This is a genomic window from Pseudomonas sp. zjy_15 (assembly GCF_043101865.1).
In the GTDB taxonomy this organism is placed as follows: domain Bacteria; phylum Pseudomonadota; class Gammaproteobacteria; order Pseudomonadales; family Pseudomonadaceae; genus Aquipseudomonas; species Aquipseudomonas putida_Y.
The window spans coordinates 1-56099 of sequence record NZ_JBICII010000083.1 but is presented as its reverse complement, the minus strand read 5'-3'; the positions used below and the strand labels follow the sequence as shown (position 1 = coordinate 56099).

49 protein-coding genes and 2 pseudogenes (1 of these 51 running past the window's edge) are annotated in these 56099 nt (G+C 62.2%); 19 read left to right on the top strand and 32 right to left on the bottom strand.

The window, feature by feature from the left end:
- The 4 genes from ACF8EF_RS14960 to ACF8EF_RS14945 form a co-directional block, all read left to right on the top strand.
- A protein-coding gene (locus ACF8EF_RS14960; protein ID WP_176684660.1) for a paraquat-inducible protein A crosses the window boundary here: on the top strand, window positions 1-590 show its 3' portion. 40 nt of this gene lie to the left of the window's left edge; 590 of the gene's 630 nt are visible here — the last part of the coding sequence; its start codon lies beyond the left edge, outside the window; it ends in the stop codon at window positions 588-590.
- Complete coding sequence (locus ACF8EF_RS14955; protein ID WP_176684659.1) at window positions 590-2230, top strand: intermembrane transport protein PqiB; 1641 nt, start codon at window positions 590-592, stop codon at window positions 2228-2230. Before ACF8EF_RS14960 ends, ACF8EF_RS14955 begins: the two co-directional genes overlap by 1 nt.
- A gap of 11 nt (window positions 2231-2241) precedes the next feature.
- A complete protein-coding gene (locus ACF8EF_RS14950; RefSeq protein ID WP_176684658.1) occupies window positions 2242-2772 on the top strand; it encodes a membrane integrity-associated transporter subunit PqiC in 531 nt (176 codons plus the stop codon).
- A gap of 81 nt (window positions 2773-2853) precedes the next feature.
- Entirely contained in the window at window positions 2854-3009 is a 156-nt protein-coding gene (locus tag ACF8EF_RS14945; RefSeq protein ID WP_003250831.1) for a DUF2986 domain-containing protein, read from the top strand.
- 29 nt (window positions 3010-3038) lie between these two features.
- Here the strand turns inward: ACF8EF_RS14945 and ACF8EF_RS14940 are convergent, their stop codons facing one another.
- Window positions 3039-3413: a hypothetical protein gene (locus ACF8EF_RS14940; protein WP_392462220.1), complete on the bottom strand. Its 375-nt coding sequence runs from the start codon at window positions 3411-3413 to the stop codon at window positions 3039-3041.
- Window positions 3414-3612: 199 nt separating this feature from the next.
- Window positions 3613-4203: a biliverdin-producing heme oxygenase gene (locus ACF8EF_RS14935; RefSeq protein ID WP_392462218.1), complete on the bottom strand. Its 591-nt coding sequence runs from the start codon at window positions 4201-4203 to the stop codon at window positions 3613-3615.
- 162 nt (window positions 4204-4365) lie between these two features.
- Between ACF8EF_RS14935 and ACF8EF_RS14930 the strand changes: the two genes are divergently transcribed.
- Complete coding sequence (locus ACF8EF_RS14930) at window positions 4366-4857, top strand: GNAT family N-acetyltransferase (protein WP_392462216.1); 492 nt, start codon at window positions 4366-4368, stop codon at window positions 4855-4857.
- Between the two features lie 87 nt (window positions 4858-4944).
- Here the strand turns inward: ACF8EF_RS14930 and ACF8EF_RS14925 are convergent, their stop codons facing one another.
- Together ACF8EF_RS14925 and ACF8EF_RS14920 are read right to left on the bottom strand one after the other, a co-directional pair.
- Complete coding sequence (locus ACF8EF_RS14925) at window positions 4945-6318, bottom strand: 8-oxoguanine deaminase (RefSeq protein ID WP_274103072.1); 1374 nt, start codon at window positions 6316-6318, stop codon at window positions 4945-4947.
- Window positions 6319-6553: 235 nt separating this feature from the next.
- Complete coding sequence (locus ACF8EF_RS14920) at window positions 6554-7936, bottom strand: APC family permease (protein WP_392462214.1); 1383 nt, start codon at window positions 7934-7936, stop codon at window positions 6554-6556.
- A 282-nt stretch (window positions 7937-8218) separates the two neighbouring features.
- Between ACF8EF_RS14920 and ACF8EF_RS14915 the strand changes: the two genes are divergently transcribed.
- The 4 genes from ACF8EF_RS14915 (at window position 8219) to ACF8EF_RS14900 (ending at window position 15234) form a co-directional block, all read left to right on the top strand.
- Entirely contained in the window at window positions 8219-9061 is an 843-nt protein-coding gene (locus ACF8EF_RS14915; RefSeq protein WP_010953510.1) for a helix-turn-helix transcriptional regulator, read from the top strand.
- 42 nt (window positions 9062-9103) lie between these two features.
- Window positions 9104-10486, top strand: coding sequence for an aspartate aminotransferase family protein (locus ACF8EF_RS14910; protein ID WP_392462213.1), 1383 nt, complete (start codon window positions 9104-9106; stop codon window positions 10484-10486).
- Between the two features lie 195 nt (window positions 10487-10681).
- A complete protein-coding gene (locus tag ACF8EF_RS14905) occupies window positions 10682-12175 on the top strand; it encodes an aldehyde dehydrogenase (RefSeq protein WP_392462211.1) in 1494 nt (497 codons plus the stop codon).
- Window positions 12176-12327: 152 nt separating this feature from the next.
- Window positions 12328-15234, top strand: a complete 2907-nt coding sequence (locus ACF8EF_RS14900) for an HD domain-containing phosphohydrolase (protein ID WP_392462209.1) — start codon at window positions 12328-12330, stop codon at window positions 15232-15234.
- A 109-nt stretch (window positions 15235-15343) separates the two neighbouring features.
- On the opposite strand, the gene ACF8EF_RS14895 is transcribed toward ACF8EF_RS14900, so the two are convergent.
- On the bottom strand, window positions 15344-17056 hold the full coding sequence (locus ACF8EF_RS14895) for an FAD-dependent oxidoreductase (RefSeq protein WP_176684649.1): 1713 nt from the start codon (window positions 17054-17056) through the stop codon (window positions 15344-15346).
- 194 nt (window positions 17057-17250) lie between these two features.
- Between ACF8EF_RS14895 and ACF8EF_RS14890 the strand changes: the two genes are divergently transcribed.
- The 3 genes from ACF8EF_RS14890 (at window position 17251) to ACF8EF_RS14880 (ending at window position 20063) form a co-directional block, all read left to right on the top strand.
- Window positions 17251-18027, top strand: coding sequence for an IclR family transcriptional regulator (locus tag ACF8EF_RS14890; protein WP_020190769.1), 777 nt, complete (start codon window positions 17251-17253; stop codon window positions 18025-18027).
- Between the two features lie 138 nt (window positions 18028-18165).
- The gene (locus tag ACF8EF_RS14885; RefSeq protein ID WP_209965336.1) at window positions 18166-19218 is read left to right on the top strand and encodes a Gfo/Idh/MocA family protein; all 1053 of its coding nucleotides are present in this window, start codon (window positions 18166-18168) and stop codon (window positions 19216-19218) included.
- A gap of 29 nt (window positions 19219-19247) precedes the next feature.
- Window positions 19248-20063 (top strand): sugar phosphate isomerase/epimerase family protein, encoded by an 816-nt coding sequence (locus ACF8EF_RS14880; RefSeq protein ID WP_392462208.1) that lies wholly within the window; start codon window positions 19248-19250, stop codon window positions 20061-20063.
- Between the two features lie 153 nt (window positions 20064-20216).
- Here ACF8EF_RS14880 and ACF8EF_RS14875 read toward each other — a convergent pair whose 3' ends face one another.
- The 9 genes and pseudogenes from ACF8EF_RS14875 to ACF8EF_RS14835 all read right to left on the bottom strand — a co-directional run bounded on the left by ACF8EF_RS14875 (window position 20217) and on the right by ACF8EF_RS14835 (window position 29429).
- The gene (locus ACF8EF_RS14875; RefSeq protein WP_012052802.1) at window positions 20217-21542 is read right to left on the bottom strand and encodes an MFS transporter; all 1326 of its coding nucleotides are present in this window, start codon (window positions 21540-21542) and stop codon (window positions 20217-20219) included.
- Between the two features lie 286 nt (window positions 21543-21828).
- On the bottom strand, window positions 21829-22056 hold the full coding sequence (locus ACF8EF_RS14870) for a DNA binding protein (RefSeq protein ID WP_392462206.1): 228 nt from the start codon (window positions 22054-22056) through the stop codon (window positions 21829-21831).
- 507 nt (window positions 22057-22563) lie between these two features.
- Window positions 22564-22821 (bottom strand): PAAR domain-containing protein, encoded by a 258-nt coding sequence (locus ACF8EF_RS14865; RefSeq protein ID WP_209965346.1) that lies wholly within the window; start codon window positions 22819-22821, stop codon window positions 22564-22566.
- On the bottom strand, window positions 22818-23711 hold the full coding sequence (locus tag ACF8EF_RS14860) for a DUF6708 domain-containing protein (protein WP_392462204.1): 894 nt from the start codon (window positions 23709-23711) through the stop codon (window positions 22818-22820). Before ACF8EF_RS14860 ends, ACF8EF_RS14865 begins: the two co-directional genes overlap by 4 nt.
- A gap of 2 nt (window positions 23712-23713) precedes the next feature.
- A pseudogene (locus ACF8EF_RS14855) lies at window positions 23714-24691 on the bottom strand (hypothetical protein); the annotation flags it as partial.
- 30 nt (window positions 24692-24721) lie between these two features.
- Window positions 24722-24931: pseudogene (locus tag ACF8EF_RS14850) on the bottom strand (toxin VasX); the annotation flags it as partial.
- On the bottom strand, window positions 24928-25821 hold the full coding sequence (locus tag ACF8EF_RS14845; RefSeq protein WP_392462202.1) for a DUF6708 domain-containing protein: 894 nt from the start codon (window positions 25819-25821) through the stop codon (window positions 24928-24930). The gene ACF8EF_RS14845 and the pseudogene ACF8EF_RS14850, both read right to left, overlap by 4 nt.
- A gap of 2 nt (window positions 25822-25823) precedes the next feature.
- The gene (locus tag ACF8EF_RS14840) at window positions 25824-28814 is read right to left on the bottom strand and encodes a T6SS effector BTH_I2691 family protein (protein WP_392529134.1); all 2991 of its coding nucleotides are present in this window, start codon (window positions 28812-28814) and stop codon (window positions 25824-25826) included.
- 327 nt (window positions 28815-29141) lie between these two features.
- A complete protein-coding gene (locus tag ACF8EF_RS14835) occupies window positions 29142-29429 on the bottom strand; it encodes a hypothetical protein (RefSeq protein WP_176683260.1) in 288 nt (95 codons plus the stop codon).
- Window positions 29430-29593: 164 nt separating this feature from the next.
- Between ACF8EF_RS14835 and ACF8EF_RS14830 the strand changes: the two genes are divergently transcribed.
- Both ACF8EF_RS14830 and ACF8EF_RS14825 read left to right on the top strand, forming a co-directional pair.
- Window positions 29594-30022, top strand: a complete 429-nt coding sequence (locus tag ACF8EF_RS14830; protein ID WP_392461441.1) for a DUF2231 domain-containing protein — start codon at window positions 29594-29596, stop codon at window positions 30020-30022.
- Window positions 30019-31311 carry a PQQ-dependent sugar dehydrogenase gene (locus tag ACF8EF_RS14825; protein ID WP_392461439.1) on the top strand — a complete coding sequence of 431 codons (1293 nt, stop codon included), beginning with the start codon at window positions 30019-30021 and terminating at the stop codon, window positions 31309-31311. The genes ACF8EF_RS14830 and ACF8EF_RS14825 overlap by 4 nt, the downstream gene beginning before the upstream one ends.
- Before the next feature lie 84 nt (window positions 31312-31395).
- Here ACF8EF_RS14825 and ACF8EF_RS14820 read toward each other — a convergent pair whose 3' ends face one another.
- A complete protein-coding gene (locus ACF8EF_RS14820) occupies window positions 31396-33528 on the bottom strand; it encodes a TonB-dependent receptor (protein ID WP_392461437.1) in 2133 nt (710 codons plus the stop codon).
- A 215-nt stretch (window positions 33529-33743) separates the two neighbouring features.
- On the opposite strand from ACF8EF_RS14820, the gene ACF8EF_RS14815 reads away from it, so the two are divergent.
- Complete coding sequence (locus ACF8EF_RS14815; protein WP_209965362.1) at window positions 33744-34325, top strand: hypothetical protein; 582 nt, start codon at window positions 33744-33746, stop codon at window positions 34323-34325.
- 80 nt (window positions 34326-34405) lie between these two features.
- Here the strand turns inward: ACF8EF_RS14815 and ACF8EF_RS14810 are convergent, their stop codons facing one another.
- The 3 genes from ACF8EF_RS14810 to ACF8EF_RS14800 all read right to left on the bottom strand — a co-directional run bounded on the left by ACF8EF_RS14810 (window position 34406) and on the right by ACF8EF_RS14800 (window position 36673).
- Complete coding sequence (locus tag ACF8EF_RS14810) at window positions 34406-35044, bottom strand: peroxiredoxin-like family protein (RefSeq protein WP_176683265.1); 639 nt, start codon at window positions 35042-35044, stop codon at window positions 34406-34408.
- Between the two features lie 20 nt (window positions 35045-35064).
- The gene (locus ACF8EF_RS14805) at window positions 35065-35829 is read right to left on the bottom strand and encodes a hypothetical protein (protein WP_176683266.1); all 765 of its coding nucleotides are present in this window, start codon (window positions 35827-35829) and stop codon (window positions 35065-35067) included.
- A 334-nt stretch (window positions 35830-36163) separates the two neighbouring features.
- On the bottom strand, window positions 36164-36673 hold the full coding sequence (locus ACF8EF_RS14800) for a MarR family winged helix-turn-helix transcriptional regulator (RefSeq protein ID WP_176683267.1): 510 nt from the start codon (window positions 36671-36673) through the stop codon (window positions 36164-36166).
- Window positions 36674-36868: 195 nt separating this feature from the next.
- On the opposite strand from ACF8EF_RS14800, the gene ACF8EF_RS14795 reads away from it, so the two are divergent.
- Window positions 36869-37387, top strand: a complete 519-nt coding sequence (locus ACF8EF_RS14795) for a DMT family transporter (protein ID WP_392461435.1) — start codon at window positions 36869-36871, stop codon at window positions 37385-37387.
- Here the strand turns inward: ACF8EF_RS14795 and ACF8EF_RS14790 are convergent, their stop codons facing one another.
- From ACF8EF_RS14790 to ACF8EF_RS14780, 3 genes are all read right to left on the bottom strand, one after another.
- The gene (locus tag ACF8EF_RS14790; RefSeq protein WP_176683269.1) at window positions 37388-38296 is read right to left on the bottom strand and encodes a LysR family transcriptional regulator; all 909 of its coding nucleotides are present in this window, start codon (window positions 38294-38296) and stop codon (window positions 37388-37390) included.
- 162 nt (window positions 38297-38458) lie between these two features.
- Entirely contained in the window at window positions 38459-38788 is a 330-nt protein-coding gene (locus tag ACF8EF_RS14785; RefSeq protein ID WP_176683270.1) for a hypothetical protein, read from the bottom strand.
- A 74-nt stretch (window positions 38789-38862) separates the two neighbouring features.
- Window positions 38863-39513, bottom strand: coding sequence for a DUF998 domain-containing protein (locus ACF8EF_RS14780; protein ID WP_392461433.1), 651 nt, complete (start codon window positions 39511-39513; stop codon window positions 38863-38865).
- A gap of 199 nt (window positions 39514-39712) precedes the next feature.
- On the opposite strand from ACF8EF_RS14780, the gene ACF8EF_RS14775 reads away from it, so the two are divergent.
- A complete protein-coding gene (locus ACF8EF_RS14775) occupies window positions 39713-40462 on the top strand; it encodes a FadR/GntR family transcriptional regulator (protein ID WP_003247694.1) in 750 nt (249 codons plus the stop codon).
- 133 nt (window positions 40463-40595) lie between these two features.
- On the opposite strand, the gene ACF8EF_RS14770 is transcribed toward ACF8EF_RS14775, so the two are convergent.
- The 11 genes from ACF8EF_RS14770 to ACF8EF_RS14720 all read right to left on the bottom strand — a co-directional run bounded on the left by ACF8EF_RS14770 (window position 40596) and on the right by ACF8EF_RS14720 (window position 53397).
- Complete coding sequence (locus ACF8EF_RS14770) at window positions 40596-42176, bottom strand: aldehyde dehydrogenase (NADP(+)) (RefSeq protein ID WP_176683272.1); 1581 nt, start codon at window positions 42174-42176, stop codon at window positions 40596-40598.
- A 58-nt stretch (window positions 42177-42234) separates the two neighbouring features.
- Window positions 42235-43788 carry a galactarate dehydratase gene (garD, locus tag ACF8EF_RS14765; RefSeq protein WP_339533527.1) on the bottom strand — a complete coding sequence of 518 codons (1554 nt, stop codon included), beginning with the start codon at window positions 43786-43788 and terminating at the stop codon, window positions 42235-42237.
- Between the two features lie 77 nt (window positions 43789-43865).
- The gene (locus tag ACF8EF_RS14760) at window positions 43866-45230 is read right to left on the bottom strand and encodes an MFS transporter (protein ID WP_209965385.1); all 1365 of its coding nucleotides are present in this window, start codon (window positions 45228-45230) and stop codon (window positions 43866-43868) included.
- Window positions 45231-45334: 104 nt separating this feature from the next.
- Window positions 45335-46246, bottom strand: coding sequence for a 5-dehydro-4-deoxyglucarate dehydratase (kdgD, locus tag ACF8EF_RS14755; protein ID WP_209965387.1), 912 nt, complete (start codon window positions 46244-46246; stop codon window positions 45335-45337).
- A gap of 560 nt (window positions 46247-46806) precedes the next feature.
- Entirely contained in the window at window positions 46807-47616 is an 810-nt protein-coding gene (locus ACF8EF_RS14750; RefSeq protein ID WP_176683276.1) for a gamma-glutamyl-gamma-aminobutyrate hydrolase family protein, read from the bottom strand.
- A 469-nt stretch (window positions 47617-48085) separates the two neighbouring features.
- Window positions 48086-48868: an amino acid ABC transporter ATP-binding protein gene (locus ACF8EF_RS14745; protein ID WP_010954443.1), complete on the bottom strand. Its 783-nt coding sequence runs from the start codon at window positions 48866-48868 to the stop codon at window positions 48086-48088.
- Window positions 48869-48890: 22 nt separating this feature from the next.
- Entirely contained in the window at window positions 48891-50135 is a 1245-nt protein-coding gene (locus tag ACF8EF_RS14740) for an FAD-binding oxidoreductase (protein WP_176683277.1), read from the bottom strand.
- A gap of 16 nt (window positions 50136-50151) precedes the next feature.
- Entirely contained in the window at window positions 50152-50862 is a 711-nt protein-coding gene (locus ACF8EF_RS14735; RefSeq protein ID WP_176683278.1) for an ABC transporter permease, read from the bottom strand.
- Window positions 50859-51578 carry an ABC transporter permease gene (locus ACF8EF_RS14730; protein WP_021781693.1) on the bottom strand — a complete coding sequence of 240 codons (720 nt, stop codon included), beginning with the start codon at window positions 51576-51578 and terminating at the stop codon, window positions 50859-50861. Before ACF8EF_RS14730 ends, ACF8EF_RS14735 begins: the two co-directional genes overlap by 4 nt.
- Window positions 51579-51748: 170 nt before the next feature.
- Window positions 51749-52501 (bottom strand): transporter substrate-binding domain-containing protein, encoded by a 753-nt coding sequence (locus ACF8EF_RS14725; protein WP_176683280.1) that lies wholly within the window; start codon window positions 52499-52501, stop codon window positions 51749-51751.
- A gap of 23 nt (window positions 52502-52524) precedes the next feature.
- Window positions 52525-53397 carry a MurR/RpiR family transcriptional regulator gene (locus ACF8EF_RS14720; RefSeq protein WP_012052078.1) on the bottom strand — a complete coding sequence of 291 codons (873 nt, stop codon included), beginning with the start codon at window positions 53395-53397 and terminating at the stop codon, window positions 52525-52527.
- 142 nt (window positions 53398-53539) lie between these two features.
- On the opposite strand from ACF8EF_RS14720, the gene ACF8EF_RS14715 reads away from it, so the two are divergent.
- Window positions 53540-54565, top strand: coding sequence for an Ldh family oxidoreductase (locus ACF8EF_RS14715; protein WP_176683281.1), 1026 nt, complete (start codon window positions 53540-53542; stop codon window positions 54563-54565).
- 163 nt (window positions 54566-54728) lie between these two features.
- Window positions 54729-55925: an amino acid aminotransferase gene (locus tag ACF8EF_RS14710; RefSeq protein ID WP_103462591.1), complete on the top strand. Its 1197-nt coding sequence runs from the start codon at window positions 54729-54731 to the stop codon at window positions 55923-55925.
- Window positions 55926-56099: the final 174 nt, after the last annotated feature.

Below are 56099 nucleotides of genomic sequence, written 5' to 3'. Positions count from 1 at the left end.
TGTGCCATGGCTGTGGCCAGGCATGCGACACAAGCAGTGGCACGCACACCTGCAACCGTTGCGGCGCTGTCATTCACCGGCGCAAGGCCAATGCCATCAGCCGTGGCTGGGCTTTTCTGCTGGCAGCACTGATTTTCTACATCCCCGCCAACCTGCTGCCGGTGATGCACACCGAAATGCTCGGCAGCGGTACAGACAGCACCATCGGCGGTGGCGTGCTGGAGTTCTGGGAAGCCGGGGCCTGGGACATTGCGCTGATCATCTTCATTGCCAGCGTGGGTGTGCCCGCCATCAAGTTCTTGTCCCTTGGCCTGCTGCTGTTCACTGCCCAGCGTGGTTCTTCCTGGGCCTGCCGGCAGCGTTCGCAGTTGTACCGCTTCGTCGAGCTGATCGGTTATTGGTCCATGCTCGATGTGATGGTAGTGGCGCTGGTGGCTGCACTGGTGCAACTGCACGGGCTGGGCACCATCGAGCCTCGCGTGGGCATTCTGTTTTTTGGCATGGTGGTAGTGCTGACCATGTTCTCTGCGATGAGTTTTGATCCACGCCTGATCTGGGATAACCATGCCAACGAGGGGAGGCCGCATTGATGGGGCAGCAGACTGACAAGCGCGAGGGCGCGGGGCAGGTTGAAGTGCGCACCCGGCGTTGGAGTGTGTCGCTGGTATGGATCGTGCCGATCCTGGCAATCCTGATCGGCGCTTCGCTGGTGGTGCGCAACTGGATGCAGCAAGGACCGGTGATTACCATTTCTTTCCACAGCGGGGAGGGGTTGGTGGCGCACAAGACCCAGGTGAAATACCGCAGTGTGGTGATTGGCGAAGTGACCACGGTGGACTTGGCCGACGACAAGAAGAGCGTGGTGGCCAAGGTGCAGCTCTCCAACGATGCCCGATCGTTTGCCACCCGGGGCGCGCGCTTCTGGGTGGTGCGACCGCGTATCGGCGTGGGTGGGGTTTCCGGGGTGGACACGCTGCTATCGGGCAGTTTCATCGGGGCCGACTCCGGTGAATCGAACGTGCCGGAAAAGTCCTTTGTCGGATTGGAACTGCCACCGCCGATCACCTATGACGAAAAGGGTAAGCGTTTTGTTCTGGTTGCCAGCGACCTGGGCTCGCTGGATATCGGCTCTTCGATCTACTACCGCAAGATCCCGGTGGGCGAGGTGGTGTCCTTTGCCCTCCAGGACGATGGCAAGGGGGTAGAGATTGGCGTGTTCGTGCAGGCGCCCTACGACACGTTCGTCACTGCTGACACGCGTTTCTGGAATGCCAGTGGCATCGACATGCAGATCGGTGCCAATGGCCTGAAGGTCGATACCGAATCGCTGTCGTCGATTCTGGTGGGCGGGCTGGCCTTCGGCTCGCCCGATTTCGCCGCGCAAGCCGAGCCTGCTGCCGACCAGGCCCGCTTCCAGCTATTCGCCGACCGCGACAGGGCGCTGTCGCCTCCGCATGGCCAGGCGCAGTACCTGCAGTTGCGCTTCGACCAGGCCATGCGCGGCCTGTCGGTGGGCGCGCCAGTGGAGTTCAAGGGGGTGGAGTTTGGCCGGGTCACCTCGATCCAGCTCGATTACGATGCTACACGGCAGAGCTTCCCGGTCGTGGTCGATGCGGTGATCTACCCGCAGCGGCTAGGGCCGGTGCATCGCAAGATGCTGGCGGTGTTCAAGCACACCGAGGGCGATATGGAAGGTGCGCGGAAACTGATTGGCTCCTTTGTCGAGCATGGGCTGCGGGCCCAGGCACGTAGCGGCAACCTGATCACCGGGCAGATGTTCATTTCGCTGGACTTTTACCCGGATGCCCCCAAGGTGACCTTCGACATGGCTGCCAACCCCATCATGATCCCGACGTTGCCCGGCAGCCTTGAGCAGTTGCAGGAACAGTTGCAGCGGGTAGTGGAGCGCATTGCCAAGCTGCCGCTGGAAAGCATCGCTGGTAACCTGGACGGCAGCCTGCGTGAGCTGCGCGCCAGCCTCAGGCAGTTCAATGGCCAGACACTGCCGGACGTGAACGTGGCGCTGGACGAGGTGCACAAGACCCTGCGTACGGCCAACTCGGCCATTTCCGAAGACTCGCCGCAGCGCCAGCGAATGGGCGAAGCACTGGACGAGCTGGAGCGGATGTCGCGTTCGCTACGCGACCTTGCCGATTATCTTGGCCGCCACCCCGAGTCGCTGATTCGTGGCCGGCCAAAAGCGGCCGGGGCCGCAGACCTTGAACCCTGAGGAGACAACCTATGCAACGACTGCGCAATGTATGTGTGGCCAGCCTGCTGGTGTGGCTCGGGGGCTGCAGCAGTACGCCGAACAACTACCACACGCTGGTACCGAGCGAACCGGTGCGTGACAGCGGCCAGCGCATCCAGGTGGTCAGGGTGGCCATGCCGCCCCAGGTCGACCGCCCGCAGTTGGTCGTGCGGCAAGGGCAGAGCGGCCTGGCCATTCTGGAAACGGAGTGGTGGGGCGCCAACCTGGTGGATGAATTCCGCAGCGCCTTGCAGGACCGGTTGGGCGGCCCGGCGGGCGGCGGCAAGGCGTCGCTGCGGGTGGATGTGCAACGCTTCGACACGGTGCCAGGGCGCTACGCCTCGTTGGAGGCCGTGTGGCGCCTCAAGCAGGAAGGGCAGGCCGAACTGACCTGCCGTACGTCCGTGCAGACTGCCGCGGACAACAGCATCACCAGCCTGGTGAATGCACACCAGGCCAACCTGCGCACATTGGCCGAGGCGGTGCGGGGGAGTGCCCGGCAGGGTCGCTGCCCTGCATGAACCTTGGCATGATTCACCGCATTTCCCGGCCGCCGGGGTATGATGGCGTTAGCGAAACCGTACTGACAGGCCCCGTGGACCATGAACCGTCGTAAAAAGATCAAACAGCTATTGCAGGCGCATGCCAAAAAGGCCAGTGCCAAACTGGCGCCACGCAAGCCCAAGTACATCTGCAAGGCGGACCGCTTGAAGATGGAGGCAGAGGCGGCGGGCGAGGCTCCCCAGCTGGCCGACTGACACTGCCCCTAAAACCGATCGCATGGGCTTCAACGGCGGTAATAATGATGCGCGTCATGATGACGCTGGCGCATGGCGCGCTCATGGCGGCGCTCCCAATCACGGCGCCGTTCCCAGTCGCGCCGCCGCTCCCAGTCCCGGCGGGCTTGTTCACGCCGCCACTGTTCGCGGCGCCAGTCGCTTCGGTGGTGGTGCCAGCGATTGTCATCGTGCGCCAGCAGCGTGGCCGGCTGCTCAACGGCCGCACTGGCCACCCTGGACCAAGGGTTGCCGGCTGGCTGCAACGGTGATTGAACGACCGGTGCAACGGCCTCGACGGCTTTCATTTGTGTTGCCGATGCAGTGCCCACCGCCGCGAACGAGAACAGGCCGAGCAGCACCAACCTTGCGACATGTATTTTCATGAGCGTAGCCAACCTCTGATAACAATTGAGCCATCTGGCCAGCAGGTGTGGGGCGAACCTTGTCTCGCGTTCCGCTACCTTTCTGCGCCTCACACATAGACAGGGAATCAAGAAAAAGTTCGCTGCAGCAACAACTTGAAGAACTTTGCCGGGGTGGTTGGTGCTGGGCAGTACCCGCAACAGGTGCCATTGCGCTCAGTCAACTGCCTGCAAATACCTCACGCAGATGCCCCCGATAACTGTCGAACGCAGCAATCGCCCCTGCCACCACCTCTGCTTCTTCCTGTTCCTCCAGCACCAGGCTGTCCAGCCTGGCAACAAACTCGCGCCAATGCAGCGCTCGGCCATCCGGATGAGGGGCCAGGTGGCGGGCGCCCTTGTCGCCATCCAGCCCAAGACGTTGTGTGTGCCTGAACAAAAACGCCGCCCCCAGGTTCGAACCTTCACTGCAATACAGCCATCCCAGGGCCTGGGCCGAGCTGACGCAGACCGGTTGGGGGGACGTTGGCAGTGGCAGGCCCAGGTCGAGCAGGTCGGCCTCTACCGCCGCGAAACGCGACAGCGCCGCCAGCCCAGGCAGTTGCTGGTTGAGTTGTTCATCCTGATACAACGCCAGCAGGCTGCCATGAAAGCGGTGCTGCACCTGCAGGAAGCGTCCATAGCGCGCGCGGTTCTCGAAAGGCCGCGCTGCCATCACCAGTTGATCAACGCTGTCATGATCCCTGCTGCTGGCCGCTTTCAGGCGTTTGCAGCGGCTTGGTTCGGTGGTGAGGGAAGTTACAGCGGTCATCGGCGTATCCGTGGCAATAGAGCAAGGCTCCCATGATGCTTGCCGTCCTTGGCAAGCAGCAAGCATCACACGTCCGACCTGAGCGAGTTCGCAATGATGGAGCGCAAGGACGATGCTCATTTATCATGGCGGCTGCCTTTACCATTGCCAAGGATACTTGCCATGAGCGCCCTCCAGTTTCGCACCCCCGTCCCCGCAGATGCCGAGCGTTGCTACGCCATCGAAATTGGCGCCTATGAAGGGGATGAGGCAGCCACGCTGGAGAAAATCCGCACGCGTATCACGCAGTACCCACAAGGCTTCCTGGTGCTGGAAAGTGACGGCGAGATCGTTGGTTTCATCAACAGTGGTTGCGCCCACGAGGTCGTGATGTCCGACGAGGCATTCAAAGAGCTGGTCGGCCATGACCCGGCGGCAGCGAACGTGGTGATCATGTCGGTGGTTGTAGACCCGGCCCACCAGGGCAAAGGCTACGCCAAAGTGTTGATGAACGAATTCATTGGACGCATGCACGCGGCGGGCAAGCAGGCCATTCACCTGATGTGCAAGGAGCAGCATGTGGCCCTGTACCAGAAGCTGGGCTACCAGTACGTGAAACCGTCGCCGTCGGACCACGGCGGCATGGCTTGGCATGAGATGGTCATGGACCTTTGAGTGGACATCTCGCTGCGTGACAGCGCAGCCCAAAAGGGCTGCGCACTACCTTCATTCAACCCGGCGATGCCGAGCTGATGCCTGGCATCAAGTGCCACTGACCAACTGATGTGCCAGCTGGTTGTGGCGCTCCAGTACGCGCGGCAGGTCGACAGTGGTCAGCTGGCCGTCTTTCACCACGATGCGGCCGTTGATCACGCTGGTATGCACCTGGGTCGGGGTGCAGAACACCAGTGCCGCCAATGGGTCGTGGTGGCCGCCGGCATACGCCACATGGCCCAGGTCGAAGGCGACGAAATCGGCGACCATGCCAGGGGCCAGGGCGCCGATATCATTGCGGTTGAGCACTTTCGCGCCACCCAGGGTGGCAATCTCCAGTGCTTCGCGTGCAGTCATCGCGTCAGGGCCAAAGCCCACCCGTTGCAGCAGCAGCGCTTGGCGCACTTCACCGATCATGCTGGCGCCGTCGTTGGAGGCAGAGCCGTCGACCCCCAGGCCCACCGGTACGCCGTGGTCGCGCATCTTGCGCACCGGGGCGATGCCCGAGGCCAGCCGCATGTTCGAGCATGGGCAGTGGGCCACGCCGGTGCCGGTGCGGGCGAACAGCTCGATGCCGTGCTGGTCGAGCTGCACGCAGTGGGCATGCCATACATCGTGGCCGACCCAGCCAAGGTCTTCGGCGTACTCGGCAGGGGTCATGCCGAACTTCTCGCGGCTGTAGGCGATGTCGTTGACGTTCTCGGCCAGGTGGGTGTGCAGCGACACCCCATACTGGCGCGCCAGCACGGCAGCTTCGCGCATCAGGTCGCGGCTGACCGAGAACGGCGAGCATGGCGCGACCACGATGCGGCGCATCGAGCCGTGGCTGGCATCGTGGTAGTCCTCGATCAGGCGTTGCGATTCCTTGAGGATGTCGGCTTCCTTTTCCACCACCGAGTCAGGTGGCAGGCCGCCTTGGCTCTGGCCCACGCTCATGCTGCCGCGCGCGGCGTGGAAGCGCATGCCGATCTCGGCCGCCGCGTGGATGCTGTCGTCGAGCTTGCAGCCGTTGGGGTAGATATACAGGTGATCGCTGGAGGTGGTGCAGCCGGACAGGATCAGCTCGGCCATGGCGGTCTGGGTCGACACCGCGATCATCTCGGGAGTCAGGCGCGCCCAGATCGGGTACAGGTTGGTCAACCAGTTGAACAGCTCGCCGTCCTGAGCGGCCGGTACCACGCGGGTGAGGCTCTGGTACATGTGGTGGTGGGTGTTGACCAGCCCTGGGATGACCACTTTGCCGGCCATGTCCAGAACCACGTCGGCGTGCTGCGGGAGGGTATCGCTGGGGCCGACTTGCCTGATCAGGTTGTCTTCGATGAACAGGCCGCCGTTCTTGATCTCGCGGCGCTCGCCGTCCATGGTGACCAGCAGCGCGGCGTTTTTGACGAGTAGCGTTTTTACAGGGTTTGTAGATGACATGGTGCAAGCCTGCGCAATACGCATCGGCGATTACCGATGTCATAGGCGCTCGGTATTGTAAGCAAGCTTTTTACTGATTGTATACAGCCCGGGGCGCCAGTGCCGGCCTCTCAGCAGGTAAGACCGCGAAGCGGCCGGCACAGGTTAAACCCATGAATGCGCGCACCGCCTCGGCGCCCGGCCTTGCGTTCCAGCACCGGTTCCCGCGAGGCAAAGGCGCGCAAGTCTTCAGGTGTCACTCGGCCATCTGCAGCTCTGGCAGCTTCACGCGCAACGCCCGGGTCAGCCCCAGTAGCACCAACAGGCCCATGCCCATCCAGCACAGACCGATGGTGAACGACAGGCTGGTCAGGCTGCTCCATAGCCACAGCGTGCTGATAAAGCCCAGCCCGGGAATTACGCCGTACAGCAGGCCGTTGCGGCAACCGCGCAGTTTCTGGTCGACCAGGTAGTGCTTGACCACCGCCAGGTTCACCGCCGAGAAGGCGAACAGTGCACCAAAGCTGATCATGTTGGCCACGGTATCCAGGGTGATCACCAGGGCGATCAGCGACAGCAGGCTGACCACCAGGATGGCAGTGGCCGGCACGCGCTTTTTCGTCACAAGCTGGCCGAATGCCCGCGGCAATGCGCTGTCGCGGCCCATGGCGAACAGTACGCGCGACACGCTGGCCTGGGACACCATGGCCGAGGCGAAGCAGCCGGCCACGTAGGTAGCGGTGAAGGCGGTTACCAGCAGCTCGCCGCCCACCCGGCGCATCACGTCCACCGAGGCCGAATCCGGGTCGGCGAAGCTGCCCCAGTCGGGGAACACCATCTGTGCGCAGTAAGACACCACCAGAAACAGCAGCCCGCCGATCAACGACACCGCAAGAATCGCCACGGGAATGCGGTAGGTCGGGTTGCTGGTTTCCTCAGCCATGGTCGACACCGCATCGAAACCGAGGAACGACAGGCACAGTACGGCGGCGCCGGTCATGATCAACGGCATGCTGAAGCCTTCGTGGTGGAAGGGGGCCAGCAGCGACACCGGCTCCGCCTGTCCGCTGAGCTTGAGAATGGACAGGGCGACGAAGACGATGATGAACACCAGTTGCACCACCACCAGTATCCAGTTGACCCGGGTGATCGACTCGATGCCGATCAGGTTGAGGAAGGTGACCAGGGCAATGGAGCCCGCCACCCACACCCAGGCATGGATGGTCGGGAAGTATTCCGACATGTAGATGCCGATCAGCAGGTAGCTGAGCAGCGGCAGGAAGATGTAGTCGAGCAGCAATGTCCAACCGGTGATGAAGCCGATATGGCTGCCGAAGGCCTTTCGCGTGTAGGTGTAGACCGAGCCGGAGTAGGGGTGGGCCTGGACCATGCGGCCGTAACTGTAAGCGGTCAGCAGCATGGCGGCGAGCGTGAGCAGGTAGGCGGTGGGCAGGTGCCCTTTGGTCATCTGGGTGACCAGCCCGTAGGTGGTGAATACGGCCAGGGGCACCATGTAGGCCAGGCCAAATAGCACCAGGGCGGTCATGCTCATGGACTTGCGGAAGCGGCCTGTGCTGGTGCCGGGTTGCGAGGGTGCATGCGGGGCGGGGCTATGGGCTGTACTTGTTGTTGTATGCATTGCTAACTCCTGAAAAGGGATGCAGGACACCGCGGCAGGCGAGCGGGCTCGCAACCGTTGGGTGTTGTGCAAGGAGGTCGAGCGGAAAGCTCGCAGCGCTGGGGCAGGTCGATGCTCCCACACCCTGCAGGTACCCGGAATCACCCTTTGGGGTGAGCGGCCACTGCCCTTGCCCGGCTCACCCCAAAGGGTGATTCCGGTGCCTTCAGCGCCGTGGGAGTATCTGCTCAACGACGCACCGCACTGGCGGCGGTGCCACTGAAAAGAAACGGCAGGCCCACAGTGACTAATCAACTGCTTTCAGAACAATGGTTCGAGCACCAGGCCAAGGTCACCGAGGCGATCGGCCGGCCGGGCTTTGCCGCCAGCCTGTTTGCGGCATTGGGTGTGATCCGGCCGATCCAGGCGACCACGGTGTACCTGTACCCGCACGACGGCATGCCCTGTGCGCTGTTCGAGCAGGATGACAAGGCGCCTTGGCAGCCTGAGGGCAATGTCAGCCGCTACCTGTCGGGCTTCTACCTGCTCGACCCGTTCTACGGTGCTTGCGTGGAACAGGTCGAATCCGGCTGCTACGGCCTGTTCGAAGTGGCACCCGATCACTTCGAGGTCAGCGAGTACTACCAATCGTTCTATCGCCACTCGCACCTGGAGGATGAACTCAACTACATCCTGCAGGTGGCGCCCGGGCAAAGCCTGGCGGTGTCGCTGGCCTTCACCGACAAGCTGGATGGGCAAAGCCGCACGCGGTTCGGGCTCATCACGCCTTGGGTGCTGGCGGTACTCGGCAAGCACTTTGCCGGGCTGGACAGCCGGGCAGGCCGCTTCGAGAACATCCTCGAGCAACGTATCCATGCCGCCCTGAACAACTTCGGCAGCTCGCTGTTGACCGAGCGTGAATGCCGTATCGCCCAGCTGATCCTGCGTGGCCACTCGACCAAGTCGCTGGCCGAGCGGCTGGGCGTATCGGAAGACACCATCAAGTCGCACCGCAAGAACGTCTACGCCAAGCTCGACATCGGCACCCAGTCCGAACTGTTCTCCCTGTTCATCGATGCGCTGGCCAATGCCCAGGGCGTGCTGGGCAAGGACCCGCTGGAAAGCTACATGGGCAAGCTGCGCTGAACGCCAGCCGCCCTGCAACCCCACCGCAAAGGAAAACCAACAATGAACGCGCCTTTCGCCCCGCAACGCCAGACCCGTGACTACCAGGCAGCCGATGCAGCCCACCACATTCATGCCTTCCTCGACCAGAAGGCGCTGAACGCCGAAGGGCCGCGGGTGATCGTTGGTGGCGAACGTTTGCACCTGTGGGACAGTGAGGGCAAGCGCTACCTGGATGGCATGTCCGGCCTGTGGTGCACCCAGCTCGGTTATGGCCGCCGTGACCTGACCGCCGCCGCGGCCACGCAGATGGATCAGTTGGCTTACTACAACATGTTCTTCCACACCACCCACCCGGCGGTGATCGAACTGTCCGAACTGCTGTTCAGCCTGCTGCCGGGGCACTACAGCCACGCGATCTACACCAACTCCGGCTCCGAGGCCAACGAGGTACTGATCCGCACCGTACGCCGCTACTGGCAGGTGGTTGGCCAGCCATCCAAGAAAATCATGATCGGCCGCTGGAACGGCTACCACGGCTCGACCCTGGCGGCCACGGCGCTGGGCGGCATGAAGTTCATGCACGACATGGGCGGGTTGATTCCGGATGTGGCACACATCGACGAACCCTACTGGTACGCCGAGGGCGGTGAACTGACCCCGGCCGAGTTCGGCCGCCGCTGCGCCCTGCAGCTGGAGGAAAAGATCCTCGAGCTGGGTGCCGAAAACGTTGCCGGCTTCATTGCCGAACCCTTCCAGGGGGCGGGCGGCATGATCTTCCCGCCGGAAAGCTACTGGCCGGAAATCCAGCGTATCTGCCGCCAGTACGACGTGCTGCTGTGCGCCGATGAGGTGATTGGTGGCTTTGGCCGCACCGGCGAGTGGTTCGCCCATGAATACTTCGGTTTCGAACCTGACACCCTGTCGATTGCCAAGGGCCTGACCAGCGGCTACGTGCCCATGGGTGGCCTGGTGCTGAGCAAGCGCATTGCCGAGGCGCTGGTGGAGCGGGGCGGGGTATTTGCCCACGGCCTGACCTATTCCGGCCACCCGGTGGCGGCGGCAGTGGCCATCGCCAACCTGAAGGCGTTGCGTGACGAAGGCATCGTCACCCAGGTGAAGGATGACACCGGGCCGTACCTGCAGCGCATCCTGCGCGAGGTGTTCGCCGACCACCCGTTGATCGGCCAGGTGCAGGGCGCCGGGTTGGTGGCAGCGTTGCAGTTCGCCGAGCACAAGCCGACGCGCAAACGCTTTGCCAACGAGAACGACCTGGCCTGGCAGTGCCGCACCTTTGGTTTCGAGGAAGGGGTGATCATTCGCTCGACCCTGGGCCGGATGATCATGGCCCCGGCCTTGATCGCCAACCACAGCGAGCTGGATGAGCTGGTGGAGAGGACCCGGATAGCCGTAGACCGCACGGCGCGGCTGGTCGGCAAGCTCTAAGCCGCTGACAAGGGTAACGCGCTTCCCTGTGGCAGCGGGCACGCCCGCGAACACCGGCGAAGCCGGTGCCATCCACCGTGTCGCCTGATTCGCGGGCATGCCCGCTCCCACAGAGGGAGTGCGGCGTGCTTGCGGACTGTGTGGTACCTGTTACTTGCGCAAGAAGGACCGCCCCGACGGTCGTCTGGAGTACAAATGTACACGCTCGAATTCTGGCAACAACGCGCCTCGGACCTCTACCTTCCGGCCCATGCACTGATCGACGGCAAACCCGTCAACGCACAGGATGGCGCCACCTTCGCAGCCATCAACCCCGCCACCAACAACGTAATGGCACAGGTTGCCGCCTGCGGCCATGCCGAGGTCGACCTGGCTGTCGCCAGCGCCCGTCGAGCCTTCGAGCAAGGCCCCTGGCCGCGCATGGCGCCGGGCGAGCGCAAGAAAGTGCTGCTGCGCCTGGCCGAGCTGATCATGGCCCATCATGAAGAACTGGCATTGCTGGACTCGCTGAACATGGGCAAGCCGGTGATGGATGCCTTCAACATCGACGTGCCGGGCTCTGCCCATGTGTTCGCTTGGTACGGCGAGGCGCTGGACAAGCTGTATGACCAGGTGGCGCCCACTGCTGCCAATGCGCTGGCCACCATCACCCGCGAAGCCCTCGGCGTGGTCGCTGCCGTGGTGCCATGGAACTTCCCCCTCGACATGGCCGCCTGGAAGCTGGCCCCGGCGCTGGCTGCCGGTAACAGCGTGGTACTCAAGCCCGCCGAGCAATCACCGTTCTCGGCCCTGCGCCTGGCCCAACTGGCGCTGGAAGCGGGGTTGCCGGAAGGCGTACTGAACGTGGTGCCGGGCCTGGGCGAGCAGGCCGGGCAGGCGCTGGGCCTGCACCCGGATGTGGACTGCCTGGTGTTCACCGGCTCCACCCAGGTGGGCAAGTACTTCATGCAGTACTCGGCGCAGTCCAACCTCAAGCAGGTGTGGCTGGAGTGCGGCGGCAAGAGCCCGAACCTGGTGTTCGACAACTGCCAGGACCTGGACCTGGCTGCGGAAAAGGCCGCTTTTGGCATTTTCTTCAACCAGGGCGAAGTGTGTTCGGCCAACTCGCGGCTGTACGTGCAGCGTGCCATTCACGATGAGTTCATCGAGCGCCTGCAGGCCAAGGCTCGCCAGTGGCTGCCCGGTAACCCGCTGGATCCGGCGAGCCGCGCCGGGGCCATTGTCGATGCCGAGCAGACCGGCCGCATAGAGGCCGCCATCGTGCGTGCCGGGCAAGAGGGCGCGAGATTGGTGTGTGGCGGCCGACGCCTGAACATCGAAGGTTCGGACAACTACATCGAACCGACCATTTTTGCCGGTGTTGAGGGCCGCATGAGCCTAGCGCGCGAGGAGGTGTTCGGCCCGGTGCTGGCGGTCAGCGCCTTCGACACGGAAGAAGAAGCCGTGCGCCTGGCCAACGACAGCATCTATGGCCTGGCAGCCTCGGTGTGGAGCGACGACTTCAACCAGGTGCACCGGGTAGCGCGGGCGTTGAAAGCCGGTACCGTATCGGTGAACACAGTCGATGCGCTGGATGTGACGGTGCCGTTCGGTGGGGGCAAGCAGTCGGGGTTTGGCCGCGATCTGTCACTGCATTCGCTCGACAAGTATTCGCAGCTCAAGACCACCTGGTACCAGTTGCGCGGCTGATGCCCTGATCATGGCCCACGTCGCCTGTGTCGCGGTAGAAAGCCTTGCACGCTCGTCTGTAAACGTGTTGCCGGCCCGGCAGAACGCTCACGCGCACTCTACACTGCTGCAGACATCAGCCAAGGCAATGTGCCGCACATGGAGTACCTGGGATGGGCTGCGTGTCGACGGGGCGTGTTGTTGGCAATACAGGACGTGGTATTTCACTGCAGTGGCTGGTGGCGCTGGCTATCGTGCTGGGCATGCTGCTGCTCGGCGCCGCCCTGGCCTGGCAGGGTTACCGCGGAATTCGCCAAACCCTCGTGGCTGCTGCTGGCGATGCTGCCCAGCAGGTTGCCAAGACGATCGACGAGCGCGCCAGGCGCCTGATCGAGCCGGCGCAAAGCAGCATTCGCCTGCTTGCCCACAACACGACGCTTCACACCCAGGCACAGCGCATGGATCGGCTGCCACAGCTGGTGGAAATGCTGGACGCCAACCGCATGCTCAGCGCCGCCTATCTGGGTTACCCCAGCGGCGAGTTCCTGTTGGTGCGTCGCCTGCGTGACCCACAGCTGATGCAGCGTTTCGCCGCTCCACCGGGCACGGCTTTTCTGGTGCAGAGCGTCAGCCATGGCGACGGCGCCAAGGTGCAGGGCGAGTGGCGCTTTTATGATCGGGCGCTGAACTTGTTGCAGGCCCAGGCCAAACCTGACTATCGCTACGATCCACGCCTGCGTCCCTGGTTCGCTCAAGCCACGGTACAACCCGCTACTGTACTGACTCGTCCCTATGTGTTCTTCACCACCCGTGAGGTTGGCTTGACCATGGCCCAACGTAGCGTCGACGGTGGGGCCGTGATCGGCCTGGACGTTTCGGTCAACGACCTGGCCAGCGAGACTCAGGACCTGCGCATGACCCCTGGTACCGAGATTGTTGTGGTCGATGACCAGGGCAACGTTGTGGCCTATCCGGACCCGCAGCGGGCAATCGTGCACGAAGGGCAAGGCGTGCGCCTGTCGCGGGTCGCCGAGTTGGGCGCTCCCAGCCTGGCGCAGCTATACGCTGACCTGCCGAAGGGCAACCAGCCTCAGCCTTATCAGGTGGACGGCCAGACCTGGTATGGCATTCGTGTGCAGCTGACCACCCTGGCCGGGCACGACTTGCACGTGCTGATTGCCGTACCAGGCCACGAGCTGCTGGTGGGGGCACGCAAAGTCTTGTTCGAGCAGTTGCTCTGGACCGTGGCACTGATGGCCGTGTTGCTGGTGCTCGGCGGTGTGCTTGGCCGGCGCATTGGTCGCCCGCTGCGGCTGTTGCGCGAGCAGGTTCAAGGTTTGGCCAGTTTTGATTTCAGCCGTGAAGTGGGCGTGCACTCGCGGGTTTCCGAGGTGCGTGAGCTGAGCCGTGTGCTGAGCCGCATGTCCGGTACTATTCGCCACTTTCAGGCGATTACCCTTGCGCTCAGTCGCGAGCGAGACCTTGAGCGCATGCTCGATGGCGTGCTGAGCCATCTGGTAGAAGCTGCCGGGGGCGACGCCGGCGGGGTTTACCTGTACGACGCTGATCAGGCTTTGCTGCGCCTGGCCGCCTCGTGCCGCGGTGAACATTACCCAAGCGAGGTGGCAGTGGACGAAGGCGCCCGGCAGCACTTGGCTGCAACAGTGACCCAGGCCCTCGGCCTGCACGAGCGCAGCCTGGCCGTGGTGCTGAATGACCGTAGCCAGGCACTGTTGGGCATACTGGTCCTGCAAATGGACGAAGAGCAGGCGCATGAGCGGGTAGGCGAGGCATTCCGGCGCTTTGTCGAGGAGTTGTCCGGTGTGGCTGCAGTGGCCATCGAGACCCGCCAGTTGGTCGAAGCCCAGCAACGCCTGCTGGACGCCATGATCAAGCTGCTGGCAGACGCCATCGACGCCAAGAGCCCCTATACCGGTGGCCACTGCGAGCGGGTGCCTCAGCTGGCTCAGATGCTGCTGGATCAGGCAGTGGCAGCCGACAGCGGCCCGTTCGCCAGCTTCAGCATGACCGAGGCAGAGCGATACGAGTTCCGTGTGGCAGCCTGGCTGCACGATTGTGGCAAGGTCACCAGCCCCGAGTACGTGGTGGACAAGGCGACCAAGCTGGAGACCCTTTACAACCGCATCCACGAAGTACGCATGCGTTTCGAAGTGCTGTGGCGCGATGCGGAGCTGGCTTACTGGCAAGGCCTGGCCAGCGGCGCCGACCAGCAGGTGCTGAAAGCCGCACTGAGCCGAAGCCAGGCCGAGCTGCAGGACGACTTCGCTTTCGTCGCCCAGGCCAACATCGGCGGCGAGTTCATGCAGGACACCGATATCCAGCGCTTGCAGGTGATCGGCAAGCGACGCTGGCTGCGCCATTTCGATAACCGCCTGGGCATCTCCCGAGACGAGGCGGAACGCCTTGTCGGCGTGCCGCAGCCTGAACTACCGACAGAGGAGCCATTGCTGGCCGACCGCCCCGAGCACTGCGTGCCCTGGGGTACTCGCACGCCGCCGGTGGTGAAGGGCGACCCGCGTAATATCTGGGGGTTCGATATGCACCTGCCAGGCCACGCCAGCAACTACGGCGAGTTGTACAACCTGTCGATCCGCCGTGGCACGCTGACTGACGAAGAACGCTTCAAGATCAACGAACACATCGTGCAGACCATCATCATGCTCAGTGCACTGCCGCTGCCGCGCCAGCTCAAGCGGGTACCCGACATCGCCGGCAACCACCACGAAAAGATGAACGGCAGCGGCTATCCGCGCCGTCTGGACGGGCAGGACCTGGGCATTGCCGAGCGAGTGATGGCGATTGCCGACATCTTCGAAGCACTGACGGCAGCAGACCGGCCGTACAAACCTCCGAAGACGCTGTCTGAATCGGTGAAGATCCTGGTGTCCATGGCCCGCGAGGGGCACGTCGACGGGCAACTGCTACAGCTGTTCCTCAGCAGCGGGGTATTTCGCCAATATGCCGAGCGCTTCCTGCGCACCGAGCAGATCGACGAGGTGGATGTGGCCTACTGGCTGGCGCAGATTCAGGAGCGTTGCGCAGCCAGACCTGTGAGCTGAGGGACGACAACGCTGAAAAAATCAGGCCGCGTGGCGCTCGATTCAAGCGCCACGGCCTTTCGCAGTGTCCTCCTGGAGACCGCCAACCACCCAGGTAGCGTGGATCAGCTCACTCATACTCCTGCACCCCTGCTATATGCCGCCCGGCGACATAGCCAAAGGTCAGCGCCGGCCCCAGGTTGATGCCACCCGACGGATACCAGCCACCCAACACGCTGGCCATGTCGGTACCTGCTGCGTACAGGCCTGCAATCGGTTGTGCGGCCTCATCCAGTACACGGGCATTGCCGTCGGTGCGCAACCCGGCAAAGGTGCCAAAACAGCCGGGCTTTACTTTCACCGCATAGAACGGCCCGTGCTCGATGGGCGCCACGCAAGGGTTGGGGCCCTTGTGCTGTGGGTCACCCTGCTTGCGGTTGAACGGCGTGGAACCTCGGCCGAACGCCGGGTCCTGGCCGTTACGGGCATGGCTATTGAAGTCAGTGACCGTGGCGCGCAGCCCGGACGGGTCAATGCCGCAGGCCTGGGCGAGCTGCTCGAGCGTGGCGCCGCGTTTCAGGTAGCCGTTGCGCACATGCGGGCCTACCGGCAGCGGTGCCGGGCGGGCATGCCCCAGGCCATAGCGGCGCAAGAAGCGATGATCGCAAACCAGCCACGAGCACACCTCCTGACCCTGCGGCACTGCAGCGATCATGGCCGACACATAGTCGTAATAGCCATGCGCTTCGTTGACGAAACGCTTGCCGTTGGCCAGCACGCCGATAACGCCCGGTTTGCCGCGCTCGATAATGTGCGGGAAGTGGCCGACGCTGCCGTCGCGATACGGCACCTGTGAAACCGGCGCCCAGGCCACTGGCGACTTCAGGTCGGTGGCAACCACGCCGCCGGCGGATTCACCCAGCCGCAGGCCATCGCCAGAACACCCCTTGGGCGGCAGCGCCAGGTTGTCGTGGCCGCTGGCATCGCGCGGGAACAGTTGCTGGCGCCGGGCGTTGTCATTGGGGAAACCACCTGCCGCCAGCACCACGGCCTTGGCGCGGATCAGTTGCTCGCCCTGTGGCGTAGCGACCCACGCCCCGCGCACCTGGCCACCCTCGATAAGCAGGCGTTTGGCCGGCGCCGACGCTTGCAGGTGTACACCCAGGTCCTGTGCGGATTTAGCCAGGCGCGCCACCAGCGCCACACCGTTGACCAGGTGCATGGCCCGACCATGGCGGGCCAGGTGGTACAGGTGGCGGCCAAAGCGCTTGCACACGTGCAGCAGGGCCTTGGGCGAGCGGGTCATGTTGAGGAAGGCGGCAAGGTCGGCACCGGCCATGATCGGCATGCCCATGAACGAGGTTTCGCGCATGGTCTTGCGCAAGCGTGGCAGCAGGGCGCCAACCTCGCGGGCATCGTAGGGCGCAGCGATCACCTGGTGGCCGCCAAGGGCTGCCCCCGGCGTATCGCCATGCATGTCCGGGATGCCGTTGCCGTCGGCAAACTGCAACGCCGTGTACTTCTCGAAAAACGCCACCATGTGCGGGCACGCCTCGAGGAAGGCATCGACGCGCTCGGCATTGTAGTTTGCCCCCAGCTCATGGCGCAGATAAGTCCGCGGTTGCTCGATGTCTTCCTCGATGCCGGCCCTGCGCGCCAGCGGGTTGCGTGGCACCCAGGCCCAGCCGCCGGACCAGGCGGTGGCACCGCCAAACACCGGTTCTTTCTCCGCCACGATCACCTTCTGCCCATGCCAGGCAGCCGTGACGGCCGCCGCCAGCCCGGCGGCGCCAGAACCTATGACCAGTACATCGCATGCGGTTTCGAGAGGAGCGGAAGACATTGCGGGTTTCCTGTGTTTTTATTGGAACAATGTTCCACATTTTTATCGGCAGCGGGTGGTCCTGCAAGGTCAGGTCGGGCATGTCAGGCAAGAACTGGGCGATCATCGGACATTCGAGGTGGCCCGAGCTGCGCTGGCTGGAGACGATGTGGAATCATCTTCTAGAATCCGCAAAAAAATCAGGGACCTGTGACATGGCTGGTAGTCAGATCGAACGCGCCTTCAGTCTTGTAGAAAGCCTTACCGGTGAACCCCAAGGGCTGCCGTTACAAACCCTGGCCGAGCGCCTGGACATTCCCAAAAGCGCTGCCCACCGCATGCTCACTGAGCTGGTGCGGCTGGGCTACGTGCGCCAGAACCGGGAAAGCAGCCGCTATCAGCTGTCGGCCAAGCTGGTAGCGCTGGGCTTTCGTTACCTCGCCAGCAGCGGTGCCGACATCATCCAGCCGATTCTTGACCGCCTGGCCCAGGACAGCGGCGAACTCGTGCGCCTTGGGGTGATCGACGGTGCCCGGCAAACCTGGATCGCCAAGTCCCAGGGGGCGCGCTCCGGGCTGCGCTATGACCCGGATATGGGGCGCGACGCGCCGCTGTTCTATACCGCCTCCGGGCATGCCTGGCTGGCCAGCCTGGACGATGAGCAGGCGCTGCAGATGGTGTTGCGCCAGGGTATTGCCGACCCCGACCAGTTCGGCCCCAACGCGCCACGCTCCACCGACGAGCTGCTCGCCTACCTGCACCGCGCCCGCGAGCGTGGTTATGCCTGGGTCGAGGAAACCTCCGCCATCGGCACCTCAGCCCTGGCCGCAGTGGTGCGCCGGCCGCAAAGTGACGAGGTGATCGGCGTGCTGAGCATCGCCGGGCCCAGCGCGCGGCTGGCACAGAGCCGCCTTACAGCGCTGGCACCGCTATTGCTGGCGGCGGCAGAAGAGCTGTCGGCGGCCAGTCCCGCCAGCGAGCTGTTTGCCTGAGGGGATATTCCGGTCGATTACCGCACAGTCTGTTGCGCCTGTTCTTCTGAAAAGCTGAACTTGGTTCTAAATTGTCGAGTGTAAATTGTGGAACCAGGTTTCAGAATTTCATGACAACAATGACAAGAGGACAGGCTGTTGAACCCACCCCTTCGTATTGCCTTGATTGGCGCCGGCATCATGGGCCGGCAGCATTACCAGCATTTGCGCAATGTGCCGCAAGCCCAACTGTGTGCCGTGGCCGACCCCGGCCCGCAGGCCGAGGCCTTCGCTGCCGAGTGCGGCGTGCCTTGCTTTGCCGACCACCGGCAAATGCTGGAGCAGGTGCGCCCCGAGGCAGTGATCGTCGCCAATCCCAACAACCTGCATGTCGCCACCGCCCTGGATTGTGTCGAGGCCGGGGTGCCGGTGCTGCTGGAAAAACCGGTGGGCGTGCACCTGGATGAAGTGCGTGCACTGGTGGAAGCCTCACGCCGCCGAGGTGTGCCGGTGCTTGTAGGGCACCATCGCCGACACAATCCGCTGATCGCCAAGGCGCACCAGGTGATCAACGAAGGCAAACTGGGCCGTTTGATCAACGTCACCGCGCTGTGGCAGCTGCAAAAGCCCGACAACTATTTCGAAACGCCCTGGCGCCGCGAGCCAGGGGCCGGTTTCTTGCTGACCAACCTGATCCACGACCTTGACCTGTTGCGTTACCTGTGCGGCGAGGTGGTGCAGGTGCAGGCCTTCACCCGCAACGATGTCCGCGGTTTTGCCAACGAAGACAGCGCCGCGGTGCTGCTGCAGTTTGCCAACGGTGCCCTGGGCAGCCTGACCGGGTCCGACGCGGTGGCTGCACCGTGGAGCTGGGAGCTGGACGCTGGCGAAAGCCCCGTGTACCCGCGCCAGGACGGCCAGCCGTGCTATCTGCTGGCCGGCACCCAAGGAGCACTGAGCATTCCCCAGCTAAAGCGCTGGCATTACGCCGAGGCAGGCTCGGGCTGGCATACGCCCCTGTTGCAAAGCTCGGAAAGCATCCCCGCCGGCGAGGCATTGACCCTGCAACTGCAGCATTTTGTGCGGGTTGCCCGGGGTGAACAGGCTCCGCTGATCGACGCTGCCGACGGGGGGCGCACACTGGCGCTGATCGAAGCGATAAGGCAGGCAGCCCAGAGCGGTCGGGCTTGCGCGCCCGCGCACATTGGCTGATGCAACCTTACTATTGCTGGTGATGATTAATGACTGATCGAATTTTTTCCCTCGCGGCCCTGACGGTGCTCGAGCTGTCTCCACCGGACATGGTCGAGGCCGCCGCCCGAGCGGGCTACAGCCATGTCGGCCTACGGCTGGTGCCAGCCACCGAACAGGAGCGGCATTTCCCGTTGGTTGCCGATGCCGAACTGCGTCGGCAAACCCAGGCGCGCTTGCGCGACACGGGCATCAAGGTGCTCGACCTGGAGATCCTGCGTCTTGAGCCGGCAACCTGTGTGGCCGATTTCGAAGCGATCCTGGCGGTGGGCGCCGAGTTGGGTGGCACTGAATTGCTGGTAGCGGGCAACGACCCTGACGAAGCGCGCCTGACCGAACGCTTTGCCGCATTGTGCGAACTGGCGGCACGCTACGGCATTCACCCCCACCTGGAGTTCATGCCCTGGACCGACGTACGTGACCTGCGCCAGGCCATGCGGGTGGTGGCCAACGCCGACCGCGCCAATGGCTGCGTACTGGTGGATGCCTTCCACTTCAACCGCTCCGGGTCTTCGCTGGACGACCTGGCGCAGCTGAAGCCGCAGCGCATGCGCTATGCCCAACTGTGTGACGTTGCTGGCCCGGTACCGGCCGACATGGACGAGATACTGCGCCAGGCGCGTAACGAACGTCGCTTCCCGGGTGATGGCGATGCTGACCTGGTTGGCCTGTTACGCGCCTTGCCGCCGAGCATGCCGCTGAGCCTGGAAACCCCTACGCGGCAATTGCTGGAGCAGGGCATCAGCGGCGAACAGCGTGCGCGCATGGCGCTGGAGAAAGCCAAGGCGGTGCTGGCCGCAGTCTGATTGGGCGAACGTGGTGCATGGCACCGGCTACGTCACGTCCGTGGGGCAACCCGCTCACACACCGAACGTTGCAGTGGCGTTGTCCGCTTCTCAAAAATACCAGGCCAAAAAAAGGGCCCGCAAGGGCCCCGTAGAGGTAAGTGGTTAGCGCTCTCAGGCGCTCTCGACCTTGCGCGGTGCCATGAAATACATCCACACCAGCGCCAGGAAGTACATGGCGGGGATCATGGTAAACAGCACCGCATAGTTGTTGTTGGTAGCGGTCAGCACGCTGCCGACAATCTGCGTCATGAACATCCCGCCAATTGCCGCACACATGCTGCCGAAGCCGAATACGGTGCTCACCAGGTGCTTGGGTGTGTAGTCCATCACCAGGCTCCATATATTCGCCGTCCACGCCTGGTGCGCGCCCACCGCGATCGAGATGGCCGCCACCGCGACCCACAGCCCACTGGCGTTGGCGGCAAAGATGACGCTGAGCATGGTGCAGGCAAAGATCAGCATGGACACCAAGCGCGCTGTCGTAGCGCGCACGCCACGGCCAATCAGCCACGACGACAGGATGCCTCCCCCGATGCTGCCGAAGTCTGCCGTCAGCCAGATGATGATCAACGGGATCCCCATCTGGGTCACGTTGATGCCCAGGCTGTATTGCTGGTTCAGGAACGGCGGCAGCCAATACAGGTAGAACCAGAACACCGGCGCGGTAATCGCATAGGCCACTGCAAAAGCCCAGGTGCCACGCAGGCGCAGGATACGGCTGAACGGCACGCGGGTCGGCTCTGGCTCATCATCCTGCTGGATGTACTGCACCTCGCTCTGACGCACGCGGGGGTGGTCTTCAGGGTTGTAGTACTTCAGCACCCAAAACACGACCCACACCAGGCCCAGGCTGCCCATGGCGATGAACGCAGCCTGCCAGCCCCACACAGCCAGGATCAGCGGCAACAGCGCGGGGGTGACCATGGCACCAACGTTGGTACCGGCGTTGAACAGCCCCGTTGCAATTGCCCGCTCACCTGCCGGGAACCACAGGCGCACGGTCTTGACGCAGGCCGGGTAGTTGGCGGCCTCAGTCAGGCCGAGGATGAAGCGGCAGACCATGAAACCTGCCGCCGAGGTGGCCAGGCCGTGGGCACCCGTGGCCAGGCTCCACAGCAATACAGCGAAGAAGAAGGCCCGTTTGACCCCGACTTTGTCGATCAGCCGGCCTTGCAGCAGAAAGCCGATGGCGTAGCCGACCTGGAACCAGAAATTGATGTTGGCGTAGTCCATCGCCGTCCAGCTCATTTCCTTGGCCAGCACGGGCTGCATGATGCCAAGGGCGGCTCGGTCGATGTAGTTCAGGGTGGTGGCGAAGAACACCAGGGCGAGCATGCCCCAACGGGTCTTGCCGACGCCGAAGGCGCCGCGAAGCTTGTCGCCGATCGAACCCTGGGACATCCGGGGCGCGGCGGGGGGGATCTTGGAGTGGTTCATAGACTGCTCGTTTCTTGAAATTGTATTCAGCTGCGGTGCTACGGGTACGTGACTTTTTCCCAGGCAGGGGGCACGCAAGGCCGGTGCATGGTGAGCAGTGAAGACAGCAGCGTCAATTCAAGAGACGGGCTACTGTTCGGTTATCGAACGGTTGCGTTGGCCGGCGGGCGCGGCAGGTATTCACGTCACTGAAGGGTAGAAGGCTTTGGCCCTGGTTGCCTGATGGGTGCAGGTCAGGAGGGTGAGGGCAGGCTGTGATAGTTGTGCCGCACAGGGTATGGGATGCCTACAAGCCAGGTTTGTGTGAGTACAGAGACCATGCAGTTGCCCAGCTCTCGACTTCGGCGCGGCCGTACTGCTGAATCCAGGACCGCACGGTTTTATGCAGGGTGCTTTTTGCTTCCACTTTCTCCCCTGTGTAAGGGTTTATATAGTATTTGCTTTGCCGAGCCCTGTAACGTGGGGGCGGTGCGACAGGGCGGCATTGTTGATAGACATCCTCATCATTGCTCATGTGTTCGCTCTCGATGATCGCCAGTACATTCGACAGATTGAATTGATATTCGGCCAGCAGGTTGTGCAGCTTGCTTTAAAACTCGAATTCGCGGATGAGGCGAGGGTCGATTTTAATGAAGGAAAGCTCGTTTTTTTTTGCCGCTAGTAGTCGCTCGAGGGCGCGAAACTCTGCGAGTCGGGACATGGCTTATCTCCATCGGGTGATGGGCTTAGTGTTAGTGGTTGTTGAGCGTGAATGCAAGCGGTGAAATAATTTGATGGATTTTTCTTGGTGGCTCACGATGCTTTTTAAAGCGTGGAATTGTTTGGTGCCAGGTGCTCTGTGTAAGAATATTCCCACACTTTTGGCATTAATGATGTCACTGGTGTCGCGTGCCTGTGAGCGCTTGCCCGCTATTTGACGGGACGCCCCATAACTGTTGACTCACAGGCTGCGTCATCAAAGGAGTGGTTTCGTATGAACTCTGACGTTTAATCGCCTTTGGCTCAGAGGTCGGTAGTTGCTTCAATCAATGAGCCAACCCGGGTCCCCCTCGATCAAAGTCCCTCCATGGCTGGTAGTGTCACCCAGCCTTGCTGCGGGTTGGCCCTCGATAATCGTGCAGGCAGCGCCGGTTTCGATAATGGCACCACAATTGATGCGATCGCCCACGCGTGCGACGGCCTTGCCATCTACTAATGTTGCACTTGCGCCGGTTTCCACAGTGCCTTCGCCATGGAGCGGGCAGCTATGACGATGGCCTACCAGTACGATGGGTTTCATTTGCGCTTCCTTTTGTCGGGTTGAACGGGGGCTTCCTCAAAGGCAGCGGGTGGCGGTGGCGCTGCTTGGACATTGAACAGGCGGCAGATGCCATACCAGCAGAGGGCAACGGAGAGGTTGTAGGGAAACAGCACAGCCCAGAACGGCAATTGCCAGTTCTTTTTGCCCTGCATTTCACCGGGCTCGCCGGTTCGCCAGGGAGCGTAGTGGCGCCAGGCTTCTGCCGGGGTCAGGCAGATGGCGTGGAGTGGCTTGTGCCACCAGTTGGGTTCACCGGGCGGAGGAAGTTTGTCCGGGCCGTGGTCCATGAAGTGGCGGAGGTATTCCCATACCTCGGCGACATGCTTGACGCCCGGTTCGGTGGGTTCGTTGCTGTCGACCCAGAGGCAGTCCTTTTGATGCAGGCTGCCGTCTTCGCGGCGGGGGGCGAAGGCGAGGGCATAGCTGGTGCTGAATGATGAGCCGCCGTACTCGGTGCGTTTGAAGATGCCACCTCCGGTGTTGGCCCATTCGAATATTAGTACCTTGCTCAGACGTTGGTAATAGATTTTTTGGGTCGCCCGATTGAAGCAGAAAATTGATAAGCGTTTTATGAAATATATTCGATAGGCTAAGAATGGGAGGAAGATGAAAGGTGCAATTAGTGTAAGGAGGATAAAGGTATAACTAAAAGTGTAGGGGTTCCAGGCTTCACTGGTTAGTAAGTAAGGGTAGGTGAAGATAACGAGTGCAATGGTCATTGCACAGTACAGCTTTCCCATAAAGACTGAGTCTGTTACCCAGGGGTTTTTCAGGCATAAGGTGGTTTTTGACAGGCTTGATAGTTGCCCGCCAATAGCGGGCTTATGCCCTGAACTTGAGCCTGAATTGAATATCCAGATGGTTGCCATGATCAGCGCTCCAGACGAAAAATTGACAGGATCTCATTATCTTCGCCCAGGCCTTGATTGGCGTTGTAGGTTAGATGAAGTGAGACATGATTTTGGTTAGCTAGGGTGTTTTCGAAATGTAGAACTAAGCCAGCACCTACGAGGTGGCCGGTCGGGCTGATTGGAAAAACGTCAATTCCGTGATCGTCACGGACGGAGCTCAAACTTCCTGACCATTCACTTACGCCTAACCTGAACGCAGGCAACAGCACTGTGAATTCTACGGTTGGTTGGGATGTGACTACTTCGTTATGTGTGATAGCTGTCCAGTCTGGTGGCGACCAGTGGTTATTCTGATGCCATCGGGTGTCGGCTTTAGTTATGCCGAGGGATAGGGCCTGCTCGGCCGATAGTAGCTTGGGTCCGTAATGTTCATTGTGCCAAGCCTTAATTTCTGTTTGCAGTGAGGTGAAGTAGGGTAGTTTTTTCTCATAGTCCAAGGTAATGCCAGGGCGCACTTCTCCATCATTTTTGCGATTTCCGAAAATACTACGTGCTGCCCAAAGTTCAATTGGCCTGTGAAGACGCTCATGTGCCTTGGCGTGTAGGTAGAGGCCTCCTGCAATGATGGCTACTCCTGCGAGGACAAGGGCTGCTGCGGCCCATCCGGCAAAGGGCACAATCGATGTCACGCCCGCAACTGCAAGTCCTGCTTCAAGGACGACAGCGGAACTGACAGCCATGGTGAAACCACCAGTCAACGTGTAACCGGCAGCCGCTTGATTGCCGTTCGCTCTCTGGCGCCTTGTTTTGGAGATATCAGAAAGCAAGCTAAATGCTATTGCCGGGTAACCGGCTAACCGCGCAAACAGATTGCTACTCAAAAACTTGATAATCCCATTGGCAAAGGCCATGCCCGGCGCTGTGGCACTTAATATCAGCATGACGGCCTTTTGCGTTGCCCGTACGCTGACCAACGTTGCCGCCGCTGCACCAAGCACCCTCTCGCCCAAAGGGCCTTTCATGAACACGTAGACATAGCCCGGTCGCAAAGCGCGGAGGGTGTAGGCCGAGTGCTGCAGTGGAGTGAAGCCTTGTTCCAGGTTGAAGCCTGCATCGGCATAGCGGCAGGCGGGGACGTCGGCGGTGCGGGGCACGATGGCGTAGCGCACTGGCAGGATGGGTATACGAGCACTGCAAGCTGGGCCGGAGGTGGCGCGGCTGACGGAGGCGTCGCTCATGTACGCTTCCTTTGGGTTGAATGCGCTGGTGCCTCCTCAAATGCTTCGGGAGGCGGTGGCGCTGCTCGGACGTTGAACAGGCGGCAGATGCCATACCAGCAGAGGGCGACGGAGAGGTTGTAGGGGAACAGCACAGCCCAGAACGGCAATTGCCAGTTCTTTTTGCCCTGCATTTCACCGGGCTCACCGGTTCGCCAGGGGGCGTAGTGGCGCCAGGCTTCTGCCGGGGTCAGGCAGATGGCGTGGAGTGGCTTGTGCCACCAGTTGGGTTCACCGGGCGGGGGGAGTTTGTCCGGGCCGTGGTCCATGAAGTGGCGGAGGTATTCCCACACTTCGGCGACATGCTTGACGCCGGGTTCGGTGGGTTCGTTGCTGTCGACCCAGAGGCAGTCCTTTTGATGCAGGCTGCCGTCTTCCCGGCGGGGGGCGAAGGCGAGGGCATAGCTGGTGCTGAATGATGAGCCGCCGTATTCGGTGCGCTTGAAGATGCCACCTCCGGTGTTGGCCCATTCGAATACGAGTACTTTGCTCAAACGTTGGTAGTAGATTTTTTGGGTTGAACGATTGAAGCAGAAACTTGATAAGCGTTTTATGAAATATATTCGATAAATAAGGAAAGGAAGGAAGGTGAAGGGGGCGAGTGTGAAGCCGGACATTAATATGGGGTTGGAATTAAAGTAGCCCAAGAATTCTCCATCAAATAGATTTGGGTATAAGCCGATTATTAATGATAGGGTCATTGTGCAGTACAGTTTCCCCATGAATACAGAATCTGATACCCAAGGATTTCGCAGGCATAAAGTATTTTTTGATAAGTTTGATACTTGCCCGTCAATAGCGGGCTTATGCCCTGAAGCTGACGTTGAATTGAATATCCAGATGGTTGCCATGATCAGCGCTCCAGACGAAAAATTGACAGGGTCTCATTGTCTTCGTCCAGGCCTTGATTGGCGCTGTAAGCTAGATGCAGTGAGATATGTTTTTGGTTGGTAAGCGTGTTCTCGAAATGCAGAACCAGGCCAGCACCTACGAGGTGGCCGGTCGGGGCAATTGGGAATACGTCCATTCCTTGGTCATCATGGAGGGAGCTCAAGCTTCCTGACCATTCGCTTACGCCTAACCTGAAGCCAGGTAGCAGGACTGTGAACTCAACGGTTGGTTGAAATGTGCCTACTTCGTTATGTGTGATAGCTGTCCAGTTTGGCGGAGACCAGTGATTGTTTTGATTCCATCTTGTATCGACTTTGGTTATGCCGAGTGTGAGAGCTTGCTCAGCTGAAATTAGCTTTGGTCCAAAATGCTCATCATGCCAAGCTTTGATTTCTGCATGCAGCGATGGGAATGCAGGCAGTTTTTTTTCATAGTCCAAGATGATTTCAGTGCGGATTTCTCCATCGTTAATACGATTGCCGAAGATACTACGTGCTGCCCACAGTTCTATTGGGCTGTGAAGGCGCTCATGTGCCTTGGCGTGTAGGTAGAGGCCTCCTGCAATGATGGCTACTCCTACGAGAACAAGGGCAGCGGCGGCCCATCCAGCGAAGGGAACAACGGATGTCACGCCCGCAACTGCAAGTCCTGCTTCAAGGATAACAACAGAGCCAGTGGCCATCGTTACCCCGCCGGCCAAGGTGTATCCGCCTGCAGTTGAATTACCATTTTTGAGTTGGCGGACTCCCTTAAATAGGTCAGAAAATAGGCTAAATGCTATTGCCGGATATCCGGCTAACCGCGCAAACAAATTGCTACTCAAAAACTTGATAACCCCATTGCCAAAGGCCATGCCCGGCGCTGTGGCACTTAATCTCAGCATGACGGCCTTTTGCGTCGCCCGCACGCTGACCAATGTCGCTGCCGCTGCACCAATCACCCCGAAAACAGATGAAGCGAACCCCAGGGTGTATTCAGGTGCATCGCTCTTCTGCAGGCTGTTGTAGGCCGTCTTGAGCGATAAGATGTTGAACCACAGCATCCCCGCGTTTAAACCACCACCACCGCCCGAGGTGAGTAACCCAAGGAAGTTGGGTTTCGCACGCGCAGTGGTGGTCAGCTCGATGGACACCGTGCGGCTTCCTGATATGCGCAACGCTTTCATCTCTTCAACCTGCGCCATACCGCTCTTCAAATACCGCTGCACCTCCTGGCTAAAGGGGTTTTCCGTAATGGCCTGCTCGGTGATTCGATAGCGTGCCGCCAACAACCCCAGCGCTTTCTCGGCATTGGCCTCACGCGCTGCCAACTGCACCTGCTGCCGCAGGCCATGGCTGGCATCCCAGCGGGTCTGGCCACGCAGGCGCTTGAGCACCACGGTATTGACCGACTGGGCGGTGAGGTCGGTGATGTCCGCCATGGCCGGGAAGCGCCCCGCCAATCCCTCGATCACGTTGTCGCTGGCGCCGAACAAGGTGCCGATGGCGTCGGCTTTGTCCTTGAACGGGTTGAACGGCGCCAAGGCGGTGTAAAGCGGGCTGTCGTGCTGGTCCAGCCATTGCTCCAGGCGTTTGAAGCGTCGGTCATGCTCTTCGGTGCCGGGTGTCGGCTGGCCCATTGGGTGAATCAGCAGCGCCAGTGAGATTTCCAGACCGCGGGCGGAGGTGCGTTCGTTGCGGTCGTAACAGGCCAGTGCCGCAGCGAGGCTGTAGGGGTTATCGATGTGTTGGGATTCGGCCGTCGCCAGCCAGGCGTCATGATCGTTGCTGGCTTGCAAGGCCAGGTTGCGCAGGGCGGCAATGCGTCGTTCCAGCGCGTCGCGTTCGGCGAGGAAACGCCGGTATTTGTCGACATCGAGACGCTGTGCCAGGCGCGCGCCATTGGGGGAGTAATCTTCATGGGTGAGGGCCTGGAAGTGTGCCTCGGCCGGCGACAGGGCGGGGCCCCGGCGTGACGTGCCAAGCCTGAACGCGGCCAGTTCTGGTGAGGGGGCATCTGCCGGGTACAGGCTTTCCAGCGTCTTGTTCAGCAGCATGGCGACCAGGTTGCGATGGTGAAAGTCGCGGCTCTGCGGGCTGAGCTGTTCGGCATCCAGCCGGTAGCATGCCGGCACGCGCTCCTGCTCGGGAGGCTGAGCGGGTCTTGTGTGTTCCAGTTGCTCGGCCGGCATCAGGTCACGCAGTTGATGCTGGTAGGCCGAGACCGACAGGCTCAGGTCCAGGGCCATGCCTTCGGCGTCGGCGAGCGCCACCACCACTGGCACTTTCGGCTGGGTCCAGGGGTAGTGGCGGGCGATGGCATTGAGGTTGCCGATGGGCAATGTTTCGGTGACCGGGTCGCTGCTCCAGGTCAGCGGCATGCGCCGCTCGGTTGGCTTGAAGTCTTCGACCCAGGTTTGCAGGGCACTCACTGGCAACACATGGGGCTGGGTGGACGGCACCTGGTTGCCGCTCACCAGCTCGGCCATGTCCAGCTGGCGCATGTGCCGTTTGCGCAGGGCTGGCGAACCGGTGATACGGGCGGTGATGGCGTTGGTCCACAGGTGCGGGCTGTAGCCGATCCATACTTCCTTGGCGGAGTCCTGGCAGGTGTCGGCCCACACCCAGCCGGTGCTCTGGCCGGAGAGGTAGCGGCCACGCTGGTGATAGTCCTCCAGCCCTTGGTAGCGCAGCTCCTTGTAGAGGCCCACGCCGACGTGCTCATGAATGACCAGCTTTTCGCCCTGAGGGCCTTTCATGAACACGTAGACATAGCCCGGGCGCAAAGCGCGGAGGGTATAGGCCGAGTGCTGCAGCGTGGGGAAGCCTTGTTCCAGGTTGAAGCCTGCATCGGCATAGCGGCAGGCGGGCGTGTCGCCGGTGCGTGGCACGATGGCGTAGCGCACTGGCAGGATGGGTATACGTGCGCTGCAGGCTGGACCGGAGGTGGCGCTGCTGACGGAGGCATTGGTCATGCGAGCTCCTTGCTCAGAGAGACAGTCTTTTCGAACCAGAGACGCACTGCGGCAAGTTTCAGTACTGACAAGACTGAAATAGCGTTATTCATACTGTGCTGGATTTAAGCCCCAGATCTATGCTGTAAGAAGTTTCCTACTTACTTACTGAGATGAACGGGTGGCCTAGTACCTGGAACTCAAGTGAAAGACAATGCCTCGAACGCTGCTTTTTGGTCGAGTTTGAAAGTGTAAGATTTTATTTGAATATATATTGTATTTGCGCAGCTTTGTGTGAAAAGTTGCAGTGTGTTTGTAGGAAGTTTCTTGCAGTAAGTTTTTATATGTTCAGTTCTTGCACTTGGCCAGCACTACCTGGCAAGTCCTGGGCGTGCCTCCCGAGCGGCTGGCATAACGCACGCAGTTGTTCAGCGATTTCTGTTGCGCAATGCTCAATGTATTGCCCCAGGCCAGGCCGCCTTCACCGATAGTGGGGACGGCCTTGGCGAAGCAGTTGGAGCCCACTGCAGGCGTGGCGTAGCGTGCCTGGCTGGCTTTGCTGGAGCAACCAGCGGTAAATGCCAGGCTGAGGCAGAGCAGGGTAGCCAGTGCCCAGGACGCATGTGGTCTGCTCATGTATTCCCCTTCTGCACTTGGCAGCAAATGCCTTGCAGGATATTTCATTACAGCGAAGCGGTGAACTATCTCGGCGTCAAGAGGCTCCTTTGCTAAGCGCACCCTGCGCTTACCTGATGGCGCAAGACCATCAGCCCTGGGTCACTGAATGAAAAGGAGGCACCGTGACCGCATCAGATCAAACCCGCTACCGCTATACGCCCAGCCCGCTGCATGCCTTGCTGCTGGCAGGCAGTGTGCCGTTGTTCCTTGGCGCGCTGTTGAACGATCTCGCCTACTACAACAGCTACCAGATTCAGTGGAGCAACTTCGCTGCTTGGCTGATCGCCGGTGCCTTGGTGTTCTGTGGGCTGGCACTGTTGTTCGCGCTGGCCAACCTGATCCGCGCCGAGCGCAAGGGCGGGCGCGCTACGTTGTACTTCGTACTGCTGCTGGTGACCTGGGTGCTTGGGCTGATCAATGCCTTCGAGCATGCCAAGGACGCCTGGGCGGTGATGCCTTCTGGGCTGGTGTTGTCGGTAATCGTGACAGTGCTCGCGGTGGTGGCCGCCTGGATCGGTTTGAGCAACCTGCGCTCAGGAGGTGTGGCATGAAGCCTTTGCATGCGTTCAGCCTGTTGAGCGTGGCGCTATTGTTGGGTGCCTGTGGTGGCGACGGCGAGCCGACCCAGGCCCATGGCCCGGACCCGAAGCTGCCGGAGCCTCAGCGCGGCTTGCTGCCAGATATGAAGATTGCGCAGCCGGTTGCCTGGGGTGAGCTGAAACCGACAGTGCCGGAGGGCTTCAGTGTCACGGCCATTGCCACTGGCCTGAAAATCCCGCGTCAGAGCCTGGTGCTGCCCAATGGCGACATTCTGGTGGCTGAGGGTAGGGGGGGGAGCGCGGCCAAGCTCAAGCCCAAGGATGTGATCGCCAGCCAGATCAAGGCCAAGGGCAATACCCAGGTCAAGGGTGGCAACCGCCTGACCTTGCTGCGCGATGCTGACGGCGATGGCAACTACGAGGTACAGGCCGTGTTTGCGGAAAACCTCAACGCACCGTATGGCCTGGCCTATGCCAACGGCAAGCTGTATGTAGCCAACCAGGATGCGCTGGTACGCTTTGACTACAAGGAAGGCCAGACCCAGGCCGACGGCCCGCCAACCAAGGTCACCGACCTGCCGGCCGAGATCAACCACCATTGGACCAAGGCGCTGACAATCAGCCCGGATGGCCGCTTCTTGTATGTGGGTATCGGCTCGAACAGCAATATCACCGAGCGCGGCCTGGAGGTGGAGATCGATCGGGCCATGGTCTGGCAGGTCGATGCCGAGACCGGGGCGCACCGACCCTATGCCACCGGCTTGCGTAACCCGACGGCATTGACCATTCAGCCGCAGACCGGGCAGTTGTGGACGGTGGTCAACGAGCGGGATGAGTTGGGCCCTGACCTGGTGCCCGACTACCTTACCTCGGTGCGTGAGGGTGGCTTCTATGGTTGGCCTTACAGCTACTGGGGGCAGCATGTGGATGAGCGGGTGCGGCCGCAGAACCCGGACAAGGTGGCGGCGGCGATCAAGCCGGACTACAGCCTGGGTTCGCATGTGGCTGCACTGGGTGTGGACTTCTCGACCCCGGCAATGGGCGAGCGCTTTGCAGACGGTGTGTTCGTGGGCGAGCACGGCAGCTGGAACCGGCCCAAACCGGTGGGTTACAAGGTGATTTTCGTGCCGTTCAGCAATGGCAAGCCTGCAGGGGAACCGATCGACTTCGCCACGGGCTTTCGCGGTGAGGATGGCAAGACCCGGGGGCGACCGGTTGGGGTGACGGTGGACCCGCGTGGGGCGTTGATCATTGCCGATGACCTGGCGAATACGGTGTGGCGGGTGACGCGTAATCGCTGAATGCTATCGGGGCAAATCGGCAAAGCTTGCTGGCGATGGGCCGCAGAGCGGCCCAATTGCTGACTGGCAAGCATTGCACACGGGTCAGAAGCGGTAGTTGAAGCTGGCTTCCAGCGTGCGCGGTGCCCCTGGGGTGATCAGGTCGACCGAGCCATGTGCCGAGGCATAGTAGTCACGGTCAAACACGTTCTTCAGGCGCAGCGCGGCATCCCACTGCGGCACGCTGTACAGCAGCGCGGCGTCGAAGGTGGTATAGCCCGGCATCACCACCACATTGTCGAGCGCTGTGTAGCGTTCGTCGACGTAGTTGGCGCCGGCGGCCACACGCCACTCCGGTGTCAGGGTACGTACCAGCCAGACGTTGGCGCTGTTGCGCGGCGTCAGGGTAGGGGTCTGGCCTTCGTTCGCGACGCCATTGGTCTTGCTGTTGGACTTGGTGATTTCGGCGTCCAGGTAAGCGTAACCGGCATAGATCTGCCACTTGTCGGTGAGATCCCCGCTGATGGTGGCTTCGAAGCCATCGGTACGCTGTTCGCCAGCCAATACGGTCAGGTTGGGGTTGGCCGGGTCGGCAGTCTTCATGTTGGTGCGTTCAAGGCGGAACACTGCGGCGGTCAGTGACAGGCGGCTGTCGAGCAGGTCCCATTTGGCGCCGATTTCATAGTTGGTGGTTTCTTCCGGCTCCAGGTGCTGGTTGCTCGGGCTCACCGCGAACACTTCGCCTGAAGGCTGGTAGCTGCGGCTGACCGACACGTAGTAGGACTGGAATGCGTCTGGCTGGTAGACCAGGCCGGCACGCGGGCTCCAGGTCTTGTCGGTACGATCGAGGTCGATGCTCTGCACGCGGTCGTCGTCGTACTCCTGGCCAAAGATGTCATAACGCACACCGACCAACGCCTTCCAGTGCGCGTTCAGCTCGATCATGTCCTGCACGTACAGACCGGTGGTCTGCTGGAAGTTGGTGCCCTTGGAAGACAGGTTGGCGGCATGGTCCGGTACCGGCACCAAGGCATCGCGGTAAACCGGTACCTGGGCCACGTTGGTCTGGCTCAGCACGCGCTGGTACTTGTCCTGAAAGCCTGCTTCCACGCCATACAGCAGGTTGTGCTGCATGCCGGCCAGTTGCGCCTGTTGCTTGAGCTCCGTCTGGTTGAACACACCGTACTCATCGCGAGCGACGTTGCCGCGGTTGAGCTTGATCAGCAGTTCACCATCAGGCGCGGTGACGAAGCGCGTCGGGCTGCTGTCGGCCAAGGTGTTGTTGCGGTCCAGGTCGTAGCGGTAGTAACGGCTGGTGTTGGTCAGGGTGAAGTTGTCGTTGATGCGGTAGTCCAGGCTGGCTGTAAGCGAGAACACCTCGCTGCGGGCGTAATCCTGGTCAGCATCGCCAGAGCCGAAGCGTTTGTCGCGGTCCACGTCCACCGGGCGGTTGCCCAGGGCCGGGATGCCGAAGTCGATCAGGCGCTTGTCGTACAGGTAGGTGGCGCCCAGGTTCAGTTCCAGGTCGTCCGAGAGACGGAAGTAGGCCGACGGTGCGATGGCCTTGCGGTCGATGTAGCCATCATCGCGGAAGGTGTCGCTGTCTTCGAAGGCACCCGTTACGCGGTAGGCCTGGTTGCTTTGCGGGTCGGCCCAGCCGGTGTCGAACTGGGTTCGGCGTTTGCCTTCGCTGTCGAAGTTCATGCCGACTTCGCGCTTGGGCGTGAAGCTTGGTTTCTTGCTGATGCTGTTGATCAGCCCGCCCGAGGAGCCACGGCCATACAGCACCGCGGCCGGGCCCTTGATCACCTCGACGCGCTCGATGTTGGACAGGTCGCGGAAGTACAAGGCGTCGTCACGCACGCCGTCGATGTACATGTCGCCAATGGCGCTGAAGCCACGGATGGTCACCTGGTCGCGCTGGCCGTCACCGTTTGACAGGCCGATGCCGGGCACGTTCTTGAGCACGTCTTCCATGGACTGTGCGCCCTGGTCCTTGATCACGCTTTCGGGAACGACGTTGACGGTTTGCGGGATATCGCGCAGCGGTGCGTCGATCTTCATGGCGGTGCGGCTTTCACTGGCCTTGTAGCTTTGCTGCTCATAGACGCCGGTGACGGCGGTGGCGGGCAGGGCGAGGCTACTTTGCGTATCGGTTTGGGCGGCAGCGTGTACAGCAGGCACAACGAGCAGGCCCAGCATGGAAATGGATGCTGGGGCAACAGACCTTTTTGCCATTACAGGCGACTCTTTGTTGTTATCGGGAGTCAAGAATAGTAATGATTTGCAAATGTAAAGCAAGTGTAAAGAATTCGTATTAGCTGTAACAGTGGTTCGGCGCCGAAATGCGTCGCGCACCGAGAGGGCCGGCAAGGTGGCAGGTAATGGCTATGCTTGATAGCGCGTGAGCCTTTCACGCGCCTATTCGGACTTGATCACAGGGAAGCACGCCTATGAACCCCATTCTTACTCTCGCTCGTGCTGTAGCCCTTGCCACGCTGGCCTCTGCTGCCAGCTTCACGGTACAGGCTGCCGGCATCCCCATCGGGAGCGAGGCGCTGGAAAGCCATGTCACCACACAGGTAACGGCTATCGACCTGGCCACCCGCCAGGTCACGGTGAAAGGCCCTGACGATAAGAAGGATGTGACGTTCCAGCTGACCGAAAAGGCCAAGGCGCTGCCCAACCTGAAAGTCGGTGACCAAGTCGACATCTACGTGACACGCGCCGTGGCCTATGTGCTCAATCCGGACGTGGGTGGGGCGCCGAAAGCGACTGAAGAGTCCGGTACCATCCGTGCAACCGAGCAAAACCCCAACCCGGGCGGCGAGGCGTTCCGCCAGGTCAAGGTTACCTCTCAGATCAAGAAGATCGACCTCAACACGCATGAGGTGAGCTTGTTGCCGCCGGAGGGCAAGCTGCAGGTGGTCAAGGTCGAGAATCCAGACCTGCAGAAACGGATGAAGAACCTCAAGGTTGGCCAGACGGTCGACGCGATCTACACCGAAGTGCTGCGCGTCGAAACCTCGCGCTGACCTCAGCCGTTGCCGACCTCGGTTACTCGCCTACGATCGGCCATTTGCGGTCCGGGCAGCCCGGTGCCTGGGAGCGGGCCTCAGTGGCCCGCGGCTTCGATCAAAGCCTGGGGTTCGGCACGCTCGGAGTAGTCGACATTGACGAAGGCATGGCGAATGCGGCCATCCTGGCCGATGACGAAAGCGCTGGCCATCGGCAGGCTGAGGTCGTCGCATTCGTTCAGTGCCTTGAGGTCGGCGCCAAGTGCTCGGTATACCGCCTCCAGTTCTGGCTCCAGCTCGAAGACGATGCCGTACTGGCGCGCCAGCTGGTTGCCCGGATCGCTCAGCAGTTGGTAGCGCACGCCCAGGGATTCGCGGGTTTTCAGGGTGGCAGCGCGGCTCTGGGCGGAGACGGCGACCAGCGTGGCACCGCTGGCGGCCAGATCGCCTGCCATCTGCTGGTATTCGCTGAGCACTACATTGCAGAACGGGCACCACAGGCCGCGGTAAAACACCAGTACCAGCGGGCCGCGTGCCAGCAGGGCCCGCAGGTCCACGGCCTTGCCATCGGCATCCTCCAGCACGGCCAGCGGGGCGTTGTCGCCGGATTTGAGCACGTGGTCCTCAGGATGCCTTGCGATCAGGGCTTGCAGCGAGGCGCCAAATTTTTCCAGCACCTCGGTGGGCAGTTGGGTCATCTGCTCTTTGACGGCGTCGAGTTTTTCCTTGAGTGACATGCTTGTTTCCTTGTGATGGTTCACTGGGGCAGGCTTCGGGTAGCACGGGTTTGTATGCGCTGCGAGGCCTTGCAGGCCGGGGGATGGCGCTGAAACAGCTGAAGTACCCAGTCGGGACGGGTCTTGCTGGCATCATTGAGCCAATTGGCGACCGAGTCCTGGGCATATTTCTCGGCTTCGGCCAGCAGCGGTACCAGCAACGGCTCGGCCACTTCTGGATGTTGCTTGAGCGTGGCAATGTGCTCGCACCAAACGCCGCGCGGGCGCAGGATCTCGATGCAGAACCGACGCACCAGTGGGTCTGCATCGCCGGTATGGCGACCAAGTAGCGCCAGGGCGGCTTCAGGGTGCTGGGCCAGGCGCGGGCGCAGGGCAATCCAGGCCCATTCACGCACGCCGAAATGCTCATCGCGGGCGAAGCGAAACTGCGCCAGCAGGGCATCTTCCACAGGCTGCGAGCGTGCAAGGTACGCCTGGGCGAACGCCGCCCAGCTGCGCACGGTATCGGACGGGTGCGTACAGCATTGCTCGAACACCTGCTGGCGCAAAGGCTCGGGGGCCTGCTCCAGCCACTTGCCCAGCGCCAGGCCAATGGCCGCCACTTTTTTTGACAGGCCCAGTGCCTGGGCCTGGTCTGCACTGGCAGCGAGGTGCTCTACCAACGCTGCGGGCAGTTGGCCTGCCAAGGCGTTGACCAGGGCGGCTTGATCCACCGCCAGGCACTCGGCCAGGTTGCGGGTTGGGAGTTGGCCAAGGTCGATCAGGGACTTTCGGTCGTCGCTCATTGCTGAGGTTCCATGGCGGTGGCACGGTGCACTCGATGACCGGCCAGGAACGTGTGCAGCCTCGTTGATGTGCACATCCTCCAGTGGACGGCCCAGTGCCGAATCTTCGATGGGCGAAAGCTGAAACCCTCGATGGCCAGTGGCTGTCTGGCAAGGCGGCGGATGAACAGTCGCCGGTAAAGTGCCGCTGGCAGGCAGGCCTCGAGCCAAGGTTGGCGACGACTTGGCTGGTCGTGTTCGCTATGTACCCGGGGCTTCCTGCCAAGCCGGGCCAATACGCTCTGATTCTGCAACATTATCCACCTCCATGTGGTCTTGCGGGTGTGCCTTGGGTTCAGTGCTTGTCCGGTGGCAGTGCCAGGGCAGGACTGGCCGAGAGTGCCTGTAGCGTGATGGACAGGGCGTCGCGTTGCGTGTTGTCCAGTGACTGCATGATCGTGCCGATCCAGTCGGTGTGTTCGGCGAATACGGCGTCGAGTACCGCTATGCCTGCCGAGGTTAGGCTGATGCTCAGCTTGCGACGGTCATGGGCGTCCTTGCGGCGCTTGATAAAACCATCACCCTGCAGGCCGTCGAGCAGGCCGGTTACGGTGCCCGAGGTGATTGCCAGGCGCGTTGCCAGCTCCAGCGGTGCCAGGCGGCCGCCTGCGCCTTGCAAGGTCAGGAGGATTGCGAACCGCCCTTCCGACAGGTTATGGCGGGCCAACCGTGCGGCGCATACCCGGTTGATGGCCGCTGCAGCGGACAGGAGTTCGAAACACAGGCGCACGTTCTGTCTGGCGTCAGCGGGGGCCTCGGTCAGTGCATCGAGCATGATGTGATGCTTGTTCTCAAGCGTATTCATAAGGCGCAGTTTATCTTGGTGCCTTACTAAGTCAACAGCACAGATGTCTCAGGGTGAAGACAGCATGCGCACGCTGGACAAAAGGGATGTTTCACTATGCAGGGTACGAATAGTTCAAGTGCAGGATTTTGATTTCTATCAGTACTGCGGAATGCACCATCATGGTGGCCATCGATACCTTGGATGAGGACTGCCATGTTCAGTAAATCAATGCTTCTGCTGGCGCTTCCTGTGGCCATGGCGTTGCTTGCCGGTGCCGTGTTGCCGTTTCAGGCTGCCGGTAATGCTGCGGCAGGCCGGGCACTTGGGCACTGGCTGTGGGGGGCTTTCACATCGTTGACGGTAAGCATGCTGGTGGTAATCGCTGCCCTGCTGATTATCCGGGTGCCGGCGCCAGACATGGGAAAGGCCCTGCAGGGGCCTTGGTGGTTGTGGGTTGGTGGCGTGCTGGGGGCAATGTATGTAGCCGGCGCCGCAGCCCTCACCCCTAAACTTGGCGCAGCAGGGTTCCTGGTACTGGTGGTGGCAGGGCAGATCATCACGGCAGTGCTTGCCGACCACTATGGGGTGATGGGGTTGGGTGGCAAGCCGCTCAGTCTGGCCAGGGTGGCCGGCGTGGTGCTGATCCTGTGCGGAGTAATGCTGGTACAGGGCACTTGGGCGACAGCGTCACCGGCCCCTTCCACGGCAGCTGTGAAAGGGCAGGAAAACTGATCAGCGCCCTGGCTGGCTACAGGCCCATACGGTTTCGCGCAGCCAGCGGTGCCCGGGGTCACTGTCCTTGCGGTTGTGCCAGGCTTGCTGATAGTCGAAGGAGGGAATGGCCAGTGGCGGCGTGAACTGGCGCAGTGTCCTGTGCTGGCGCAACGACCCCACTGCGCGGCTGGCCACCGTCAGGATCAGGTCAGTGCCGGCCAGCACTTCAACCGCCGCACTCCAGTGTGGCAAGGCCAGGGCAATGCGGCGTTGCAGGCCCCGGGCGGCCAGCGCACGCTCGATCTCATCGAAAGCATCCGGACGCATGGCCATCAATACATGTGGGCGTGCCAGCCAGTCTTCCAAGGCCATGCCGCCGCTGGCAGGCAGGACCTGGCGATCGGCAACGCTGATGAAACGATCGGCAAACAGGGACTGGGCGGTGATGTTCTGAGGCAGTTCGGGGAACAGGCCCAGGGCCAGATCCAGTTCGCCATCGAGCAACTGCGCCAACATGGTTTCACGGCTGGCCTGGCTGATGGCCAGGTCCACTCCGGGCGCGACTTGGCGCAGGTGGCGCAGCAGGTGCGGCAGGATGATGCGCGAAGCGTAGTCGGACAGCGACAGCCGGAATCGGCGCTGGGCCCGGGCTGGGTCGAACAGCGGGGTGGCCAGCAGGCTGTCGAGATTGCTCAGTGCATCCTGTAGTGGCTGTGCCAGCGACTGGGCGCGGGCAGTGAGGACCATGCGGCCGCCTTGGCGTACCAGCAAAGGGTCGTCGAAGTGTTTGCGCAACTGCGCCAAGGCGTGGCTGACCGCTGGTTGGCTGCGGTGCAGACGCAAGGCTGCACGGGTCACGTGCTTTTCGCTGAGCAGGGCGTGCAGCGCGAGCAGCAGGTTGAGGTCGATCTTGCGCAGTTCATCCATTGGGTGAATGGCCTTGGTCAAGTCTGGCAATTCAGGTCAGCTTAACAAATGCTTGAGTCTTGCGTGTGCCTGCAAACTGCTGGCGGTAAAGGCCCTTTCGCAGCACTAGGCCTTTACTTAATGACTTTAAGTTTGATCTGTAATTTTCTGATAAATATAGAGTTATCTTTTTGCAGTCGCATGCTGAACACACTGCTCAAAGTAAGTCCGCCTTATCGCTGCTGGCTTGAGCCGCGAGCGGCTGTTGTACGTCTGCTCGGTAATGCCGAAGGCAGTCATACGCATCCACGGTTTGGGAAATTTACGCACCTGAAGCTTCTTGCGTGTGGCGTACAGCGTTACCCCGGAAAGCTTGGCCTGCTGGGCTTCGGCGGCTATCTGCGCGCCCCAGCCGCAGGTGTGGCGATCGTTCTGGCTCAGTGCCCTGGCCTGGGCGCCGAAAGCGAGGGTGGCCAGCAGGCAGCCGGCCATCGTTGCTAGAATTACTCGCATGTTGCTGTCCTAAGCATCTGAAAGAGAACGGAGTTTGCCTTCGCTTTCCGGTGCTGTGGGCCAGCAATTTGCCGTCAGGTCACCGCCATGCGCAGAGGGCTGGCCGCGGGCTTGCGCAAGCTTGTCCAGGCCAGGCTGGCAACCCAGAGCACCGACACGCCATAGTTGAGGCGTTGATACAGGCCGAACAGCTGACCGCTCTGCGCCGCCTGGCCCATCAACCCGACGGTGATGATCGCCAGCACCACGCAGGCCAGGGAAAACAGCGCCAGGGGGCGGGAGCCGGCAATGCGGCTGCCCAGCCATGCCCACAGGGCGCTGGCCAAAGTCAGCGAGAGGAACATCAGCAGACCAAACAGGTTATGCAGTTGCTGCGAGGTAGATGGCTGTACCGGTGCGCAGCCCTGGTCGCAGGGGAACCAGCCGGTGCCCAAACTGCCCATGCCATGCAGCAACACCAGGCCCGCACTCAGCAGCGCCAGCTTCGAGCTATGCCAGCGCCGCACCAGGCCCCAGGCAAACAGGGCAAACAGCAGGGCTAGAGGGTAGTTGTTGACCCGTGGTGACCAGCTGTGGGTTGGCGAGCCTGCCGCGCCAAGCTGGCTCATGGCCTGTTGCAGGTGATCATAGCCAGGGTAGGCCTGGGCCGTGAGCCATACCCCCGCCAGCAGCCAGAGGGGGATCAGCAGGCCACTGCTGAGCAAAAGGCGGTCGAGGGTTTTCATACTGTAGATTCCTTCCATGGATCAGTGAGCGTGAAGGCATACAGTACAGGCTCGCGCAGACCATGGGCCACTGATTCTGCGCGTTTTTTCATGGGCCAGGGTCGGCAAAGATGTGCAATAAATACCGCACCGGGTGTATGTGATCGTACAACCGCTTGCGCTATGATGAACGCTGTCTTTCAAGGTGAAATACAGGGCAATGACAGAGCAGCAGGTACAGGCAAGGACCCGGCGCAAGCCGCGCAGTCTGGCCCAGGAACTGGTCACGGTGCTGACCGAACGCATTCGCAGCGGCCAGCTCAAGCGCGGCGACAAGCTACCGACCGAATCGCAGATCATGGCCGAAGAGGGCGTCAGCCGCACGGTGGTGCGTGAGGCGATTTCGCGGCTGCAGGCTGCCGGGCAGGTAGAGACCCGCCACGGCATCGGCACCTTCGTGCTGGATGCGCCGGCTACGGGCGGTTTCCGTATCGACCCGGCCACCGTGGTCACCCTGCGCGAAGTGCTGGCGGTGTTGGAGTTGCGCATTGCCCTGGAGATCGAGTCGGCCGGGCTGGCGGCCCAACGGCGAAGCGACGAAGCCCTGGCCGGTATGCGGGCGGCGCTGGACGAACTCAACGAGGGGGCGGCCCACGCCACTGATGCGGTGTCGGCGGACTTCCAGTTCCACCTGCGCATTGCCCAGGCCAGCGGCAACCACTACTTCGCCGACATCATCAACCACCTGGGTACCAGCATCATCCCGCGCACCCGGCTGAATTCGGCGCGCCTGGCCCATGATGACCAGGCGCATTACATGAGCCGCCTGATGCATGAGCACGAGGCGATCTATGAGGCGATTGCCCGGCGTGACAGCGAAGGGGCGAAGATGGCCATGCGCATGCACCTGAGCAACAGCCGCGAGCGCTTGCGCCAGGCGCATGAGGCGGCTGAAGCGCAAGGAACCTGAAGCCTTTGCTGCCTGTACTGGCCTCTTCGAGGGCAACATAGCCCTGTAGGAGCGGGCTTGCCCGCGAAGAGGCCAGTACAGTCAAAAAGGAAAGCCCCGCCGTGCGCAGGGCTTTCCTGTTTCTGGCAACCAGTCAGATCGCCCCGTCACTCCACTGACCGTTCACCAACCGCCGCAGCCCCAGCGGGTTGCCGTCGCGCAGTGCCTCAGGCAGCAGCGTCTGCGGATAGTTCTGATAGCACACCGGGCGCAGGAAGCGGTCGATGGCCAAAGTGCCGACCGAGGTGCCACGCGCATCGGAGGTCGCCGGGTACGGGCCGCCGTGCACCATGGCATCACAGACTTCGACACCGGTCGGGTAGCCATTGACCAGGATTCGCCCGACTTTCTCCTCCAGCAGCGGCACCAACCAGGCGAACGCATCGAAGTCGTCCGCCTCGCCGATCAGCGTCGCGGTCAGTTGGCCACGCAGGCCTAGCAGCGCGTCGCGCAACTGGTCGTTGTCTTGCACCTCTACAGCCACGGTGGTGGGACCAAACACTTCCTCCTGCAACAGCGGGTCGGACTCGACCAGCAGGCGTGCATCGGCCTTGAACAGCTGAGCGCGCGCCTGGTTGCCTTCCTGCGCCTGGCCGGCCACATGCTCGATACCGGCATGGGCATGCAGGTGTTCAAGGCCGCCAACGTAGCTGCACAGGCCGCCAGCGTTGAGCATGGTTTGCCCGGCTTGCTGGTCCAGGTACTGGCCAAGGTCGGCGAGCAACTGGCTGTACTGTGGCGACTGCAAGCCAATCACCAGTCCAGGGTTGGTGCAGAACTGCCCGGCACCCATGCACACAGACCCCGCCAACTCGCGGGCAATGGCCTCGCCACGCTTGGCCAGGGCGCCCGGCAGGATGATGACCGGGTTGATGCTGGACATCTCGGCGAACACCGGGATTGGCTGCGGGCGCTCAGCGGCCATGCGGCAAAGGGCATCACCGCCTTTCAGCGAGCCGGTGAAGCCAACCGCCTGGATGGCCGGGTGCTTGACCAGCCACTCGCCCACGCCGCCACCAAACACCATGTTGAACACGCCCTTGGGCATGCCGGTACGCTCAGCGGCGCGCACGATGGCGCAGCCAACCAGGTCGGCCGTGGCCATGTGGCCGCTGTGCGCCTTGAATACCACCGGGCAGCCTGCAGCCAGGGCGGCGGCGGTATCCCCACCGGCGGTGGAGAAGGCCAGCGGGAAGTTGCTGGCACCGAACACCGCGACCGGGCCCACGCCGATGCGCATCTGGCGCAGGTCTACGCGTGGCAGCGGCTGGCGCTCGGGCAGTGCCAGGTCGATGCGCGCGCCGAGGAAGTCGCCGCGACGCAGCACCTGGGCGAACAGGCGCATCTGCCCGCTGGTGCGGCCGCGCTCGCCCTGGATACGGGCGACGGGCAGTGCGGTTTCGCGGCAGACAATGGCGACGAAGGCGTCATCCAGTTCGTCGAGTTCAGCGGCGATGGCGTCGAGGAACTCGGCCCGACGTGACGGGGCCAACTGGCGGAACTCGGCGAAGGCTGCTGCAGCGGCCTTGGCGGCCTGGTCCACTTCGGCTTCGGTGGCCTGGGCAAAGCTGTAGGGCAGGGCTTCGCCAGTGCTGGCGTCCAGGCTCTGCAGGCGCTGAGGGCCAGCGGCACTGCGCTGACCGGCGATGAAATTATGGCCGAGGATCTCAGGCATGGGGTGCTCCTGTGGGCTTGAGGGTGGAGTGTGTGAATGCGTGGTCAGGGCTGCGGCATCAGGTAATGGGCGCCGGGTTGAACAGGGTGATGTCGTTGTGCAGCCGGTGTTGTTCGGCCCAGGTCTGCTTGCGGCCGCTGGCCACGTCCAGGTAGTAATGGAACAGCTCCCAGCCCAGCTCCTCGATGGTCGAGCGACCACTGGCGATGCGACCGGCGTCGATGTCGATCAGGTCGGGCCAGCGTTGGGCCAGTTCGCTGCGGGTACACACCTTGACCACCGGTGCCATGGCCAGGCCATAAGGGGTGCCGCGGCCGGTAGTGAAGACGTGCAGGTTCATGCCAGCCGCCAGTTGCAAGGTGCCACAGACAAAGTCGCTGGCCGGGGTGGCGCAGAAAATCAGGCCTTTTCGGTTGACCCGTTCGCCTGGGCCGAGCACGCCCTGGATAGCGCCGCTGCCCGACTTGACGATCGAACCCAGCGACTTCTCGACGATGTTCGACAGCCCGCCTTTCTTGTTGCCCGGCGTGGTGTTGGCGCTGCGGTCGGCGGCGCCTTGCTGCAGGTAGCGGTCGTACCAGTCCATTTCGCGCACCAACGCGTCGGCAACGTCCTGGTTTTCCGCGCGCGAGGTCAGCATGTAGATCGCGTCGCGCACCTCGGTCACTTCAGAGAACAGCACAGTGGCGCCAGCGCGGACCAGCAAGTCCGCGGCATAGCCCAGTGCCGGGTTGGCGGTGATGCCCGAGAAGGCGTCGCTGCCACCGCATTGCATGCCGAGGATCAGTTCGCTGGCCGGGACCGTTTCGCGGCGGCGCTGGTCGAGCCTCTTCAGACGGGTTTCGGCCAGGTCCATGATCTGCTCGATCATTTCTACAAAGCCAAGGCTGGCATCTTGAAGGCGGTACAGCCATGGGTCGCTGAGGTCCACCGACGGGTCGTTGTCGTGCATCACCTGGCCGGCTTGCAGTTTTTCACAGCCCAGGCTGATCACCAGTGCCTCGCCGCCGAGGTTGGGGTTGCGCGCCAGGTTGCGCACGGTGCGGATCGGGATGTAAGCGTCGCGGGCGTTGATTGCCACGCCGCAGCCGTAGCTGTGGGTAATGGCCACCACGTCGTCGACGTTGGGGTATTTGGGCAGCAGCTCGTTGCGAATGCGCTTGACCGCATGTTCCAGCACGCCGGTCACGCATTGCACGGTGGTGGTGATGCCGAGGATATTGCGGGTGCCGACAGTGCCGTCGGCATTGCGATAGCCCTCGAAGGTGAAGCCCTCCAGCGGCGGCAGCGGCTGTGGCACGGCGTCGCAGCGCGGCAGGCTGTCCAGTTCCGGGGCGGCCGGCATGGCCAACTGGCTTTCCTGCACCCAGCTGCCTTGGCGCAGGTCTTCCAGCGCGTAGCCGATGATTTGCCCGTAGCGGCGCACCGGCTCGCCCTTGGCGATGGCCACGGTGGCCACCTTGTGGCTTTGCGGCACGCCTTCGACCAGGGTCAGGCCGTCGGCGAAGCGGGCGCCTTCGCCCAAGCCGCCGTCGTTGACGACCACAACGACGTTGTCGTCGTCGTGCAGGCGGACGTAGCGGGGCGAGTCGGAATGTTCGATCAACTGCATGTTTGGGCCCTACTTGTCAGGTTCTCAGGCTTTTGTACATCCGCCCACGCCGGGTGACCCGGCGTGGGTGTGTGCTTTCAGTGACGTGAGCTGGCCAGTTCGCCGTCGGTGGCAGGCTCAGCGTGTGGCTTTGGGGCGGCATCACGCAATTCGATACGCTTGATGGGGCCGACGATAACCAGGTAGCTGAATACCGCTACCAGCGCGTTGGCACCCACGTACACAAGCGCCCACTTGAACGAGCCGGTGGCGCTGATGATGTAGCCGATCACGATAGGGGTGGTGATCGAAGCGATGTTGCCGAAGGTGTTGAACAGGCCACCGGACAGCCCGGCGATCTGCTTGGGCGAAGTGTCCGCTACCACCGCCCAGCCCAGCGCACCGATGCCCTTGCCGAAGAACGCCAGCGTCATGAAACCAACCACCATCCACTCGGCATCGACGTAGTTGCAGAACACCATGGTGGTGGACAGCAGCAGGCCACAGACGATCGGCAGTTTGCGCGAGAAGGTCAGCGAGTTGCCGCGGCGCAGCAGCCAGTCGGAGATCACGCCACCCAGGACGCCACCGATAAAACCACACACCGCCGGCAGCGAGGCGATGAAGCCGGCCTTGAGGATTGTCATGCCACGTTCCTGCACCAGGTACACCGGGAACCAGGTGAGGAAGAAGTAGGTAATGGCGTTGATGCAGTACTGGCCCAGGTAGACGCCCAGCAGCATGCGGCTGGTCAGCAACTGCTTGATGTAACCCCATTTCGGGCCGTCGCTGCCGCGCTTCTGGTCCATGTCGACCAGGCCGCCGTTCTGCTCGATGTGCTCGAGTTCGCTTGGGCTGATGCGCGGGTGTTGGCGCGGGTTGTAGATGGTTTTCAGCCACACCATCGAGAAGATGATGCCTATCACACCCATGACCACGAACACGTGCTCCCAGCCGAAGCTGAACACGATCCAGCCCATGATCGGGGCGAACAGTGCAGTGGCGAAATACTGCGCCGAGTTGAAGATGGCCGACGCCGTGCCGCGTTCCTGGGTCGGGAACCATGCGGCGACGATGCGCGCGTTACCCGGGAATGACGGGGCTTCGGCGAAGCCCACCAGGAAGCGCAGGGTGAAGAGGGTGACCACGGCCCAGGCAACCGGCAGGCCACCGACAAAACCCTGCAGCAGGGTGAACAGCGACCAGGTGAAGATGCTGAAGGCGTAGACGTTCTTGGAACCGAAGCGATCGAGCAGCCAGCCACCAGGAATCTGGCCAGCCACGTAAGCCCATCCGAAGGCGGAAAAGATATAACCGAGGGTTACGGCGTCAATGCCGAGGTCTTTCTGCAGGCTGGAGCCTGCGATTGCAATGGTCGCGCGGTCGGCATAGTTGATCGTGGTCACCAGAAACAGCATGAACAGGATCAGGTAGCGCACATGCGTTTTCTTAGTCGCTTGCATGCTGGCAATACTCCCACTAGTTATTTTTGTGCGGGCTCACGAATTGTAACCGGAGTGGGGCAGGCCCACTCCGGGCGCGGCATCTGGCAGGCCGCGGGCAGCGCTTACTGCGGGCCCATCTTGTCCATCAGCGCGGCGAGCATCTCGTACTCTTCGGCGGTGAGGTCGGTCAGCGGAGTACGCACCGGGCCGGCGTCGTAACCGGCAATTCTGGCGCCAGCCTTGACGATGCTGACGGCGTAGCCGGCCTTGCGGTTGCGGATGTCCAGGTACGGCAGGAAGAAATCGTCGATCAGCTTGGCCACGGTGGCGTGGTCGTCCCGGGCGATGGCGTTGTAGAAGTCCATGGCGGTTTTCGGCACGAAGTTGAACACCGCCGAGGAATACACCGGTACACCCAGGGCCTTGTAGGCGGCCGCATACACTTCGGCGGTCGGCAGGCCACCCAGGTAGCTGAAGCGCTCGCCCAGACGACGACGGATCGACACCATCAGCTCGATATCACCCAGGCCGTCCTTGTAGCCGATCAGGTTCGGGCAGCGCTCGGCCAGTTTTTCCAGCAGGTCGGCGTTCAGGCGGCAGACGTTGCGGTTGTACACCACCACACCGATGTTTACCGATTTGCACACCGCTTCGACGTGGGCGGCGACGCCGTCCTGGCTGGCTTCGGTCAGGTAGTGCGGTAGCAACAGCAGGCCCTTGGCACCCAGGCGCTCGGCTTCTTGCGCATATTCGATGGCCTGACGGGTGGAGCCGCCGACACCGGCGAGGATCGGCACCGAAGTGGCGCAGGTGTCAACCGCGGTCTTGATCACCTGGCTGTATTCGCTGGCGGCCAGGGAGAAGAATTCACCGGTACCGCCGGCGGCGAACAGCGCGCTGGCGCCGTAGGGGGCCAGCCACTCAAGGCGCTTGATGTAGCCAGCCGGGCTGAAGTCGCCCTGGGCGTTGAAGTCGGTGACCGGGAAGGACAGCAGGCCGTGGGAGAGGATGGATTTGAGTTCTTGTGGAGTCATTGTTGTTGGCATCCTGGGGCGCTTGGGTGAAGGGTGTTGTCTTGCGTTGGAGGTAAGTTATCGTACAACATATTCGATGACTAGTCCTTTTTCAGAATTTTGTGTTCTCGCCAGGGTGGCCGTCTGGATAGGTGTGTTGTGGCGCAGATCGAGCGCCGCCCGCGCGGCGCTTCGCGGGTAAACCCGCTCCTACGTTTGTCGGGCCAGTTATGCCTGTGGCATTTGCGCGCGAACGCCTTGGCGCATGCCTCGATATCGTGTCGTACAAACAAGGCAGTCGCGCGCGTCTGGGACAGGCGATACTGGCCCGAAACAAACGTAGGAGCGGGTTTACCCGCGAAGCGCCGCGCGGGCGGCGCTCGATTTCACAGGCGCAGCAGGTACGACGACAAATACATGGCAGTCATCGTATCTCTTGAGGGGAAGAAAAAACGATCGCGGAGACAGGCACAAGCCCGCCGCCCGATTCCACGGGAAGTGTTCTGGGACCAGCAGAGGGTGACCGGGGAAACGGGGGCGGCCTTGCACCGCCCCGCGATCAAAGCAGAGGAAACTGAAGGTCAGGCCGCGTGCTGACGCTTGGTTTGCGCCTTGCGTACCTGGGCCCGGCAAGCGTCGCCGAAAGCCTGGAAGATCTTTATCGAATCAGGGTTCTTCGCCGCTTGCCATTCGGGGTGCCACTGCACGGCGAACAGGAACGGCGAAATGCTTGGCGCGTGAATCGCCTCGACCAAGCCGTCTTCGGCACGGGCGATGGCTTCAATACCGGCGCCGAGCTTGTGCAGGCCTTGGCCATGCAGCGAGTTGACGCGAATCTCGTCGGTACCCAGGGTGTCGTGCAGCCAGCTGCCCGGCTGGATCTTCACCCCATGCACCTGGGCGTACTGCACTTCGACAGGGTCTTCGGGGTTTTCCCGATGGTCATTGAACCCAGGTTCGGCATACACCTTCTGGTAAATGTCACCACCCAGGGCCACGTTGATTTCCTGCATGCCACGGCAGATGCCGAAGATGGGCAGGCCACGCTTGATCGCCGCCTTGACCAGCGGAATGTCGAACAGGTCGCGGTTCTGGTCCTGGCCTTTGCCTGGGGTCTGGTTTTCCTGGCCATACAGGGCTGGGTCGATGTTGCTGCCAGCGCCAGTCAGGTACACGCCGTCGGCCATGTCCAGGTAGGTCTCGAGGTCTTCAGTGCCGAAGCAGGTGGGCACCAACACCGGGACGCAATCGGAGAACTCGACGAGCGGGCTAATGTATTTGTGGGTCATGACCTGGTAGTCATGGCCTTTGCGCTCTTGGGTGCCCATGGTCATCAGGACGACGGGTTTGCGCAGGGAAGGTTGCTTGTTGCCAATGTTGCTGTTGGACATATGTCACCTTGGGACAGGTTCGACCTGTCGTTGTTGTGCAGGCGCACGGCGCGGGGCCCTGATTGCTGCCTGTGGCCCCGAGCACTGCCGGCTCGTCAGAGGCGACGATTCCGGTCGGGGCTTGTAGATAGCTTGCCAGAGCCGTTCGATATGTCAAACAACGGAAGAGGGCTTTAACGCAGGCAATACACCGTTTTTGGGGGGCTGAAACCGATGCGGGCCTGTGGCGGCGTGGGTTTGGCAGGGGCTGCGGTCAATAATATTTAACGATGCAGTTGGGTCATTGCAGCGGTGCAATGAATAGGTAGCTCGAAGTCTCCTCGGTCCTTGTGGGGGCAACTGTCTTGCTCAACGTCTAAAAGCTGGCGCGATCCCTGTGGGAGCGGGCTTGCCCGCGAACACGGGCGAAGCCCGTGCCATGCACGGCGGTATCTTCTTCGCGGATAAACCCGCTCCCACAGGCTTTCAATCAATGCAGGATCTGCGCCAGGAACGCCTTGGCCCGCTCGGTGCGCGGCTGGTTGAAGAACACCTGCGGCGGGCTGTCCTCGATGATCTGACCACCCTCAAGGAACAGCACCCGCTCGGCTACCTGCCGGGCAAAGCCCATTTCATGGGTGACGCACAGCATGGTCATGCCCGTCCCAGCCAACTGCACCAATACATCCAGCACTTCGGCGACCATTTCCGGGTCCAGCGCCGAAGTGGGCTCGTCGAACAGCATGATCCGCGGCTTCATGCATAGTGCCCGGGCGATTGCCACGCGCTGCTGCTGGCCGCCGGACAGCTGGCTGGGGTATTTGTGCGCCTGGCTTTCGATGCCGACTTTGCTCAGGTACATGCGTGCCCGCTCCTCGGCGTCCTTGCGTGACAGCCCGCGCACGCTGGTGGGGGCCAGCAGGCAGTTGTCGAGCACGCTCATGTGCGGGAACAGGTTGAAGTGCTGGAACACCATACCGATGTCGCTGCGTACCTGTGCCGCCTCGCGCGTGGTGGCCGCCAGGTCGATGCCGTCCACCTGGATGCTGCCCTGCTGGGCGACTTCCAGGCGGTTGATGCAACGGATCAGGGTCGACTTGCCCGAGCCGGACGGCCCGCACAGCACGATGCGTTCGCCTTCGCGCACCTGCAGGTCGATGTCGCGCAGCACGTGGAACGCGCCATAGTGCTTGTTCAGGCCTTCGATGCGGATCAGCACCGGACGTGGGTCGGGTTCGGGGGCAAGGGTGGCAAGGCTCAGTGGTGCGGTCATCTTGTTGTTCTCCCGCGTGGGTTCAGTCGAAACGGGTCGCGCTGTAAGGCGCGGGGTCGGTGAAGGGGGGCTCGCCAGTGAGCAGCTCGGCCAGCAGCCGGCCGCAGACCGGGCCCAGCGTGAGGCCGTGATGGGCATGGCCGAAGTTGAACCACAGCCCTGGGTGGCGCGGCGCCGGCCCGATCACCGGGCGCATGTCGGGCAGGCAGGGGCGGCGGCCCAGCCAAGGCGTGTCGTCCAGGCGCTCGCCGAGGGCCGGGAACAGCTTGCGCGCCAGGGCCTCGCAGCGGCCCAGCTGGATCTGGTTGCCAGGCGCACTGGCTGCGTCGAACTCGATGCCGGTGGTCAGGCGCACACCGCGCGCCATCGGCGCCAGAACATAGCCACCTTGGGTGTCGCAGATGGAGTGCTCCAGCTGAGCGCCGTCACGGGTGCTGTAGTGCATGTGGTAGCCCCGCTTGATTGCCAGCGGGATCTGGTAGCCCAGGCCGCTGAACAGGTCGGCCGACTGTGGGCCGAGGCAGGCCACCACTTCGTCGGCAGTGATCGGGCCGCGACGGCTCTCTACCCGCCATTGGCCATTGGCCTGGCGCAGGCTGCGCGCATCGCCATGCACGAACTGCCCGCCGCGTTGCAGGAACAGCGCCGCATAGCCACGGGTGAGCGCGCCGGGGTTGTTCACGGTTTTCGGGTCGAGCCAGTGGATGCCACCGACCACGGTGGCGTCCAGCTGGTGTTCACGAGCCTGTAGTTGCCCGCATTCGAGGATTTCGAATTGCAAGCCGTAGCGGCTCAGGCCCTTGGCATCGGTTTTTGCCTGCTCGAACAGCGCTGGGTCGCGGAACACTTCGATCCAGCCTTTGGCTTGCACCAGACTTTCCAGGCCGGCAGCAGCGATCAGCGCGTCATGCTCTTCGACACAGCGCTGCACCAGCGGCAACATATCGGCGGCGGCGCCGGCCAGACGCCCGGGTGCCGACTGGCGCCAGTAGCGCCACAGCCACGGTGCGGCCTTGGGCAGGTGCGTCAGGCTGTAGCGCACATCGGGCTGGCGGTTCAGGCCGTAGCGCAGCAGTGCGCTCAATTGCCGCGGAAAGGCATAGGGGATGACACTGGAGCGCTCGATCAGCCCGGCGTTGCCATGGCTGGTGCCGCTGCCCGGTTCGTCGCGGTCGATCAGAATTACCTGGCGCCCGCGTGCCTGCAGGTGCAGCGCGGTGCTGACGCCGACGATGCCGGCGCCAAGGACAAGGGTCTGGCAATGCATGAAACGTATCCTTCGGTCAGTTCAGGTGGCGGCCCAGGCGGGCTTCCAGGTGTTTCAACAGGCGCCGCACCAGTTCGACGATCACCAGGTAGAGCACGGCGGCCCACAGGTAGATCTGGAAGTCGAAACTGCGCGAGAAGGCCAGTTTGGTCACGCCCATCAGGTCGTAGATCGTCACCAGCGAGGCGATCGCACTGGCCTTGATCATCAGGATCAGTTCGTTGCCCAGCGGGCCGATGGCCACCAGCAGCGACTGCGGCAATATCACCTTGAAGAAGGTGGTCGAGCGTTTCAGGTTCAGCGCCCGCGCCGCTTCATGCTGGCCAGGTGCAACCGCCATCAGGCTGCCGCGGAAAATCTCGGCCTGATAGGCGGCGGTGTTCAGGGTGAACGCCAGCAAGGTGCAGAACCACGCTTCGCGGAAGAACCACCACAGGCCGACGTCCTGCCAGAAGCCCTTGAGCGAACCCAGGCCGTAATACAGCAGGAACAATTGCGCCAGCAGCGGCGAGCCGCGGAAGAAGTACACGTAGCCGGCAGCCATGCGCTGCAGCAACAGGCTGCGAGACATGCGCGCAAGTGCCAGCAGAAGGCCGAGCACAGCGCCCAGGCTGAAGGAAATTGCCACCAGCTTGGCGGTGACCAGCAGGCCGTCGATGAAGCGTGGGCCGTAGCGCTCCAGCAGGTCGGGGTCGAGCACCATTGCCAGCAGTTGATCGAAGCTCATGCGCGTGCTCCTTGCAGGTGGCGGTTGCTGCGCCGTTCGATGTAGGCGAACACGCGCCCGGACAGTGCTGCGAACAGCAGGTAGCCCAGGCAGGCGACGCCGTAGAAGAACATCGGCTCCTTGGTTACGCTGACCGCCAGATTGGTCTGGCGCATCAGGTCGACCAGCGAGATGGTCGACACCAGCGAGGTGTCCTTGAGCAGCGACAGCCAGTTGTTGGACAAGCCGGGCAGGGCGATGCGGGTCAGTTGCGGCAGCAACACCTTGAAGAAACCGGTGCGCTTGCTCAGGCCAAGCGCCGAGCAGGCTTCCAGCTGGCCCTTGGGCAGGGTCTTGAAGGCGGCCAGCCAGATCTCGCTGGAAAACGCGGCGAACACCAGGCTGAAGGCGATCATCGCGGCGAGGAAGGTGTTGATGATGAACTCACCTTGATAACCCATGGCGGCGAGGATCTTCTGCGCGGCGATCTGGCAGCCGTAATAGATGATCAGCAGCGTCAGCAGCTCGGGCAGGCCGCGGAACACGGTAGAAAAGGTGGTGGCCCAGGCCCGTGGCAGGCGTTTGCGTGAGCGCGCCGCCAGCGCGACCACCAGGCCCAGTGGCAGGCCGATGGGCAGGCAGGCCAGGGCCAGGGAAACGGTAACCAGCGCGCCGGCCAGCAACGCCTGGCCCCAGCCTCCGCTGGCGAAAGACAGCAAGGACAATTGATCGAGCATGACGAACCTCTTGGGCAGGTTATGCGGCCTTGTGGGAGCGGCCTTGCGTCGCGATAGGGCTGCGTAGCGGCCCCAGGGTTTATGCAACTGCAGAGATTATCGGGGCCGCTACGCGGCCCTATCGCGACGCAAGGCCGCTCCCACAGGGCGTTCGCACAACTTCCTGAAGATCAGTTGTAGATATCGAAAGCAAAATACTTGCTGGCGATCTTCTGATAGGTACCGTTGGCCACGATCTGTTGCAGCGCGGTATTCAGGCGCTGGCGCAGGGCTTCGTCGTCCTTGCGCACAGCGATGGCGGCATCGGCCTTGGTGTCGGCCACGTCGCCAAGGATCTTGCAGCAATCCCCACCGTTCTTGTTCATCCACTCGTGCAGCGGGAATTTGTCGGCAATCACACCGTCCAGGCGGCCGGCCGCCAGGTCTGCGTTGGCTTCGTCCATGGTCGGGTACAGTTTCACGTCGGCACCAGCCTTGCCATACACGTCTTCGGCGTAGATGGCCTGGGTGGACGAAGACTGCGCACCGACGGTGTAGCCGACAAAGTCGGTCTGGGCGCTGTCGATCTTGCTGTCCTTGGCAACCGCCACGGTCAGGGGCGTGCGGTAGTAGCGGTCGGTGAAGGCGATCTTCTTGCGTCGCTCTTCGGTATCGATCATCGACGCTACCACCGCGTCATACTTGCGCGCCATCAGGGCGGGGATGATGCCTTCCCAGTCCTGGGCCACCAGCGTGCATTCGACTTTCATCTGTTCGCACAGGGCATGGGTGATGTCGACATCGAAGCCATGCAGCTTGTTATCGGCGTCTACATAGTTGAAGGGCGGGTAGGCACCCTCGGTGGCGAACCGCAGGGTTTCAGCGCTGGCGGCACCCGCCAGCAGCAGGGCGCACGCACCCACCAAGGCCATGGACTTGTTCATCTCTGCACCTCATTGCACTCTTGCTATTGTTGTTTGCCCGTCGACCACGAGGTGTAGCCGACGAATTCGTTATGTAGAGCGGCAGTTGCTTCCAAGCGTTTTTCAACATCTGGCCCGAGCTTCTTGCAGACCTCGTTGACCATCAGATGCACCCACGACAACATCGTCGAGGTGGATTCCCAGAACAGGTTGAACTCGGTGGGGATGCGGAACACCTCGTCGGCATTGGCATCCGCCCAGTCACAGAAAGTGTCGGTCACCAAGGTGACCGCAATGCCAGCCTCGCGCGCCTTCTGGCACAGCATCAGGGCATGGCGGGAATAACGGCGCGCCTCGAACACCACCAGAGCGCTGTCTTCGGCACGGCCCAGCAGCACTTCGCCGAAGTGCCCGGCGCTGATGTCGACCAGTTGCACACCATCGCGCAGGTATTGCAGCAGGTGGCTCATGCACATGGCGATGCCACGCTCGGTCTGGAAGCCGGCGATGAACACTCGCGGTTTGCTCGCCAGGCGTTGCGCCACGTTGTGCCAGGCCGGGCTCTGGCGGTACTCGTGTACGCGCACCAGGGCGGCGATTTCCAGCTCCAGGCTGCCGGCGTTGTCGCTGGCGTCCTGGTTCTGGCGGTAATCTTGCAAGCGATCACCCACCAGCCACGGGCCATCGCCCAGATCGTTCTGCAGGTCTTGCTTAAGCGCCTTGAGGTGGGCATAACCCAGTGAGCGACAGTAGCGCCCGACGCTGGATTCGCTGACGCCCAGCTTGGCGGCAATGCTGGCCGAGGTCTGGAACGGCAGTTCGTGCAGGTTGGCAAGCATGTAGGTGGCGATCTTGCGACCCGAGGCAGCGGCCCCTTCGAGGCTGTTTTCCAGGCGTTGCTTGATCAGTTGGCTCATGCTGCGGCTCCAGGGGTGAGGCTTGGGAAGAAAATGAATGTTTTCTGTCATCAAGTCAACATTTGACAGATTGCTGTCACATGAAGGAAAGTTTTTGTCGTTGCAACGCTGTAGCCATTCCAAAATCAACAAGGAGCTTCAGATGTCCGCACCTGCCACCAGCACCGTTGTGCGCATGCCGTTTACCGAGCTGCAAAGCCTGTTGCAGGCCATTTTCCAGCGCCATGGGTGCAGCGAGGCCGTGGCCCGGGTGCTGGCCCACAACTGCGCCAGCGCCCAGCGTGATGGCGCCCATAGCCATGGGGTGTTCCGCATGCCCGGTTATGTCTCGACCTTGGCCAGCGGCTGGGTCGATGGCCAGGCCACGCCACAGGTCAGCGACGTGGCCGCCGGTTATGTGCGTGTCGATGCTGCGGGCGGTTTTGCCCAGCCAGCACTGGCGGCGGCCCGTGAGCTGTTGGTGGCGAAGGCACGCAACGCAGGCATTGCCGTGCTGGCGATCCACAACTCGCACCACTTCGCTGCGTTGTGGCCGGATGTAGAGCCGTTCGCCGAAGAGGGCCTGGTAGCCCTCAGCGTGGTCAACAGCATGACGTGCGTGGTGCCGCATGGTGCGCGCAAGCCACTGTTCGGTACCAACCCCATCGCTTTTGCTGCGCCTTGCGCTGAGCATGACCCGATCGTTTTCGACATGGCCACCAGTGCCATGGCCCATGGCGATGTGCAAATTGCCGCGCGTGCCGGCCAGCAATTGCCGGAGGGCATGGGGGTGGACGCCGATGGCCAGCCGACCACCGACCCAAAGGCGATTCTGGAAGGCGGCGCCCTGCTGCCATTTGGCGGGCACAAGGGCTCGGCGTTGTCGATGATGGTCGAGTTGCTGGCGGCGGCACTGACCGGCGGTCATTTCTCCTGGGAGTTCGATTGGTCCGGGCATCCGGGGGCGAAAACGCCATGGACCGGGCAATTGATCATCGTCATCGACCCGGGCAAGGCCGAGGGCGAGCGCTTTGCCCAGCGCAGCCGCGAACTGGTGGAGCAGATGCAGGCAGTCGGGCTGACCCGGATGCCGGGTGAGCGGCGCTATCGTGAGCGTGAGGTGGCCGAAGAGGAGGGGGTGGCAGTGACCGAGCAGGAGTTGCAAGGCCTGAAAGAGCTGCTTGGCTGATCTGGCCCTTTCGCGGGTTAACCCGCAAAGAATCCAGCCCTTAACCCCGGCCATGCAATGTTGCATAGACAACCTTGCACAATAGTGGATGTTCCTGAGCCCTCTCTCCGGGTATGCTCAGGGCTGACTTTCCGTACCGTCCTGATCCAAGGAGCTGCACGCTGTGTTCAAACATGTCGATGCCTATGCCGGCGACCCGATCCTCTCGTTGATGGAAACCTTCAAGGCCGACCCGCGCGCCGACAAGGTCAACCTGAGTATTGGCCTGTACTACGATGAGGCCGGCGTGGTGCCGCAACTGGCGGCGGTGGATGCGGTGGAAAAACGCATTGCCGGTCAGGACCACGAAGCTTCCCTGTACCTGCCGATGGAAGGCCTGGCCAGCTACCGCCAAGCCATTCAGGCGCTGCTGTTCGGTGCCGATCACCCGGCCGTGACCGGCGGCCGGGTGGCCACCGTACAGACCGTGGGTGGCTCCGGCGCCCTGAAGGTCGGTGCCGACTTCCTCAAGCGCTACTTCCCGCAGTCCGAAGTCTGGGTCAGCAACCCGACCTGGGACAACCACCGCGCCATCTTCGAAGGTGCAGGCTTCAAGGTGCACACCTACCCGTACTTCGACCAGGCTACCCGTGGCGTGGACTTCGACGGCATGCTGGCCACCTTGCAGAGCCTGCCGGCCAACAGCGTGGTACTGTTGCACCCGTGCTGCCACAACCCTACCGGTGCCGATCTGGAACAGCACCAGTGGCAACAAGTGGTCGAAGTGGTCAAGGCGCGCCAGCTGATCCCGTTCCTCGACATCGCTTACCAGGGCTTCGCCGAAGGCCTGGTAGAAGACGCCTACGCTATCCGCGAAATGGCCCGTGCCGGCGTGCCGTGCCTGGTCAGCAACTCCTTCTCGAAAATCTTCTCGCTGTATGGTGAGCGGGTGGGCGGCCTGTCGGTGGTGTGCGATGACGAGGCCACTGCCCAGAGCGTGCTTGGCCAGCTGAAGGCCACCGTGCGCCGCAACTACTCCAGCCCGCCCAACTTCGGCGCCCAGCTGGTTGCCGGCGTACTGAGCGATGCTGGCCTGAATGCCCAGTGGGCCGAAGAAGTCGAAGTGATGCGCAAGCGTATCCTTGACATGCGCCAGGCGCTGGTCGATGCCCTGGCCGTGCTGCTGCCGGGCCAGGACTTCCAGTTCTTCCTGCGCCAGCGCGGCATGTTCAGCTACACCGGCTTCAGCGTCGAGCAGGTACGTCGCCTGCGTGACGAGTTCGGCGTTTACCTGATCGACAGCGGCCGTGTGTGCATGTCCGGCCTGCGCCCGGCCAACCTGCAACGGGTTGCCGAAGCGTTCGCTGCCGTTCAGAAGTAACTCGCCAGCCACGGACCCTCCTGCGGGGCGCGGTTGGACTTTGTGGGAGCGGCCTTGCGTCGCGAAAGGGGTGCGGAGCGCCCCCACGATTGCAGCTTTGCCGCTGACATTGCTGGGGCCGCTTTGCGGCCCTATCGCGACGCAAGGCCGCTCCCACAGGCGGCTCCCACAGGC

Excerpts from the sequence above, each read along its gene's own strand:
- ACF8EF_RS14955 (WP_176684659.1), top strand. The coding sequence starts at position 590 with ATGGGGCAGCAGACTGACAAGCGCGAGGGCGCGGGGCAGGTTGAAGTG.
- ACF8EF_RS14950 (WP_176684658.1), top strand. The coding sequence starts at position 2,242 with ATGCAACGACTGCGCAATGTATGTGTGGCCAGCCTGCTGGTGTGGCTC.
- ACF8EF_RS14945 (WP_003250831.1), top strand. The coding sequence starts at position 2,854 with ATGAACCGTCGTAAAAAGATCAAACAGCTATTGCAGGCGCATGCCAAA.
- ACF8EF_RS14940 (WP_392462220.1), bottom strand. The coding sequence starts at position 3,413 with ATGAAAATACATGTCGCAAGGTTGGTGCTGCTCGGCCTGTTCTCGTTC.
- ACF8EF_RS14935 (WP_392462218.1), bottom strand. The coding sequence starts at position 4,203 with ATGACCGCTGTAACTTCCCTCACCACCGAACCAAGCCGCTGCAAACGC.
- ACF8EF_RS14930 (WP_392462216.1), top strand. The coding sequence starts at position 4,366 with ATGAGCGCCCTCCAGTTTCGCACCCCCGTCCCCGCAGATGCCGAGCGT.
- ACF8EF_RS14925 (WP_274103072.1), bottom strand. The coding sequence starts at position 6,318 with ATGTCATCTACAAACCCTGTAAAAACGCTACTCGTCAAAAACGCCGCG.
- ACF8EF_RS14920 (WP_392462214.1), bottom strand. The coding sequence starts at position 7,936 with ATGCATACAACAACAAGTACAGCCCATAGCCCCGCCCCGCATGCACCC.
- ACF8EF_RS14910 (WP_392462213.1), top strand. The coding sequence starts at position 9,104 with ATGAACGCGCCTTTCGCCCCGCAACGCCAGACCCGTGACTACCAGGCA.
- ACF8EF_RS14905 (WP_392462211.1), top strand. The coding sequence starts at position 10,682 with ATGTACACGCTCGAATTCTGGCAACAACGCGCCTCGGACCTCTACCTT.
- ACF8EF_RS14900 (WP_392462209.1), top strand. The coding sequence starts at position 12,328 with ATGGGCTGCGTGTCGACGGGGCGTGTTGTTGGCAATACAGGACGTGGT.
- ACF8EF_RS14895 (WP_176684649.1), bottom strand. The coding sequence starts at position 17,056 with ATGTCTTCCGCTCCTCTCGAAACCGCATGCGATGTACTGGTCATAGGT.
- ACF8EF_RS14890 (WP_020190769.1), top strand. The coding sequence starts at position 17,251 with ATGGCTGGTAGTCAGATCGAACGCGCCTTCAGTCTTGTAGAAAGCCTT.
- ACF8EF_RS14880 (WP_392462208.1), top strand. The coding sequence starts at position 19,248 with ATGACTGATCGAATTTTTTCCCTCGCGGCCCTGACGGTGCTCGAGCTG.
- ACF8EF_RS14875 (WP_012052802.1), bottom strand. The coding sequence starts at position 21,542 with ATGAACCACTCCAAGATCCCCCCCGCCGCGCCCCGGATGTCCCAGGGT.
- ACF8EF_RS14870 (WP_392462206.1), bottom strand. The coding sequence starts at position 22,056 with ATGAGCAATGATGAGGATGTCTATCAACAATGCCGCCCTGTCGCACCG.
- ACF8EF_RS14865 (WP_209965346.1), bottom strand. The coding sequence starts at position 22,821 with ATGAAACCCATCGTACTGGTAGGCCATCGTCATAGCTGCCCGCTCCAT.
- ACF8EF_RS14860 (WP_392462204.1), bottom strand. The coding sequence starts at position 23,711 with ATGGCAACCATCTGGATATTCAATTCAGGCTCAAGTTCAGGGCATAAG.
- ACF8EF_RS14845 (WP_392462202.1), bottom strand. The coding sequence starts at position 25,821 with ATGGCAACCATCTGGATATTCAATTCAACGTCAGCTTCAGGGCATAAG.
- ACF8EF_RS14840 (WP_392529134.1), bottom strand. The coding sequence starts at position 28,814 with ATGACCAATGCCTCCGTCAGCAGCGCCACCTCCGGTCCAGCCTGCAGC.
- ACF8EF_RS14835 (WP_176683260.1), bottom strand. The coding sequence starts at position 29,429 with ATGAGCAGACCACATGCGTCCTGGGCACTGGCTACCCTGCTCTGCCTC.
- ACF8EF_RS14825 (WP_392461439.1), top strand. The coding sequence starts at position 30,019 with ATGAAGCCTTTGCATGCGTTCAGCCTGTTGAGCGTGGCGCTATTGTTG.
- ACF8EF_RS14820 (WP_392461437.1), bottom strand. The coding sequence starts at position 33,528 with ATGGCAAAAAGGTCTGTTGCCCCAGCATCCATTTCCATGCTGGGCCTG.
- ACF8EF_RS14815 (WP_209965362.1), top strand. The coding sequence starts at position 33,744 with ATGAACCCCATTCTTACTCTCGCTCGTGCTGTAGCCCTTGCCACGCTG.
- ACF8EF_RS14810 (WP_176683265.1), bottom strand. The coding sequence starts at position 35,044 with ATGTCACTCAAGGAAAAACTCGACGCCGTCAAAGAGCAGATGACCCAA.
- ACF8EF_RS14805 (WP_176683266.1), bottom strand. The coding sequence starts at position 35,829 with ATGAGCGACGACCGAAAGTCCCTGATCGACCTTGGCCAACTCCCAACC.
- ACF8EF_RS14800 (WP_176683267.1), bottom strand. The coding sequence starts at position 36,673 with ATGAATACGCTTGAGAACAAGCATCACATCATGCTCGATGCACTGACC.
- ACF8EF_RS14795 (WP_392461435.1), top strand. The coding sequence starts at position 36,869 with ATGTTCAGTAAATCAATGCTTCTGCTGGCGCTTCCTGTGGCCATGGCG.
- ACF8EF_RS14790 (WP_176683269.1), bottom strand. The coding sequence starts at position 38,296 with ATGGATGAACTGCGCAAGATCGACCTCAACCTGCTGCTCGCGCTGCAC.
- ACF8EF_RS14785 (WP_176683270.1), bottom strand. The coding sequence starts at position 38,788 with ATGCGAGTAATTCTAGCAACGATGGCCGGCTGCCTGCTGGCCACCCTC.
- ACF8EF_RS14780 (WP_392461433.1), bottom strand. The coding sequence starts at position 39,513 with ATGAAAACCCTCGACCGCCTTTTGCTCAGCAGTGGCCTGCTGATCCCC.
- ACF8EF_RS14775 (WP_003247694.1), top strand. The coding sequence starts at position 39,713 with ATGACAGAGCAGCAGGTACAGGCAAGGACCCGGCGCAAGCCGCGCAGT.
- ACF8EF_RS14770 (WP_176683272.1), bottom strand. The coding sequence starts at position 42,176 with ATGCCTGAGATCCTCGGCCATAATTTCATCGCCGGTCAGCGCAGTGCC.
- garD (WP_339533527.1), bottom strand. The coding sequence starts at position 43,788 with ATGCAGTTGATCGAACATTCCGACTCGCCCCGCTACGTCCGCCTGCAC.
- ACF8EF_RS14760 (WP_209965385.1), bottom strand. The coding sequence starts at position 45,230 with ATGCAAGCGACTAAGAAAACGCATGTGCGCTACCTGATCCTGTTCATG.
- kdgD (WP_209965387.1), bottom strand. The coding sequence starts at position 46,246 with ATGACTCCACAAGAACTCAAATCCATCCTCTCCCACGGCCTGCTGTCC.
- ACF8EF_RS14750 (WP_176683276.1), bottom strand. The coding sequence starts at position 47,616 with ATGTCCAACAGCAACATTGGCAACAAGCAACCTTCCCTGCGCAAACCC.
- ACF8EF_RS14745 (WP_010954443.1), bottom strand. The coding sequence starts at position 48,868 with ATGACCGCACCACTGAGCCTTGCCACCCTTGCCCCCGAACCCGACCCA.
- ACF8EF_RS14740 (WP_176683277.1), bottom strand. The coding sequence starts at position 50,135 with ATGCATTGCCAGACCCTTGTCCTTGGCGCCGGCATCGTCGGCGTCAGC.
- ACF8EF_RS14735 (WP_176683278.1), bottom strand. The coding sequence starts at position 50,862 with ATGAGCTTCGATCAACTGCTGGCAATGGTGCTCGACCCCGACCTGCTG.
- ACF8EF_RS14730 (WP_021781693.1), bottom strand. The coding sequence starts at position 51,578 with ATGCTCGATCAATTGTCCTTGCTGTCTTTCGCCAGCGGAGGCTGGGGC.
- ACF8EF_RS14725 (WP_176683280.1), bottom strand. The coding sequence starts at position 52,501 with ATGAACAAGTCCATGGCCTTGGTGGGTGCGTGCGCCCTGCTGCTGGCG.
- ACF8EF_RS14720 (WP_012052078.1), bottom strand. The coding sequence starts at position 53,397 with ATGAGCCAACTGATCAAGCAACGCCTGGAAAACAGCCTCGAAGGGGCC.
- ACF8EF_RS14715 (WP_176683281.1), top strand. The coding sequence starts at position 53,540 with ATGTCCGCACCTGCCACCAGCACCGTTGTGCGCATGCCGTTTACCGAG.